Source organism: Microcosmobacter mediterraneus (genome assembly GCF_031846265.1).
GTDB classification, from domain to species: domain Bacteria; phylum Bacteroidota; class Bacteroidia; order Flavobacteriales; family Flavobacteriaceae; genus Microcosmobacter; species Microcosmobacter mediterraneus.
On record NZ_JAVRIA010000008.1, the window covers coordinates 1 to 57,671 of the forward strand.

The 57,671-nt window shown below is 32.3% G+C and carries 47 protein-coding genes and 1 tRNA gene (1 of these 48 running past the window's edge); 28 read left to right on the forward strand and 20 right to left on the reverse strand.

All coding sequences use genetic code 11. The annotated features are described in order from the left end of the window. The 4 genes from RM697_RS12130 to RM697_RS12145 form a co-directional block, all read right to left on the reverse strand. Positions 1 to 591, reverse strand: a 591-nt coding sequence (locus RM697_RS12130) for a hypothetical protein (RefSeq protein WP_311428169.1), incomplete at its 3' end; no start/stop codon positions are given. Between the two features lie 336 nt (positions 592 to 927). Continuing rightward, positions 928 to 9,282, reverse strand: a complete 8,355-nt coding sequence (locus RM697_RS12135; protein WP_311428170.1) for a choice-of-anchor D domain-containing protein — start codon at positions 9,280 to 9,282, stop codon at positions 928 to 930. A 181-nt stretch (positions 9,283 to 9,463) separates the two neighbouring features. After that, positions 9,464 to 11,905 (reverse strand): M14 family zinc carboxypeptidase, encoded by a 2,442-nt coding sequence (locus RM697_RS12140; RefSeq protein WP_311428171.1) that lies wholly within the window; start codon positions 11,903 to 11,905, stop codon positions 9,464 to 9,466. Positions 11,906 to 12,152: 247 nt separating this feature from the next. Then, a tRNA-Met gene (locus RM697_RS12145) sits at positions 12,153 to 12,226 on the reverse strand. Between the two features lie 128 nt (positions 12,227 to 12,354). Here RM697_RS12145 and RM697_RS12150 point away from each other — a divergent pair. Together RM697_RS12150 and RM697_RS12155 are read left to right on the forward strand one after the other, a co-directional pair. Then, the gene (locus RM697_RS12150; RefSeq protein ID WP_311428243.1) at positions 12,355 to 12,747 is read left to right on the forward strand and encodes an START-like domain-containing protein; all 393 of its coding nucleotides are present in this window, start codon (positions 12,355 to 12,357) and stop codon (positions 12,745 to 12,747) included. A 54-nt stretch (positions 12,748 to 12,801) separates the two neighbouring features. Beyond that, on the forward strand, positions 12,802 to 13,638 hold the full coding sequence (locus RM697_RS12155) for an aminotransferase class IV (protein WP_311428172.1): 837 nt from the start codon (positions 12,802 to 12,804) through the stop codon (positions 13,636 to 13,638). On the opposite strand, the gene RM697_RS12160 is transcribed toward RM697_RS12155, so the two are convergent. The 5 genes from RM697_RS12160 to RM697_RS12180 all read right to left on the reverse strand — a co-directional run bounded on the left by RM697_RS12160 (position 13,635) and on the right by RM697_RS12180 (position 18,167). After that, complete coding sequence (locus RM697_RS12160; RefSeq protein WP_311428173.1) at positions 13,635 to 14,195, reverse strand: YqgE/AlgH family protein; 561 nt, start codon at positions 14,193 to 14,195, stop codon at positions 13,635 to 13,637. The two genes, RM697_RS12155 and RM697_RS12160, sit on opposite strands and share 4 nt — an antisense overlap. Before the next feature lie 125 nt (positions 14,196 to 14,320). Next, positions 14,321 to 14,593 carry an HU family DNA-binding protein gene (locus tag RM697_RS12165; RefSeq protein WP_311428174.1) on the reverse strand — a complete coding sequence of 91 codons (273 nt, stop codon included), beginning with the start codon at positions 14,591 to 14,593 and terminating at the stop codon, positions 14,321 to 14,323. Positions 14,594 to 14,785: 192 nt separating this feature from the next. Beyond that, positions 14,786 to 15,739: a methionyl-tRNA formyltransferase gene (fmt, locus tag RM697_RS12170; RefSeq protein ID WP_311428175.1), complete on the reverse strand. Its 954-nt coding sequence runs from the start codon at positions 15,737 to 15,739 to the stop codon at positions 14,786 to 14,788. Then, positions 15,736 to 17,625, reverse strand: coding sequence for a RecQ family ATP-dependent DNA helicase (locus tag RM697_RS12175; protein ID WP_311428176.1), 1,890 nt, complete (start codon positions 17,623 to 17,625; stop codon positions 15,736 to 15,738). Before RM697_RS12175 ends, fmt begins: the two co-directional genes overlap by 4 nt. Next, positions 17,625 to 18,167 carry an AAA family ATPase gene (locus RM697_RS12180; RefSeq protein ID WP_311428177.1) on the reverse strand — a complete coding sequence of 181 codons (543 nt, stop codon included), beginning with the start codon at positions 18,165 to 18,167 and terminating at the stop codon, positions 17,625 to 17,627. Before RM697_RS12180 ends, RM697_RS12175 begins: the two co-directional genes overlap by 1 nt. Before the next feature lie 91 nt (positions 18,168 to 18,258). Between RM697_RS12180 and RM697_RS12185 the strand changes: the two genes are divergently transcribed. The 9 genes from RM697_RS12185 (at position 18,259) to RM697_RS12225 (ending at position 26,283) form a co-directional block, all read left to right on the forward strand. After that, the gene (locus RM697_RS12185) at positions 18,259 to 18,552 is read left to right on the forward strand and encodes a DUF493 family protein (protein WP_311428178.1); all 294 of its coding nucleotides are present in this window, start codon (positions 18,259 to 18,261) and stop codon (positions 18,550 to 18,552) included. 90 nt (positions 18,553 to 18,642) lie between these two features. Next, a complete protein-coding gene (locus RM697_RS12190; protein WP_311428179.1) occupies positions 18,643 to 19,284 on the forward strand; it encodes a DUF4290 domain-containing protein in 642 nt (213 codons plus the stop codon). Between the two features lie 5 nt (positions 19,285 to 19,289). After that, the gene (murA, locus tag RM697_RS12195) at positions 19,290 to 20,597 is read left to right on the forward strand and encodes a UDP-N-acetylglucosamine 1-carboxyvinyltransferase (protein ID WP_311428180.1); all 1,308 of its coding nucleotides are present in this window, start codon (positions 19,290 to 19,292) and stop codon (positions 20,595 to 20,597) included. A gap of 49 nt (positions 20,598 to 20,646) precedes the next feature. After that, a complete protein-coding gene (gene menD / locus RM697_RS12200; protein ID WP_311428181.1) occupies positions 20,647 to 22,401 on the forward strand; it encodes a 2-succinyl-5-enolpyruvyl-6-hydroxy-3-cyclohexene-1-carboxylic-acid synthase in 1,755 nt (584 codons plus the stop codon). A gap of 81 nt (positions 22,402 to 22,482) precedes the next feature. Beyond that, positions 22,483 to 22,824 carry a DUF2853 family protein gene (locus RM697_RS12205; RefSeq protein WP_311428182.1) on the forward strand — a complete coding sequence of 114 codons (342 nt, stop codon included), beginning with the start codon at positions 22,483 to 22,485 and terminating at the stop codon, positions 22,822 to 22,824. 67 nt (positions 22,825 to 22,891) lie between these two features. Beyond that, positions 22,892 to 23,725: a CvfB family protein gene (locus tag RM697_RS12210; RefSeq protein ID WP_311428183.1), complete on the forward strand. Its 834-nt coding sequence runs from the start codon at positions 22,892 to 22,894 to the stop codon at positions 23,723 to 23,725. A 41-nt stretch (positions 23,726 to 23,766) separates the two neighbouring features. Then, on the forward strand, positions 23,767 to 24,606 hold the full coding sequence (locus RM697_RS12215) for a 1,4-dihydroxy-2-naphthoyl-CoA synthase (RefSeq protein WP_311428184.1): 840 nt from the start codon (positions 23,767 to 23,769) through the stop codon (positions 24,604 to 24,606). 14 nt (positions 24,607 to 24,620) lie between these two features. After that, complete coding sequence (gene menA, locus RM697_RS12220; RefSeq protein WP_311428185.1) at positions 24,621 to 25,529, forward strand: 1,4-dihydroxy-2-naphthoate octaprenyltransferase; 909 nt, start codon at positions 24,621 to 24,623, stop codon at positions 25,527 to 25,529. A 76-nt stretch (positions 25,530 to 25,605) separates the two neighbouring features. Next, entirely contained in the window at positions 25,606 to 26,283 is a 678-nt protein-coding gene (locus RM697_RS12225) for a metal-dependent hydrolase (protein WP_311428186.1), read from the forward strand. Here RM697_RS12225 and RM697_RS12230 read toward each other — a convergent pair. Continuing rightward, complete coding sequence (locus RM697_RS12230; RefSeq protein WP_311428187.1) at positions 26,280 to 27,185, reverse strand: sterol desaturase family protein; 906 nt, start codon at positions 27,183 to 27,185, stop codon at positions 26,280 to 26,282. The two genes, RM697_RS12225 and RM697_RS12230, sit on opposite strands and share 4 nt — an antisense overlap. A gap of 104 nt (positions 27,186 to 27,289) precedes the next feature. Between RM697_RS12230 and RM697_RS12235 the strand changes: the two genes are divergently transcribed. The 7 genes from RM697_RS12235 (at position 27,290) to RM697_RS12265 (ending at position 33,998) form a co-directional block, all read left to right on the forward strand. Further along, positions 27,290 to 27,979, forward strand: coding sequence for a DUF2490 domain-containing protein (locus tag RM697_RS12235; RefSeq protein ID WP_311428188.1), 690 nt, complete (start codon positions 27,290 to 27,292; stop codon positions 27,977 to 27,979). A gap of 5 nt (positions 27,980 to 27,984) precedes the next feature. After that, entirely contained in the window at positions 27,985 to 29,019 is a 1,035-nt protein-coding gene (locus RM697_RS12240; protein ID WP_311428189.1) for an o-succinylbenzoate synthase, read from the forward strand. Positions 29,020 to 29,022: 3 nt separating this feature from the next. Further along, a complete protein-coding gene (locus RM697_RS12245; RefSeq protein ID WP_311428190.1) occupies positions 29,023 to 29,973 on the forward strand; it encodes a CPBP family intramembrane glutamic endopeptidase in 951 nt (316 codons plus the stop codon). After that, the gene (locus RM697_RS12250; RefSeq protein ID WP_311428191.1) at positions 29,973 to 31,028 is read left to right on the forward strand and encodes an AMP-binding protein; all 1,056 of its coding nucleotides are present in this window, start codon (positions 29,973 to 29,975) and stop codon (positions 31,026 to 31,028) included. The genes RM697_RS12245 and RM697_RS12250 overlap by 1 nt, the downstream gene beginning before the upstream one ends. An 88-nt stretch (positions 31,029 to 31,116) precedes the next feature. Next, positions 31,117 to 31,716 carry a vWA domain-containing protein gene (locus tag RM697_RS12255; RefSeq protein WP_311428192.1) on the forward strand — a complete coding sequence of 200 codons (600 nt, stop codon included), beginning with the start codon at positions 31,117 to 31,119 and terminating at the stop codon, positions 31,714 to 31,716. A gap of 15 nt (positions 31,717 to 31,731) precedes the next feature. Beyond that, positions 31,732 to 32,223 carry a TonB-dependent receptor plug domain-containing protein gene (locus RM697_RS12260; protein ID WP_311428193.1) on the forward strand — a complete coding sequence of 164 codons (492 nt, stop codon included), beginning with the start codon at positions 31,732 to 31,734 and terminating at the stop codon, positions 32,221 to 32,223. Between the two features lie 17 nt (positions 32,224 to 32,240). Next, positions 32,241 to 33,998, forward strand: coding sequence for a carboxypeptidase-like regulatory domain-containing protein (locus tag RM697_RS12265; protein WP_311428194.1), 1,758 nt, complete (start codon positions 32,241 to 32,243; stop codon positions 33,996 to 33,998). Positions 33,999 to 34,062: 64 nt separating this feature from the next. On the opposite strand, the gene RM697_RS12270 is transcribed toward RM697_RS12265, so the two are convergent. The 5 genes from RM697_RS12270 to pepT all read right to left on the reverse strand — a co-directional run bounded on the left by RM697_RS12270 (position 34,063) and on the right by pepT (position 39,345). Continuing rightward, positions 34,063 to 35,706 (reverse strand): acyl-CoA carboxylase subunit beta, encoded by a 1,644-nt coding sequence (locus RM697_RS12270; protein WP_311428195.1) that lies wholly within the window; start codon positions 35,704 to 35,706, stop codon positions 34,063 to 34,065. A gap of 103 nt (positions 35,707 to 35,809) precedes the next feature. Continuing rightward, on the reverse strand, positions 35,810 to 36,673 hold the full coding sequence (locus RM697_RS12275; RefSeq protein ID WP_311428196.1) for a TraB/GumN family protein: 864 nt from the start codon (positions 36,671 to 36,673) through the stop codon (positions 35,810 to 35,812). 133 nt (positions 36,674 to 36,806) lie between these two features. After that, positions 36,807 to 37,298 carry an acyl-CoA thioesterase gene (locus RM697_RS12280; RefSeq protein ID WP_311428197.1) on the reverse strand — a complete coding sequence of 164 codons (492 nt, stop codon included), beginning with the start codon at positions 37,296 to 37,298 and terminating at the stop codon, positions 36,807 to 36,809. Between the two features lie 51 nt (positions 37,299 to 37,349). After that, entirely contained in the window at positions 37,350 to 37,946 is a 597-nt protein-coding gene (locus RM697_RS12285) for a TetR/AcrR family transcriptional regulator (protein ID WP_311428198.1), read from the reverse strand. Between the two features lie 160 nt (positions 37,947 to 38,106). After that, positions 38,107 to 39,345: a peptidase T gene (gene pepT / locus RM697_RS12290; protein ID WP_311428199.1), complete on the reverse strand. Its 1,239-nt coding sequence runs from the start codon at positions 39,343 to 39,345 to the stop codon at positions 38,107 to 38,109. Positions 39,346 to 39,448: 103 nt separating this feature from the next. On the opposite strand from pepT, the gene RM697_RS12295 reads away from it, so the two are divergent. Beyond that, on the forward strand, positions 39,449 to 40,480 hold the full coding sequence (locus RM697_RS12295; RefSeq protein WP_311428200.1) for a quinone-dependent dihydroorotate dehydrogenase: 1,032 nt from the start codon (positions 39,449 to 39,451) through the stop codon (positions 40,478 to 40,480). Positions 40,481 to 40,529: 49 nt separating this feature from the next. Here RM697_RS12295 and RM697_RS12300 read toward each other — a convergent pair whose 3' ends face one another. Together RM697_RS12300 and RM697_RS12305 are read right to left on the reverse strand one after the other, a co-directional pair. Then, positions 40,530 to 42,449, reverse strand: coding sequence for a T9SS-dependent choice-of-anchor J family protein (locus RM697_RS12300; protein ID WP_311428201.1), 1,920 nt, complete (start codon positions 42,447 to 42,449; stop codon positions 40,530 to 40,532). Between the two features lie 111 nt (positions 42,450 to 42,560). Next, the gene (locus RM697_RS12305; protein WP_311428202.1) at positions 42,561 to 43,460 is read right to left on the reverse strand and encodes a spondin domain-containing protein; all 900 of its coding nucleotides are present in this window, start codon (positions 43,458 to 43,460) and stop codon (positions 42,561 to 42,563) included. A gap of 93 nt (positions 43,461 to 43,553) precedes the next feature. Between RM697_RS12305 and RM697_RS12310 the strand changes: the two genes are divergently transcribed. Continuing rightward, entirely contained in the window at positions 43,554 to 44,417 is an 864-nt protein-coding gene (locus RM697_RS12310) for a hydroxymethylglutaryl-CoA lyase (RefSeq protein WP_311428203.1), read from the forward strand. 46 nt (positions 44,418 to 44,463) lie between these two features. Here the strand turns inward: RM697_RS12310 and RM697_RS12315 are convergent, their stop codons facing one another. After that, positions 44,464 to 46,695, reverse strand: a complete 2,232-nt coding sequence (locus RM697_RS12315; protein ID WP_311428204.1) for a TonB-dependent receptor family protein — start codon at positions 46,693 to 46,695, stop codon at positions 44,464 to 44,466. A 194-nt stretch (positions 46,696 to 46,889) separates the two neighbouring features. Here RM697_RS12315 and RM697_RS12320 point away from each other — a divergent pair, with 194 nt between their 5' ends. Beyond that, the gene (locus RM697_RS12320; RefSeq protein WP_311428205.1) at positions 46,890 to 47,327 is read left to right on the forward strand and encodes a hypothetical protein; all 438 of its coding nucleotides are present in this window, start codon (positions 46,890 to 46,892) and stop codon (positions 47,325 to 47,327) included. A gap of 48 nt (positions 47,328 to 47,375) precedes the next feature. Continuing rightward, positions 47,376 to 48,848, forward strand: coding sequence for an IMP dehydrogenase (gene guaB / locus RM697_RS12325; protein WP_311428206.1), 1,473 nt, complete (start codon positions 47,376 to 47,378; stop codon positions 48,846 to 48,848). A gap of 1 nt (position 48,849) precedes the next feature. Here guaB and RM697_RS12330 read toward each other — a convergent pair whose 3' ends face one another. Together RM697_RS12330 and RM697_RS12335 are read right to left on the reverse strand one after the other, a co-directional pair. Further along, positions 48,850 to 49,791: a phytanoyl-CoA dioxygenase family protein gene (locus RM697_RS12330; protein ID WP_311428207.1), complete on the reverse strand. Its 942-nt coding sequence runs from the start codon at positions 49,789 to 49,791 to the stop codon at positions 48,850 to 48,852. 87 nt (positions 49,792 to 49,878) lie between these two features. After that, positions 49,879 to 50,331 (reverse strand): SRPBCC family protein, encoded by a 453-nt coding sequence (locus RM697_RS12335; RefSeq protein ID WP_311428208.1) that lies wholly within the window; start codon positions 50,329 to 50,331, stop codon positions 49,879 to 49,881. A gap of 194 nt (positions 50,332 to 50,525) precedes the next feature. Between RM697_RS12335 and RM697_RS12340 the strand changes: the two genes are divergently transcribed. From RM697_RS12340 to RM697_RS12365, 6 genes are all read left to right on the forward strand, one after another. Next, positions 50,526 to 52,478, forward strand: a complete 1,953-nt coding sequence (locus RM697_RS12340; RefSeq protein WP_311428209.1) for a peptidylprolyl isomerase — start codon at positions 50,526 to 50,528, stop codon at positions 52,476 to 52,478. Beyond that, positions 52,475 to 53,332 carry a peptidyl-prolyl cis-trans isomerase gene (locus tag RM697_RS12345; RefSeq protein WP_311428210.1) on the forward strand — a complete coding sequence of 286 codons (858 nt, stop codon included), beginning with the start codon at positions 52,475 to 52,477 and terminating at the stop codon, positions 53,330 to 53,332. The genes RM697_RS12340 and RM697_RS12345 overlap by 4 nt, the downstream gene beginning before the upstream one ends. Continuing rightward, positions 53,307 to 54,731, forward strand: a complete 1,425-nt coding sequence (locus RM697_RS12350; RefSeq protein ID WP_311428211.1) for a peptidylprolyl isomerase — start codon at positions 53,307 to 53,309, stop codon at positions 54,729 to 54,731. Before RM697_RS12345 ends, RM697_RS12350 begins: the two co-directional genes overlap by 26 nt. A gap of 5 nt (positions 54,732 to 54,736) precedes the next feature. Beyond that, complete coding sequence (locus RM697_RS12355; RefSeq protein WP_311428212.1) at positions 54,737 to 55,690, forward strand: AAA family ATPase; 954 nt, start codon at positions 54,737 to 54,739, stop codon at positions 55,688 to 55,690. A 1-nt stretch (position 55,691) separates the two neighbouring features. Then, positions 55,692 to 55,892, forward strand: a complete 201-nt coding sequence (locus RM697_RS12360) for a GldL-related protein (RefSeq protein ID WP_311428213.1) — start codon at positions 55,692 to 55,694, stop codon at positions 55,890 to 55,892. Positions 55,893 to 56,097: 205 nt separating this feature from the next. Further along, a protein-coding gene (locus RM697_RS12365) for an aconitate hydratase (RefSeq protein ID WP_311428214.1) crosses the window boundary here: on the forward strand, positions 56,098 to 57,671 show its 5' portion. It continues 694 nt past the right edge of the window; the window shows 1,574 of its 2,268 coding nt (coding positions 1-1,574); its start codon is at positions 56,098 to 56,100; its stop codon lies beyond the right edge, outside the window.

The following is a 57,671-nucleotide window of genomic DNA, read 5'->3' on the forward strand; positions in this document are numbered from 1 at the left end:
ACATGTAATGGTAGGATCTATATCATCTTGTATTGTAAAATTGGCTTTATAATTAGCAATTGCGTTATTTGCAAAGTGAGTGCCAGAACCACCACCACCAGAAGTAAACGTATAATCAGCAGTCGTATAGACTTCTAAAATATAATCACCATTACATAGACCATTAAGGACATTAATATTAGCAGCAATTGCTTCCCAAGTTTGTAATTGATCGGTTCCTCCACAACCAGTTGTTCCATCATTACTTAAAAAGAAAATTTGAGAGCCTATAAAAGCGGGAGGACTTGGATTTGAAGAAAGGTAAATTCTGTAATTTAAAAAGCCATTGGTAATTTGGTCAGTATTACATTTATAAGTTTTATTCTGTGCTCCATTTAGAACCAAAGTTTCAGATGGGTTAGACATATTAAATGTACCAAGGTTAGCACTATCAAAATCTATATTTCCGGTATTTGCCTGTAAATCATAGTAAGCATTAGCTGCTCCATTTATACTAACAATGGCATAGCTTTCATTAATCCCAGACTGCGAAAAAGAGATGAATACTCCAATAAATCCAAGAAATAATGATAATAAGTAATTTTCTCTCATAATTTAAGACCTTAAGACACAAATAACTAATGAGTAGATACTCATACTAAATTTGAGGGAAAATAACTTGCTATTAACTTAAAAATGAGGGAATAAACTAAGTTACCATTAAAAAGATTTCACTTCTAACTTAATCGTTTAACGACGTTAAATAACTTTAAAATGTAACTTTACTAATTGAAAATGAATTAATTAACATTATTCAGATGTCAATATATACAAATTTGTTTAAAAATACGATAATATGTATAAAAAATGCGATAAAGTGATTTAATAAAAAAAAGCCTCGAGTTAATCGAGGCTTTTTCAGGTTAAGAAATAAAGATTTGGGGCGTGTTACTTTACAATAACTTTCTTAGATACCGAACCGCTTACAGTAAATAATTTAATGATGTAAGTTCCACTACTTAAGTTCTTAACTTCATATTCAGAATAACCGCTATCTGAAATATTTTCTATACTTATTATTGATTGTCCTAGTAAATTGAACATTTCAATTGATTTTATGTCTATATTTTTTGGATTGCGTAATACAATGCTCTCAATATCATTGGCATAATACACATTAACACCAGCTATTGTATTTTCTGTTATACTAAGAGAGTCTTGATTGCTAAATGTAATTTCGAATCTATCGTTATACTCACCAGCTAATAAGAATACTTCATATTCTCCATCTGCTGATAAGTTGTGATAAATGTTTAGATCCTTGTCGTGAACATATACTGTGATATCAGAAGGAACGTTTTCTAACTCATTAATTGATATGTAATTTGCACCATCATCATCTACTTTTACTCCTAAAGGATAAACAGAATCTTCATTGGCTTCGTTACTACCTTGTATTATGAATTTTTCATCTTCTATCATCCAATACATATCATCGATTTGATTTTCATTTATTTTGCCATCAAATCCCCAATCCTTACCTACAGTAGCATCACTATCAATAGTTAGTAATAATTGTCTTTGAACAGTATTTACAGAATAGAATCCAATCCTAAATTTCATTCTATCATCAACAAATGTATCTTCTGAAGGATTATTCATCCTCATAAAAGTTGAATTGCCAGTTAAAGAAGCTGTTTCTTTAACGAAAATACGTTGGCCATTATTAAAGTTTATGGTTCCGCCAGAACCTTCTGATGTGACAAAGAAACCTTGACTTACTGGGATATATTGTCCTGGACGTTTTCTTGGTGTACCACCAGTACCAACATCTGGATCATTAACTCCAAATGAAGCTGAAGGAGAACCACCAGAAAGGTTATAAGTTGCGTAACCTCCTAAGTATTCTGCCAGTATGTGAGAGCCTCCGCCCCAATGTTCCCAGAAGTATAATGTACCTGTAGTTGATCCTGTTCCTCCAATAACACTTCCATTATCTAATATGAATTGTCTACCATCTATAGCTGATGGATATGGATTCCCAACAAGGTAATCGTTGTCAGCACCAATACTTAAATTAATATTACCATTATTCGGTTTACCTAGGAATACATAGTTTTGGTCATCGGCAATGTCACCTGAGCCTGGACCTTTCATTGTAAATCCTTCACCTGCTAGAATTGTTCCTGAGCGTCTAACATGTTGCCATGCAGAATATTCTCCGGTTGCTTGACTAGCAAATTTCCAAATCCAGTAATCTGCAATACCAACTGGGTTAGTATCTGTACCATCATAACCTGAGGCTAAGAAATTTATTGGTGTTGTGTTGTCATACATTACGTTTTGTACAGAATAACTATATCTGTTTGTTCCTGCATCTGTTTCTCCTACAGGAGAAGACCAATAATTGTAAGTAAACGTATCAGAGGTCCCTTGTTGATCTCTTTCTAGCTCACCTGTTGCAGTAACTAGTAAATCACTGTCTTCTGTTTGAATTAATTGTGATTCACCTTCAAGGTCAATTTTTCCGGTTAATCTTAAATAATGACTTACTGTTAAACCATAACCATCGTAGTCTCCAGCAGTTTGATCAGTATCTCCACTAACTGTTAGTTCATTATTATCTACTAATAGTCCTAACACACTTCTAATACCATTATTTGAAATTGGTAGATCTGAGTCATCGTCTATGGTTACATTGTGCGTTGTTCTTACAATATTCCAATCTACAGATACAGTATTATCTACTATTGATGTAGTGCCTGGAATTGTTTGAACTGATCCATTCGCCCAAGTGGAATTAGTATCCCATTGTCCGTTTTGAGTGGATTGATAAGGTAATGGAGCTGTTTGTCTGTCTACAGTTCTAAGATTTCTCAGAGCACCTTGATTTCCTTTACCAGATTCATCTTTTGTATTTGTATAGGTATAGGTAGACATTGGATAATAACCAGCTAGATCATTCCACGGTAGAGTGCTAACATCGTTTTTTGTTGGTGTTACACTAATATCGTTAAAATATTTTCCAGAGACAAAGGTTGCATTCGCTTCAATCTCTTGATTCATTATGTAATGTAATTGACCTTCTGTTAATGCAGCATCCCAAACTCTTACTTCATCAATGTTTCCATGGAAAAAGTTCTGAGGCGTATTTTTTGCAGCAGCACCAATATAGAATGATTCGTCAGTTGCAGCTGGTGGTGCTAAATTAGCTGAAGTATCTTCTACACCATCAATGTATAAAGTAGCTCTTGTGCCATTATGAATAATTGCTAAATGATGCCACTCATCTGCAGGTATTGCAATAGATGACGCAATACTTCTGTAACTTCCGCCAGAGTCTCTCCAGTTAACTTCAAATCTTCCTGTAGTATTAATTGTGAAATCATAACCTTCTGTATAATTACCTACACCTGGCTTTACATTTCTCTTTGATAATATAGATGTGTTTAAAGAAGTAATGTTTTCTCTTTTTACCCAAGAAGAAATCGTAAATTCAGATGGATTAACATCTAAAGCATCTTCCATATCCACATAATTTGTATCTGCTGGATCAAAGAATATTGAGCGTTCAAAAACACGTTCTGGTGCCCAACCAAATGTTATATATTTAGTGTTATCAAAATCGTAATTAGTACTTAGTGTAGCTTCACCTAGCTCATTTGTAGTGGCTGTCATTACTCTATAATCTGCTGTTGGATTAAATATTGGTGAGTCAGAAATGAACATTAAATAGCGTCCATCTGGTGGAGTTGCAGTTCTTACAGCACTTGTAAGAATTTGTATTTCAACTTCTGGTATATCACCTCCATTTTCAACGACTTTCCATATTCTACTTATAGCTTCAAACTCAACTTCAGTGGTTAAAGCAACACCTATATCTGAACTCATGTTTACAGTAAATGGTGCCTGACTAATATCTAAATCAACACCATTATTTCCCCATACCAAGAATTCTTTATCATTAAGTTGCGAATCTGGGTTTAATTTATTTGTATCGTATATAGAAGATATTCCCATAGTTAATACACCACGACCTCTAGATGCCCCATCTAAATCATTATTAACACTTCGAGATTGTTTTTGTAATAGGTTAGAAGCATCATCTCTTCCTATACCTGCAATATCATAATTAAATACATCCTCAGCAGGAACTCCAGTATTTTGATCCCAAATAACAGTTCCGTCACTATCTACATAATCTTGTGATGTACCATTGCTTCCTAGTGTAATACCATATTTAATAGCTAGGTAAGATTGTACTCTATTGCGTTCTTCAGTAAGATCTGTATCATTAAGTCTGTCTTTAAATGAAATAACTTCAGCAATCCTAGCATTAGTAGTTGCTTTCCAACCTTTACTTCTACCAATCCAATATCTTGTATCATCACTATTTAAAAATTCTGGAACATCATTTTGGTTGGTTCCAATGTCGTTGGCATTGTAGAATAATTCTTGTTGAGTATTCCCTGTATTTCTTCTTGTGTTGATAATACCTACATTATCATAACTAGAACCTGTTCCTATTTCAGAAACGGCATAACCATCACCAGGTTCAGTTTGGGTATAAGTTGAGTGAGCATAGCAAATTATTTCATTACTAATTCTTCCAGAAAAATCTCCAAATCCAATACCTGTAGTATCTGTTTGATTGTTAGATGTGTCAGAATCACCACATATAACATCCATAAAACCAAAACTGTTATTTATTGCTGTATCATCAGGTATTATAACTATGAATAATTCTTCTGTAAAATAGCCAAAATCACCTTCTAAGAATTCGGTACTTGTATCCGAATGTTCAAAATCATCATCTAAGGAAAACGAGGCAAATGTGTTATCAAACTCTACAACTGGATTAAAGTTTATATTTTTATTAACATTATCTCTATAGGTTGGTTCTTGTCCACTAGTATGAGGTTTGGCATTAGCACCAACACCCTGATCTTCCCATAGAGCGACAGATTGACCATCGGTATAACTAAGTCCATCATTGGCTTTTAACCAAAGTGAAATGTCTGTAGTCATTCCGCCAGGTGCTTCGGTAGGGATACTTCTATCGGTAATAATGAGATTATCTATAGCCATATCTCCTTTATTTCCATTACCTACATTTCCTTGAATTCTTAATTTAACTGTCTGACCTATATAGCTCGATAAATCTATACTAACTGGTATCCATGAAGAGGTTTCTTCTCCTTGGACTGCAGTAGTTTGTGACCAAAGATTATTTGGATAAGTTGATCCACTATCAGTACTTAAATCAACATTTATTGTACCTATGTCAATACCATGCATATGGAAATAGAAAGTTAATCTGGGATTTGATGTTCCTGTTAAATCAAGACATGGAGTAAATAGGTTAGCTGTAAAGTTATTGTTTAAGTTTGCTTCAGTGTATAAATAATAAGAACCACTGCTTGCAGATGAAGGGCCAGACTCATTAGTGTTTGTATAACCCGTTTGTCGAGTCCAATTAAAATCATCGGCACCATCTTGTGCTATCTGTCCTAAACCTATTTCAAAATCTTCAGAATAAGGATAAGTTGTTACATATCCTCCACAAATATCAGTTCCTGTTCCTTGAATTGCGAAACTATAGGGATTTTCATCAGAATCGTTGTTTGCAATAGTTAAAGTTGCTGACCTTAAACCCAATGCACTTGGATTAAAAGTAATATCAAATGTTGTACTAGAGCCTGCTAATATAGTTGAAGTAGGAGCTGCGGTTACACTAAAGTCTCCTGAATGAGCACCACTAACAGAAATATAAGGAGATCCTCCAGTTAATGTTAGAGGATTTAGTGATCCTGTATTTTGAATAGTAAATGTATGAATATCAGATCCACTTGTAATATCAATGTTTCCAAAATCTGTATCATCAAGAATATTAGGAGTATTATCTCCATCAGCTATTGTAATTCCATTACCTAGAATATTAATTTCTGGTGCATTTGTAAATCCTGTACCTTGAATATCAAAATTATAAGGGTTTTCATTTAGGTCATCATTAGCAATGGTTATAGTTGCTGTTCTTAGACCAACTGCACTTGGATTAAAGGTAATATTAAATGTAGTATTAGATCCTATTCCTACAGGTGTTGATGGGTTGGCAGTTACTGTAAAGTCTCCTGCATGTGCCCCAGATATTGCCACAAATGTTGGTCCAGTACCAGTTAGGTTAAGAATATTGGTTCCTGTGTTTCTTATTGTAAAGGTATTAGTAACTGATCCAACGGTTATATCAGTACTTCCAAAATCAGTATCGTCAGCTAGATTAGGTGTTGTGTCTCCATCCACTATTTGTAAACCATTACCATAAACATCCATTTCTGGTGATGCTGCTGCAGGATCAACAATAATAGTGTAATCTTCGACTTCACCGTCAAAACCAGTTTCACAATAAGATGGATCAGTGCCAAATTTTGCAGAAACTCTCATTCTAGTAGTACCTAATGAGGCTGTTCCAGGTATTGTTATAGATAAAGGAGATAGATCTGTAGCACCATTTGATACATTTGTAACATCACCAAGGTCGTATGCTTCACCTGCATCACCAAAATCTCCATTTTGATTCCAATCAATCCAAGCCCAAGCATGAACAGTATAATTTCCATCAGTATCTACGTTTACAGATAAATTATAAGATGTACTTTGATTAACATTAGTGTTGATAGCTGTAAAATCTTCATAAGCATTATCTTTTGGAGAGCCATCAGAATTGTCGATAGTATTAAATTGTACGCGAGTTACACCAGTATCATATGTAAGATTACCGTTAGAAGTACAATAACTTGGAAGAGTTCCTGTACCTTGTATATTAAAGTTATATGGATTTTCATTGCTATCACCATTAACGATACTAACTGAAGCTGTTCTTAATCCTATTGCACTAGGATTAAATGTAATATCAAATGAAGTACTACCTCCAGCTGTTACTGAAGATGCTGGACTACTCGTAACGGTAAAATCCGAAGCATGAGTACCGGAAATTGTAATTGCACCCACAGATAAAGAAGCAGTTCCTGTATTTTCTATAGTAAATGTATTTACATTTGTTGCTCCACCAGATTCAACTACATCGCCAAAATCGGTATCATCAGTTAATGAAGGCGTAGTATCTCCATCTGTTATGGTATTTCCAAGACCAGTAATATTTATTTCTGGAGTTGGTGTAAAGCCTGTTCCCTCTATATCAAAATTATATGGGTTTTCATCACTATCTCCATTAACGATGCTTACAGATGCGGTCCTTAGACCATCTGCACTAGGATTAAAAGTGATATTAAATGTTGTATTACCACCTGCTGACACTGAAGATGCAGGGCCACTGGTAACAGTGAAATCTGCAGCATTAGCTCCAGAAATTGTAATTGTACCAACTGATAAAGAAGCAGTTCCTGTATTTTGAATTGTAAATGTATTCACATTAGTACCAGAGGCTGTATCTACATCGCCAAAATCTGTATCGTCTGTTAATGAAGGAGTTGTATCTCCATCTGTTATCGTATTTCCAAGACCAGTAATATTGATTTCTGGAGTTGGTGTAAAGCCTGTACCTTGTATATTAAAGTTATATGGATTTTCATCAGTATCGTTATTGATAATACTAATATTAGCTGTTCTTAGTCCATCAGCACTAGGATCAAATGAGATTGAAAAAGTAGTATTTCCACCTGATGCTACAGATGATGCAGGACTACTTACTAAGCTGAAATCAGCTGCATGAGTTCCCGATATTGTAACAGTTCCAACTGATAGTGAGGTAGTACCTGTATTTTGAATTGTAAAAGTATTGACATTAACACCAGCAGGTGTATTTACAGTACCAAAGTCTGTGTCATCAGTGAGTGAAGGAGTGGTATCTCCATCATTTATATTATTTCCTAAACCTGTAATATTTATCTCAGGACCAGAAGGCGCTGGATTTATAATAATTGTGTAATCTTCTACTTCACCATAACCAAAAGACTCACATTCCGTTGGAATACCATTGTACTTCATTGAAACACGCATCCTTGTGCTCCCTAAATTGGCTGTTCCTGGGATTGTGAAACTTCCTGATACTGGAGTTGTATTCGTTGGTCCTGTTGTGAAAACTTGTTCTCCAGCATCACCAAAATCTAAATCTTGATTCCAATCTACCCAAACAGAATAGCCTTCATTAAAAACTGCTCCAGACCATGTAGGTGTTATAGTAATTGTATAACTAGTTGTTTGTGTTACGGTTGTATTTATACCAGTATAGTCTGAATATCCTGTACTTGTTATACCAGCACCAGTGGAGTTATCTATTGTGTTTAATTGAACTCTGCCAATGTATTCATCTGCAGTGCTATTACCATTAGAATTACAATAAGAAGGTGAGGTACCTGTGCCTTCTATATCAAAATTGTAAGGGTTCTCATCACTATCTCCATTAACAATACTTACTGAGGCAGTCCTAATACCATCTGCACTAGGATTAAAAGTGATATTAAATGTTGTATTACCACCTGCTGACACTGAAGTTGCTGGGCCACTTGTAACAGTGAAATCAGAAGCATTAGCTCCAGAAATTGTAATTGTACCAACTGATAAAGAAGCAGTTCCTGTATTTTGAATTGTAAATGTATTCACATTAGTACCAGAGGCTGTATCTACATCACCAAAATCTGTATCATCAGTTAAAGATGGCGTAGTGTCTCCATCATTTATTGTTGTTCCTAATCCAGTAATGTTAATTTCCGGTCCTGCCGCTGCATAACCTTCAATTAAAACATCATCAAAAAAAACTTTATCGTTATTCTGATTTCCAAAGTTGCGTATTCTGAATTGAGATGTTGTTGCAAATGTATATGGAGATCCTGATGTTAATGTTAGTGTTGGAGTGTAAGTTACTCCATTATTAAAGTCTGTACCACTAGTATAGGTTGTTACAATGTTCCAGGTAGAACCATCCCAAAATTGTACTTCAAATCTTTCGCCTACTTCCATTCCACTAGCTATGAAAAGAAAGGAGAAATCAACGGTAGTATAGGTTGATAAATTAATATTACTGGTAGTCATAAGTGAAGTACCAGTTCCATTTCTTAATCTTATAGAATTACTTCCTGTAGGACTGTCTTGTCCTGGATTTCTACGATTACAATTTGTACCACCACTATTCCATTGCGTTGCTGGAGGACCTGCATAAACAAAAGGAAAATTACCTGAATTAAAATTATCAGTATTAATCGTAGTTTGCGAATGTACTAATTGAGCAAATAAAAGTATACCAAAAAGGGTGATATACTCTCTAATTGAAAGTGTAAAGGTTTTCATAAGCGGTTAAATTTTATAGTTTGGGACTATATAATTACGATTCAAATATATCATTGAATTCTATGAAATGCAAAAATAATCGATGAAATACACTTTTATATTTTACTTATCTGATTATCAGATAAATAAAAAAGCTGTAATTATTAATAATTACAGCTTTTTATCATTTATGTAATAAAAACTATTGCTTAATTAACTGTTTAACTATACTATTATTGGTATTGTTATCTGTTATTTTTACAAAATAAGTGCCATTAGAAAGATTATCTAGATTAGATATATTATACGCACCATTATTAGAATTTAAAACAGAGAACTGTCTGATAGTTCTGCCAAGTGCATCATACATCTCTACAGAAATACTTTCTGTTGAATACTGACTAGGTAGTTTAATATTTATAGTATTGTTAAATGGGTTAGGATAAATAGTAGTACTTTCTAAATCGTTTTCAGCCACTGAGAGTGTATCTTCAACTACAACTACAACATCTTCTCTCGCACTTTTAACTTCCTCTATTTTCCAATCATAGAAAAAATAATAATATTGTGTGCTTACATTACTTGTTGTAATATTTATAGGTCCATTTGTATATGGATAGTTTGTACCAGTGTTATTTCTCCAAAGTGTAAATCCGCTTGACATTTCTTTACTTGCCAATCTCATGTTAGTGCCAATAGGAATAACAAAATTTAAATCAATATCCTGAACACCTGGAGTTTCAATAAAAACTAGCCTAGAGTCTAGCATGTTACCTGAGCTATCTTGAAGTTGAACTTCCATTTCACCTGTATTCCCAGCATTAACTTCTACTGACTTTAATCTAACTTGTTCTGTGCTACTAAAAACCAAATAGCGTTCTGTGGATCCTCCAGTAAACTGATTTCCATTAGCACTATTATCTAATGAGCCAGCATTAGGTTTAGAAATAACATCCTCAACATAATACGTTGTTGTTTCTGTTAATGCAGGTGTCGTATAGTTTGCACCTGTATAAACAGGTGTTTTTTCTGTTTCACTTGTATACCAATTAAGGGTTCCGTTACCTGAGGCTGTTAATGATGCTGCTTCTCCTGTATTAATTGTAGTGTCTAATGCAGTTGGCTTTGCAGTAGATGCTACCATAGTTACATTTTGTACTGTTGTTGTATTATCTGTAACTGTTACACTAATAGTTTGAGCAACATAGCCAGGAGCTTCAAAGGTAACGTTGTATGTTCCTCCTTTAATTAATCTGTAATAATCACCTAAATCTTTATCAGAGAATACATTAGAATTTTTGGCATCATGCCCAGCAATAGAAACTTGAGCAACGATAGGATTCCCAGATTCATCAGTAACAAGGCCTTGAAAGCCAGAGTTTGCTTGTTTTATGTAATCTAACAAAGCTTGTTTGTTAAATGTCCATAGGTTTGGTAGCTCTGAAGGATTTACAAACTTATCAAAAGAAAGCTCAATAGTTACCTCTTTAGAATGTCTGTAAAAATTCATATAATCTTGTCTACCACCATAAACTTGATACCATATTACACCTTGTGTTACGCCAGGGCTTGATGGGTTTTCAGGATCATCATATTCTACAGTCATGTAGTTAGGATGATTAGATCCTCCTGCATTTCTTCCAGATACACCATTATAGTAGTTATTTGGACTATCATTTTGAGCATTTACTGCATATTCGTTACAGATATGCTCATAAAAATCATGATCTGCATGTTTTGTATAAGTATTATCATAAGGATAATTAACAACTTCAGTACCACCATGGAAGTTTGCTGATAATACAATATTATGATTTGCTTCCCAATCCATAAAGGCTTTGGTTTCTGCTTCATAGTCGTTACCATCATAGTGAATACCTGCAACATCATCTGCATAATTTCTGTTTAAATCTATATTATTTGCATTACCACGTCTTGGATTAGTAATAGTATTACTACCTGCAGCTCTGTATGCACCATCAGGATTTGCTAATGGGTTGATATAAATTTCAGTTGAGTTTACCAAATCTGTTACTTCTGTATCTGTTCCGTAGTTGGTTAATAAGTAATCAATTAACCTAATCATTAAAGGATAACCTGTTAACTCATCTCCATGCATGGAAGATGTATATAAAAACTCAGGCTCTGCTTCTTTAGAAGCTACATTATCCGAAATTTTTAGCATCAATAACTCTCGTCCTGTTGAGGTTGTACCAATAACTTCTAGAGTGCATAAACTAGGATAGTTAGAAGCGAAATAATTCATCTTACTAACATATTGTGAATAGGTAGGAAATTGATCCCAAGTTGTGTCCCAAGCATTAACATCATATGATGGAGATGCATGCGGATTAAACTCATTATCACTTTGGTTTACACGATAAGGTAATCCGTAAGTTAAAAATTGAGCAAATGTTTCTTCGTTTCCATAAGCTTCAATCTCTAGAGTTTCTCTATTAACTTTATGTCCAATAGTTAAGAATTGTGAAATCTCTTCTACTTGAGCTTCAGAGTTAGCGGTAAATACAAAACATACTTCGCCTTTAGAAGCTATATAATTTTGTGCTTTTTGTAAGTTTGTTTGCGCAAAGTTAGCATTATAGCATAACAAAGTTAATGCAAACACAAGGGTAATTTTTTTCATCAGATTTGGGGTTTAATGAATATTTGCGATGCTAATATAAAATTATATTTGAAAAAACTCCATGAAAAGCAAAAAAAATCGATAAAAAGCAATTTTTAAATAAACTATTACTTACAAAAGTTCATTTTTTATTCTTTTGAAAGAATATTATACGTTTTAAATCCTCTTCTATTAAAATAAAATATTTGGGGTCATTTTATTAAGAATAAAAAAAAGCCTAGCAATTTTTTGCTAGACTTTATAGGTGTAGCGAGAACGAGAATTGAACTCGTGACCTCCGGGTTATGAATCCGACGCTCTAACCAACTGAGCTACCTCGCCAAAAGAGGCTGCAAATATAAAAACAAATTCAATGGTTGCAAACTATAATAAGTGAAAAATAATTTTTAAATATTTAGTTTTAAACTAGGTAATTAATGTATATATTGAGCGAATTAATTATTGGATTTATGGAAGATAAAGTAAAGTTTGAATTAGAATTCCCAATACAAGCATCACCACAATTAATTTTTCAATATATATCTACACCATCTGGTTTGTCTGAATGGTATGCTGATAATGTAAATTCTAGAGGAGAATTATATACCTTTATTTGGGATGATAGTGAGGAGCAGGCTAAATTACTCAGTAAAAAGAGTAGTGAACGTGTTAAGTTTAGATGGATGGAAGATGAGGAGGATTATCCTTCATGCTATTTTGAAATACGTATACAAGTAGATGAAATAACTAAAGATGTTTCTTTAATAGTTACTGATTTTGCCGATGATGATGAAGTTGAAGAAACTAAAATGCTTTGGGAGAATCAGATTTCGAGTTTAAAACAAGTTCTTGGTTCTGCTTAGAATTTCACTAAAGATTAAAGTATATTTGTCCTGAATTTTTTCGGGACTTTTTTTATGATAAATTTTAACGGAATCCTTGTTGAAGATACTACAGTAATATCAGTTAAAAATAGAGGTTATAAGTTTGGTGATGGTTTATTTGAAACTATTAAAATTGCCTCAGGTAAAATCTTATTTTGGGAAGATCATTATTTTAGATTAATGGCTTCTATGCGTATTATGCGAATAGAAATTCCTATGCATTTTACAATGGAGTTTCTTGAAGATGAAGTAAAAAAACTTCTTATTGCATTAAATTTAAACTCTAAAAATGCAAGAGTAAGAATAACTATAGACAGAGGTAATGAAGGTGGTTATTTGCCTAAAAACTATGAGGTGAATTTTAGTATTGTTTGCGAAGACTTAGATGTGCATTTTTATAAAACACCTAATCATCTCAGATATGAAGTTGATTTATTTAAAGATCATTTTATAGCACCAGGATTATTATCATCAATAAAATCGTCTTCTAAAATACCTAATATTTTAGCGAGTATTTATGCTGCCGAAAATGATTTGCAAAATTGTTTACTTTTAAACACCGATAAGAATGTTATTGAAGCAACAAATGGTAATTTATTTTTAGTAAAAAATAATCTTATAAAAACACCTGCAATAGAAGATGGTTGTTTAAACGGAATTCTTAGAAAGCAATTAATAGGTATTATTAAATATTCAGATAAGTATGAGGTGGAAGAAACTTCAATATCGCCATTTGAGCTTCAAAAGGCTGATGAGTTATTTATTACTAACGTAATTATGGGAATTCAACCTATTACTAAATACAGAAAAAAAGAATATAATAATGTGGTTGCACTAGATATTTTGGAAAAACTAAATTCCAAAATTTAATTATAGCTTGGGTTTTCTGGAGCATTAGACCATAAACTATACTCACCTCCAAGTTCTAACATTTTTTCCTTCCAAAAGGAGGAACAACATTTTTCAATCAATGATGCCTTGTAAATATTTTCTTTAAGCAACCAGACATTTGAATCCATTTCAGCTTCTAGTTGATCCTCTTCCCAGCCAGAATAGCCAAGAAAGAAGCGAATATCTTTTTTGTTTAACTGATCTTTTTCGAGAAGATTTAAGACAATTTCAAAATTTCCTCCCCAAAAAACACCTAGAGAAATTTCGATGCTATCAGGTATTAAGTTAGGAACTTTATGAATAAAGTATAAGTTATCTTGCTCAACAGGACCACCATTAAAAACCTCAAAGTTAGAATCTGTATCTGTAATTAAATCCTTGAGTTTATAATCTAATGGTTTGTTTAAAATAAAGCCTATGGAACCTTCCTTAGAGTGGTCAGCTAGTAATATTACAGATCTATTAAATGAAATATCTCCTATTATAGAAGGTTCTGCTATAAGTAGGTCGCCTTTATTTGGTTGATTTGTAATCATTTGCTTTTTTTGTGATTTAATACTAAAGCTACTACATTTTTTTAGATTAGACAATACTTATTAATTACAAGCACAAAAAAAACCTGTCGTTAAGACAGGTTTTTAGTTATATTCTAATCTTTAAATTAGTTTACAGCACTACTTAAATCAGATCCAGCTTTAAACTTTACTACGTTTTTAGCTTTGATTTTTATAGTTGCTCCAGTTTGAGGGTTTCTTCCATCTCTTGCAGATCTTCTAGAAACTGACCAAGATCCAAATCCTACTAAAGATACTCTTTTACCTTTTTGTAATGCTCCTTCAATGTCGATTAATAATGAATCTAACGCCTTTTTAGCAGCAGCTTTAGTAATTCCAGCATTTTCTGCCATTCCATTGATTAAATCTGTTTTGTTCATAAATTTTAATTTTTAAATTATTAAATAGTGGGTTAAACGTTATTGTTAAATCCACATACAAAATTATGCGGATAATCCACCTACGCAAGCAATAGCCTGCGAAATCCGTAATTTTGTTGATAACTTAAGATATTTGTTAATAAAGGCAGTGTATTTTGTCTATGTTTTTATAAAATCAACAATAGTAAGGGTTTAGAGCATAATAGCATCCTCTGAAAATTTAAATCCGTTTAAAAGCGATTTAACTTCCATTTTTCGTTTCCCAGGAAGTTGTATTTCTTTTATTATTATGTAACCATCTTTTGTGTAAACTTGTAAAGATTTATCTTTAATGACTACTTTTCCTTGGGTTTCATTATGCTTAATTACACAGAAATCAATATCAAAAATTTTCACCCTTAAATCTTTAGTATTAAGTCTTAAAAAACACCATGCTGATGGAAAAGGATTTAAACCTCTAATTTTGTTGTATATATTAAGTGTATTTTCTGTCCAATCTATTTTACAGTTTTTTGGATTGAGTTTGTATGCTGTTTTGAGGTTCTTTTTTTTAGGCTGAATTTTAGTTGTTACAGTTTCATTTTCTATCTGTTGTATTGTGGTAATCACTAATTTACTGCCTAAAACCATAAGTTTATTGTGTAAGCTACCAACAGTTTCAGAATTTTCAATAGAAATCTCATCGGCATCTATTATAGCTCCTGTATCTATTTTTTCATCTATGAAGAATGTAGTTACTCCTGTTTTTGTTTCACCATTAATAATAGCCCAATGAATTGGTGCAGCTCCTCTATATTCTGGTAAAAGAGAAGCATGTAGATTAAACGTACCATATTTAGGCATGGACCAAACTATTTTTGGTAACATTCTAAAAGCTACAATTACTTGAAGATTTGCATTAAGGGATCTGAGTTCTTCTATAAAATTGTCATCCTTGAGGTTGGTTGGCTGCATGATGTTAAGCTGTTGCTCTAAAGCAAATTTTTTAACAGCAGATTCATTTAGTTTTCGTCCTCGACCAGCTGGTTTATCTGGTGCAGTAATTACACCAACAACATTATAATTATGCTCTAATATTGTTTTAAGGGTTGTTACAGCAAAATCTGGTGTGCCCATAAAAACAATTCTCAATGTATCTTTTATCATTTTATTCTATAAGTATTATGTGGTGTGATGGTAATTTTATCCTCTTCTAATAATTCTTTTATACCATTAATTATGTCTTGGTTAGAATAATTTAGTTGAAGTATTAATTCTCTAGATGATAATTCGTTATTCTTTAAGCTAATAAGTATCACATTTGTTATGTTAGAGTTACTTTCTGCACTAACATCTAACTTACAGACAGAACATTTTCCGCATGGTGTTACTAATGTTTCACCAAAATAGTCTAAGAGTTGTAAGCTTTTACAACGCGTTTCATTTTTTATATATTCTATTACAGATTGCACCTGTTCCTTTTTAATATTGTTTTGCTCTGTAATAGTTTTACTTATCACATTAATAGTTTTATCATCTTCTCGTGGAACTAAAAACGTAATTTCTGCATCAGTGTTAGATGTTATTAAAGTTATAATATTGTCTTCTTCTAGTTGTTTTAAAATTTCTAAAATTTTGGTCTGAGAAAGTTCAGATTTATTAGATATAATATTGAGATTTATTTTAGTAAGATGGTCAAAAACACCACCATAAGTTCGTAAAATAACTTTTACAAGTATGGCATTTTTTTTATTCTTATTTAAGTAATCAAACAATCTTTCATTAGATATTGTAAACTGAATTTTAGTTTGATAATTAAATTGTTGCGATAAGCTAATGATACTATGTCTGTCTAATAGTTTTAAGGTGTTGAATGTGATAGTTTTATTTAAATTATAAGTGTTGCAAAATGAATTAAAATTAATAGAAAAGGTTTCCTGTTCGCCTTCACCATAAGAAATTTGAAAATAGGCACTTAGCTTTTTGTATACTAATTTCACAAAATCATTATCTGGTAAAGTATCTAAAAACTGACGTTTTAATTGAGCTTCATCAGTATTTTGTTTTAGTATTACTGCTAGAGCTGATTTACCATCTCGTCCTGCTCGTCCTGTTTCTTGATAATAACTTTCAATACTTTCTGGTAAATTAAAATGAATAACAGATCTTACATTTGGTTTATCAATTCCCATACCAAAAGCAGTAGTTGCTACCATAATTGGTGTTCGGTCTGCAGTCCAATCTATTAGACGCTCTTGTTTTAAATTAGAATCAATACCACCATGGTAAAAGGTACTTTTAAAGTTTTTAGTAATTAAATAATTACTAATATTTTCAGCAGTTTTTCTGTTTCTTACATAAATAATAGAAGTTCCAGGATATTTATTAAGTGTAAGTTTAAGATAGTAAAGTTTGTCTTCTGTATCAATAACTTTATAAATAATATTATCTCTTGCAAATGAGCCTTTAAATAGTTTTGGCGCCACAAAATCTAACTCTTCAATGATTTCTTTAATTATAGTGTCTTTTGCAGTAGCAGTTAGAGCAATAACATTAACATGTGGCTTTAATTCTCTTAATTGAGAAATATTTTTATAAGCAGGTCTAAAATCATTTCCCCATTGACTAATACAATGTGCTTCATCTACAGCAATTAAATTTACATTCATTTGCTGAATACGTTCTTTTACAATAGTTTGTTGAAGTCGTTCTGGAGATAAATATAAAAACTTATAATTTCCGTAAATACAATTATCTAATAGAGTGTCTAAGTTAGTATAGGAGATTCCGCTGGTTAAAGCGATGGCTTTAATACCTTTTTGATTCAGCTGATTTACTTGGTCTTTCATCAGTGCAACCAAAGGTGAAATTACAATACAGATGCCTTCTTTTATAAGTGCAGGAATTTGAAAACAAACCGATTTTCCGCCACCTGTAGGTAGTAATGCAAAAGTATCTTCATTATTTAATACAGCATCGATAATATTTTGCTGTAAGGGTCTAAAGGAAGTATAATTCCAGTAGCGTTCTAATACGTCTAAAGGTTGCTGCATTACTGCAAATGTAAGAGGTCTAAAATAAAATCGGTTCTATGCTCTATACTTCCAAAAGGTACATCAATAAGATGATACCCAAACCTTTTATAGGTTGAGAGTAGATAATTATGAATGGTAATAGCTTGCTCAAACGTTTCATAGCGTTCACTATCACTCTTAAAAATGTCTTGCCAAGGTGCTAAAACAAATACATTATCGTAAATGTTATTATGACAAGTATCAATAAAATATTGAGGATATGAATCGCCTATATAATCCATATAAGCCAAAATATCTGGTAAGCCTCTATCTAAAAATACTATGCCTTCAGTACTGGTTTTTGCATCATTAAATTGTTGTAGCCTACCTTCTAAAAGTTTCTCACTGAATAATAAAGGTTTTGTTAAAAATAATTGTTCAATGCCTTCTTTTCTGGCATTTAAGGTTACTTGTCTAGAAATTTCTTCAAAACAGGTGAAACCTCGTTCAATGAGATTATTAATAATTGAAGATTTTCCGGTTCCTGGTCCTCCAGTAATGACAATTTGTTTAGTGTTCAATGTGGCAAGGTTTTCGCAGTAAAATTCGTGAATTTGAAATGAAATAAAAAATGCAAAGTAAACCTTATATTTGCAATCTTAAATCTATAACATGAGTACAGGAGATAAATCCGAAGAATTTTACAATAAACTAAGAGCACAATTATACGAAACGGCAACTTGGCCAACCGAGTATTTGTATAAGTTTATTGTAAAATCTGATACTAAAAATATTAAAGGCGTAGAGTCTTTATTTAATAATTTAGGAGCTGTAATAAACACAACAGAATCTAAGAACGGAAACTATACAAGTATCTCTATTAATGTAATGATGAAAGATCCTGATGCAGTGATTTCTAAGTACAAAGAGGTAGCAGAAAATGTAAAAGGTGTTATTTCTCTGTAAATGGGATAACATTTTTCATTTTTTTTGTACTTTGCGCATGTGCTTTGACACTACGAGCACGTTTTTATTGACTACACATATTTTTATATTTTGATTGACGATTTAGAGTACAACACAGAGAGAGAACATCTCATTATTCCTGAATATGGAAGACATATTCAGAAAATGATTAATCACGCAAAAACACGTGATACCAAAGAGGAACGAAATAAATTAGCCAAAGCCATCATATCAGTCATGGGAAATCTACAACCTCACTTAAGAGATGTGCCAGATTTTCAGCATAAGCTTTGGGATCAATTGTTCATAATGTCTAACTTTGAGTTAGATGCCGATTCACCTTACGATAAGCCATCAAAAGAATTATTAGAAGAGCACCCTGAACCTTTGCATTATCCTCAAAACCATCCTAAATATCGTTTTTATGGTAACAATATAAAAACTATGATAGATGTTGCTATAACATGGGAAGAAGGCGAAATGAAAGACGCTTTAGTAATGACTATTGCCAACCATATGAAGAAATGTTTCTTAAACTGGAACAAAGATACGGTTGAAGATATGGTTATTTTTGATCATTTATATGAGCTTTCAAAAGGAACTATTAATTTAAAAAACTCAGAAGAGTCATTAATTGATTCATCAAGTTTAATGCGTTCAAAAAAGAAGCATTCTCATAAAAACCAAAAAGGAGGTAAAAAGAATAATAATCGTAATAGAAAACGCTACTAGTATAAATGGGAACATTTAAAATTGAAGGAGGTCATCAATTAAAAGGCGAAATCCAACCACAAGGCGCAAAAAATGAAGCACTTCAAATTTTATGTGCTGTTTTACTTACTCCAGATAAAATTACTATACACAACATTCCAGATATAGTAGATGTAAATAAACTCATTAAACTCCTGGCTAAGCTAGGTGTTAAGATTGAAAAAATTGATACAAATGCCTATACATTTCAATCTGATGAAATAGATTTAGAGTACTTAGAAACCGAACAGTTTAAAATAGATGGTAGTGGATTGCGAGGATCAATAATGATTGTTGGTCCATTATTAGGACGATTTGGAAAAGGTTACATCCCAAAGCCAGGTGGAGATAAGATTGGTCGCAGACGTTTAGATACTCATTTTGAAGGTTTTATTAATTTAGGAGCCAGCTTTAGATATAATAGAGAGGATTATTTTTATGGTGTAGAAGCAGAGAAGTTAAAAGGAACTTATATGCTCTTAGATGAAGCTTCTGTAACTGGTACTGCAAATATTGTTATGGCTGCTGTTTTAGCTGAAGGTACTACAACCATCTACAATGCAGCATGCGAACCTTACTTACAACAGCTTTGTAAAATGCTTAATAGAATGGGAGCAAACATCAAAGGAATTGGCTCTAATATGCTAATCATAGAAGGTGTTGATAGTTTAGGTGGAACTGATCATAGAATGCTACCAGATATGATTGAGATTGGTAGTTGGATTGGCTTAGCAGCAATGACTAAAAGCGAGCTAACTATTAAGAATGTAAGCTGGGACGATTTAGGACAAATTCCTAATGTATTTGCTAAACTTGGTATTACTCTAGAACGACAAGGCGATGATATATATATACCAGCGCATACTAATGGTTATGAAATTCAAAACTATATTGATGGTTCTATTCTAACGATTGCCGATGCACCTTGGCCAGGATTTACTCCAGATTTATTAAGTATTGTTTTGGTCGTTGCTACGCAAGCTAGAGGTGAGGTTGTTATACATCAAAAAATGTTTGAAAGTCGACTATTTTTTGTAGATAAATTAATTGATATGGGAGCAAAAATAATTCTTTGTGACCCTCATAGAGCAACAGTTATCGGTCACGATTTTAAAAGCCAATTAAAGGCAACTACTATGGTGTCTCCAGATATTAGAGCTGGTATTTCTTTACTTATTGCTGCACTTTCAGCAAAAGGAACATCAGTTATCCATAATATAGAACAGATAGATCGTGGTTACGAGAATATAGATTCTAGACTTAAAGCAATTGGTGCTAAGATAGAGCGAGTTTAACTAATGTTTTCTATAAAATACAAAGGTGTATTCGTATCTTTGTACATAGATGAAATATCCCAAAATTCCATTAGCTCAAACTATTGTTGCATTATGCAAAGCTAAAGGTATTAAGCATATTGTAATTTCTCCGGGAAGCAGAAATGCACCATTAACTATTGGCTTTACTCACGATTCTTTTTTTAAATGTTACAGTATTGTAGATGAACGCTGTGCTGCATTTTTCGCCTTAGGAATTGCTCAGAATATTCAATATCCTGTGGCTTTAGTTTGCACGTCTGGTAGTGCATTACTAAATTATTTCCCAGCAATTGCTGAAGCGTTTTATAGTAATATCCCTTTGGTAGTTTTATCAGCAGATAGACCAAAACATTTAGTCGATATAGGAGATGGACAGACCATTAATCAAAAACAAGTATATGGATCACATGTTCTTCAGGCTACAAATCTAAAACTAGATTTAAATGAATCTCAGTATGAACTTACTGATGAGATTCCGATAATGAAAAGTATTGAGAATAAATTAGAGAAGTTTTTAGGACTGCAACAGAGTATTCTGGAAGAAAATTCTATAAAAATTAATAGGACTTTAAATAAGGCTATTATTGATTTTGGTCCTGTTCATATTAATATTCCTTTTAGTGAGCCGCTTTACGATACCCTAGAGCAACCTTCAGTTAATCCAAAGGACATTAAACCAGAGATTAATGTTAAAAAAACAAATACTGAAGATTTGAATCAGTTAGTGAATATTTGGAATTCTGCTAAACGAAAACTAGTATTAGTCGGTGTAAATTTACCTAATACAATTCATCAGCAATGGTTAGATGTCTTAGCTAATGATGATAGTGTTATTGTATTTACAGAAACAACATCTAATTTATATCACAATGAGTTTTTTCCGAGTATAGATCAAATTATTGCCCCATTAAGTGAAGATCAGTTTAAAAGTCTGCAACCAGATGTTCTTCTCACATTTGGAGGTATGGTTATATCTAAAAAAGTAAAAGCATTTTTAAGAGCATTCCAACCAAAACATCATTGGCATAGCGATCCTAAAAAAGCTAACGACACATTTTTTTGCTTAAGTAAACATTTAATAGGTAATACTAATACCTTTTTAGAACAGTTTTTACCAAAAACAAAATCCATTCCTAGTTCATATAAACCCTTTTGGAAATCTGTAAGAAATCATAGATTAGTAAAACATTCAGAATATTTAAATACTATTGACTATTCAGATTTTAAAGTATTCGGTATAATTTTAAAGTCAATACCAAATAATTATATTTTACAAGTAGGTAATAGTTCTGCTATAAGATATTTACAATTATTTAGTTTAAACAATACACTTAATGTGTTTTGTAATAGAGGTACAAGTGGTATAGACGGAAGTACTAGTACAGCAATAGGTTATGCATCAGTATCAAAACAACCTGTTATTTTTATTACAGGTGATTTAAGTTTCTTTTATGATAGTAATGCCTTGTGGAATAATGATATACCTAATTCGTTTAGAATTATTATTATTAATAACCAAGGAGGTGGTATTTTTAGGATACTTCCTGGTCATAAGAATTCAGAAAATTTTGATACTTATTTTGAAACGAAACACCAATTAACTGCCGAAAATCTATGTAAGATGTATGGTATTGATTATCTATCTGCCAAAAATTTGAATCAATTGTCAGATACAATAACTGACTTCTACACAGATAATGATAAACCAAAGTTGTTAGAAATTTTTACACCTTCAACATTAAATGATGAGGTTTTATTAAACTATTTTAAATTCATAGCATAACTTTTTTTTAACGTGACTTTATAAGTAAACCTGTGTCTTATTAAGTATATTTAAATCATTATTAACCTAAAATAATTTACAATGAGTAAAAGAGATGAATTAATAGCTAAGTACGCAGCAGACCTAAAAGACAAATGTGGTGTAAACCCTGATATGGATTTATTAACTAAAGTTACAATTGGTTGTGGTCCATCTATCTACAATAGAGACGCTTCTACTGTATCTGCATCAGATGACAAAGAATGTGAGACTGTTAAACAGAATTTCATTAAAAATAAATTAGGTGTATCTGATGCTGGTAAAGCAGATGCTGCTCTAAATAATGCTATGGATACTTATGGACGTTCTACTAAGAATAAATATAGAGCTGTAGTGTATTATTTAATAACAAAAGATTTAAATAAGGAGTCTATTTACAACTAGTAGAGTTCTATATAAATTATGAAGCGCTAATGGTATATAGCGCTTTTTTTATGTCTATTTTTGCCAAATGATTGAAATAGGAAAATACCATACGCTTACCATATTAAGAGATACGGAACCAGGTTTGTTTTTGGGAGATGATAAAGACAATGAAGTTTTATTGCCAAATCGTTATGTGCCTGAAGCTTTTGAAATAGGTGATAATATCAAGGTATTTGTGTATTTAGACAATGAAGAACGACCAGTTGCAACAACAGATTCTCCATATATTGCAGCAGGAGATTTTGCACTATTACGCTGTAACGAAGTTACAAAATTTGGAGCCTTCTTAGATTGGGGTTTAGTAAAGCAATTATTTTGCCCGTTTAAAGAACAAGCGTTTAAAATGAGAACAGGTCAATGGTATTTGGTTCACTGTTATGTAGATGATGAAACAAATAGGCTTGTGGCTTCTAGTAAAACCAATAGATTTCTAAGTAATAAAGACCTTACAGTAGAGCAATTTGATGAGGTAGATGTTATTATTTCTCATCCATCAGATATTGGTATGAATGTTATTGTAAATAAGGTGCATGCTGGATTAATATTTAATAACAATATTTTTCAGGATATCTCAATTGGAGATCAACTAAAGGGTGTTGTTAAAAAGATAAGACATAATAATAAGTTAGATATTACTTTAGGGCAAATAGGATATAGAAGCATAGAACCTAATGCGCAAAAGGTTTTAGACGAACTTAACGATAACAGTGGTTTTTTAGCATTTACAGATAAATCTGATCCAGATGAGATTAAAGACGTCTTTCAGATGAGTAAAAAGAGCTTTAAAAAAGCGATAGGATCACTTTATAAAAGCAGAGCAATTGATATTAAATCTGATGGAATTTACTTAAAAGAATAATGTTTAAAATCCTTATTTTTACAGTCTTATAATCATCAATTATGAAAGAAATTAGCTGGAAAACAGCAAAAACCTACAAAGACATTACTTACAAAAAATGTGATGGTGTTGCCAGAATAGCATTTAATCGTCCTGATGTAAGAAATGCTTTTAGACCACATACAACTTCAGAGTTATACGATGCTTTTTATGATGCCAATGAAGACACATCTATAGGTGTTATTTTGTTATCTGCAGAAGGACCTTCAACTAAAGATGGTGTTTGGAGTTTTTGTTCAGGAGGCGATCAAAAAGCCAGAGGTAAGGAAGGTTATGTTGGTGACGATGGTTATCATAGATTAAATATTTTAGAAGTACAACGCCTCATTAGGTTTATGCCTAAGGCTGTTATTGCAGTCGTTCCAGGTTGGGCAGTAGGAGGTGGTCATAGTTTACATGTGGTTTGCGATTTAACTTTAGCTAGTAAAGAACATGCTATATTTAAGCAGACAGATGCTGATGTTACTAGTTTTGATGGTGGATATGGTTCAGCATACTTAGCTAAAATGGTTGGTCAGAAGAAAGCTAGAGAAATATTTTTCCTAGGTAGAAATTATTCAGCTCAAGATGCTCATGACATGGGAATGGTTAATGCTGTAATTCCTCATGATGAGTTAGAAGATACAGCCTATCAATGGGCTCAAGAGATTTTAGAAAAATCACCAATCTCTATTAAAATGTTAAAATTTGCTATGAATTTAACTGACGATGGTATGGTTGGTCAGCAAGTATTTGCTGGTGAAGCTACTCGCTTGGCTTATATGACAGATGAAGCCATTGAAGGTAGAAATGCATTTCTTGAAAAGCGTAAACCTAATTTTAATAAAAAGTGGATTCCTTAATATTTGTTCAATAGATGATACAAAAAATAAAACCATGGCTATCTGCCATGCGTTTAAGAACCTTACCGCTTTCAGTTTCAGGAATCATTGTTGGTGCATGTATTGCCCAATACAACGGAGCTTTTAATGTTTGGATTTTTATCTTGGCAATACTAACAACGATGAGTTTGCAGATTCTATCTAATCTTGCTAATGATTATGGAGATGGAATTAAAGGAACAGATAATAATGAAAGAATTGGACCAGAACGCGCTATACAAAGTGGAGAGATTTCTCCAGAACTTATGTTCGAAGGTATTAAAATCAATATCCTTATCGTTATCTTTTTCACGTTTCTATTAATATGGAATGCATTTGGAAGTGGTAATTTATTTTATGCTCTACTATTTTTAGTTTTAGGAGGCATTTGTGTCTATGCAGCTATGAGCTATACAGTTGGTCATTCTCCCTATGGTTACAGAGCTCTTGGTGATATATATGTGTTCGTCTTCTTTGGTTTTGTGAGTGTAATTGGTAGTTACTTTTTATTTACTTTACGCTTAGATCATGTGGTTATATTACCAGCAATTTCTATAGGATTATTGAGTGTTGGTGTCTTAAATCTAAATAATATGAGAGATATAAACTCAGATATAAAATCTAATAAAATCACGATTGCTGTAAAACTGGGTAAGGATAAGGCTAAAAAATATCATACTATTTTGATCATTACTGCCTTAATAGTCTCTATTTTGTTTTCGATCTTATATTATTCTTCACCATATAATTTCATCTTCTACATAGCATTTATTCCACTATTAAGACATCTTGTAATTATAAATAAAATTAAAGATCCCAAAGAATTTGACGGTCAGCTTAAAGTATTAGCCATGTCAACATTTCTTTTTTCGATTTTATTAGGATTAGGTCAAGTTTTTTATTGATTTTTTAAATCTTCTATCTAATCTGAAAGCGTTTTAATTTTTTTTATAATTTCACAGAAACTTAAAAGCACCAATTATGAAAATTACCTTTTTAGGTCATGCTACTTTATCTATTGAAATTAATGATTTTACCCTTTTAGTTGATCCTTTTATTTCAGGAAATGAAAAAGCAGCGCATATAAATATAGAAGAGCTAAAAGCTGATTATATCTTACTTACGCATGCACATCAAGATCATATTCTAGATGCAGAGTCTATTGCAAAACGTACAGGAGCAAAAATTATATCTAATTACGAAATCGTAATGCATTATGGATCTAAAGGTATAGAAGGTCATCCAATGAATCATGGAGGATCTTGGCAATTTGAATTTGGAAGCGTTAAGTATGTTAATGCTATACACACCTCTTCTTTTCCAGATGGTAGCTATGGTGGACAACCTGGTGGATTTGTTATTGATACTAGTGATAAAACGATATATATTGCTGGAGATACAGCATTAACTTATGACATGAAACTTATCTCAGAAGAATTTAATTTAGATTTAGCTATTTTACCCATTGGAGATAATTTTACAATGGGAGTCGATGATGCTTTAAAAGCTTCAGATTTTGTTAAGTGTAATACTATTTTAGGATACCACTTTAATACTTTTGGTTATATTGAAATTGACCATGATATTGCCAAGCGTAAATTCTCTGACAAAGATAAGGATCTAGTGCTTTTGGGTATTGGTGAGAGTTTAGAGGTTTAGTTGTTACTTTTTTCCCTCAACCATTCCTCTCTCAACTCCTCACTAATTTTTCCAGAACCATCATGTTTCCAACCTGGAGGTTTAACAAGATAGAAAAGTCGATTTTTTAGAGATTTTCGTCCAGAAAAAGCATCCTTAAACATCTGCCACCATTCTATAAAAGCAATCTTAACAGGGTTATAAGTGTCAATGTTTTTAACCAAGCCATAAACCACTTTTTCGTCTTTAAGTTCTGGTTGAAATGTACCAAATAGTTTGTCCCAAATAATCAAAATACCTGCATGGTTTCTATCTAAATATAAAGGGTTACTACCATGATGAACTCTATGATGAGATGGTGTATTCATAATAGCTTCAAACCAATTGGGTAGCTTATCAATGGTTTCTGTATGTATCCAAAATTGGTATAATAAGCTAATAGACATTTGTAGAAGTATCATTCCTGGATGAAAACCTAGAAGAGGTAACCACAACCAAAATACAAAACTGTAAAACCCTCCAGACCATGTTTGTCTTAGAGCAGTGCTAAGGTTATAATGTTGTGAAGAATGATGCACCACATGAGATGCCCAAAATAAACGACACTCGTGTGAGATTCTATGAAACCAGTAATATGATAAATCATCTGCAAAGAATAATAATACGAAACTCCACCACGCCAAAGGAATAGTAAATACTCTAAAATTTTCGTAAACCAACATTAAAGCCCAAAGGACAACCACTTTACTAAAAAAACCAAGGAAAACATTACCTAAACCCATAGCTATAGAAGCGAAAGCATCTTTAGCTTCATAACCTTTTACTCGCTTTAATTGATCTCTAGTAGTTACATATAATTCTAATATCATAGAGATGATAAAAAAAGGTATGGCAAAAAGAATAATATTAGGAAATTCAGGCATTTATTTTTTCTTAAAAATATAATTTTTTCATCACTTATTTGTTCTATTAATCCTTGAAAAAGAATTAGAGATAACCCTTATCTTTGCAAATAAATTAAATTCAAATGAAAATTAGACTAAGTTTAATTTGCTTTTTTATTAGTATCAATTTAACTAATGCACAAGTAGAAGAATCACAAACAGGTGCATGGTTTATGTACTTTTATAATCATCAGTTTTCCGAAAGGCAATGGGGAATTCAGGGTGATTTTCAATATAGAGATTGGCAAGGTTTAGGCGATATGGAGCAGTTAATGTTGCGTTCTGGTTTAACATTTACACCTAAAGATTCTGGTGTGATGTTTACACTTGGCTATGCTAATATTACTTCTGGCCAGTTTGGTGATAGTGATGATACATCTAATGAAAGTAGGATATATCAAGAAGCTTTAATACCGCAAAAACTTGGTAACAGATTTTATTTAACTCATAGGTTTAGGTACGAACAGCGCTTTGTAGAGAATCAGGATTTTAGAACGCGTTATCGTTACAATCTCTTTTTAAATGTACCTTTAAATAAAAAAACTCTCAGTGAAAAAGCGATTTATGCAGCTTTATACAATGAGTTGTTTATTAATGGACAAACAGATATTGGAGATAATAGAACAGTAGAGTTATTTGATAGAAATAGAACCTATTTAGGATTCGGCTATGTGTTAAATCCTAAAATTAAATTTCAGTTAGGTTGGATGAACCAAAAAACAAATAATTGGGGAAAAGGGCAATGGCAAGTTAGTATGCATCATAAATTTTAACCTCAATGAAAGCCACTTATCATCAATACATTCTGAATTTTAAACGTCCTAGCGGAACCTCTAGAGGTATTATGAAAACCAAAGAAACTTGGTTTATCATTATTGAATCTGAGGGTAAAAAAGGAATAGGAGAGTGTGGTATTTTAAGAGGATTAAGTTTTGATGATCGACCAGATTATGAAGAAAAACTGAAATGGGCTTGTAATAATATAAATTTAGGTCGCGAAGCCTTAATTAGTGAGCTTATAAAATTTCCAAGTATTCAATTTGGTATAGAAATGGCATTTAAATCGTTAGAAAGTAAGACCTCTTTCGAGTTTTTTCCTTCAGGTTTCACCAGAAATGAAGATACAATTCCTATTAACGGTTTAATATGGATGGGAACTAAAACCTTTATGAAAGAGCAGATTCTTGAGAAGTTAAAATCTGGTTTTAACTGCATTAAGCTTAAAATTGGAGCTATTGATTTTGAAACAGAATTAGAATTATTAGCATCTATACGAAACGAATTTTCAGGTTCAGACTTAGAATTACGAGTCGATGCAAATGGTGCATTTACTATAGTTGAAGCTTTAGAAAAATTAGAACGCCTATCAGAATTAGAGTTACATTCCATAGAACAACCTATCAAACAAGGTCAGTTTGATGAGATGGCTAAATTATGTGAGAACACGCCATTGCCAATTGCTTTAGATGAAGAGCTTATTGGTGTTTTTGAACCTTCAAAAAAGAAAGAATTACTCAATTATATTAAACCGCAGTATATAATCTTAAAGCCTAGTTTGTTAGGTGGTTGGGCATCTAGCGAAGAGTGGATAAATTTAGCAGAACAGCAACAAATAGATTGGTGGATAACAAGTGCCTTAGAAAGTAATATAGGTTTAAACGCCATTGCACAATGGACGTATAATTTCAACAGCACATTGCCACAAGGTCTAGGAACAGGTGGATTGTTTACCAATAATTTCTCTTCGCCATTAAATGTAAAAAATGGTACATTGCAATATCAAAATAATAAAGATTGGAATTTTAATTTATAGTATATGTATATAGCACAAGTTTATAAGGTTTTACACGATTGGTGGAGATATATCATCGGAACTATTTTAGTTATCACTGGTGTTTTTATTTTTTCTATACCTCATGTGGTTGCTATAGTTATGAAAGGCGATGCAGATTTTTCTAGATTAAGTGATATTGATTATCTAATGTCATTGTTTGAGCCTAATCTTAACTTTGTATTTCTCTTATTACCATTTTTAGGAGGTTTAATAGCGCTCTTTTTTGCAATAAGGTTATTACATGGTCAAACGATAACATCATTAACTACTGCACGTCCTAAGATCGATTGGAAACGCATTTGGTTTGCTTTTTTCTTTTGGGGAATTGTATCAGTAGGATTAGCGTTTATTGATATACTCGGAAATCCTGAGGATTACAAATGGAACTTTGATATAAAATCTTTTGCTATACTTGCTGTGATTGCTATAGTCTTAGTACCGATTCAAACCAGTTGTGAAGAATACCTATTTAGAGGATATTTAATGCAAGGAATTGGTGTTTTAGTTAAGAATAAATGGGTTCCATTATTAATAACGTCTGCTGTTTTTGGATTACTTCACATATCCAATCCTGAGGTCGATAAATTGGGCCCAATAATCATGATTTATTATATAGGTACAGGTTTATTTTTAGGAATTATAACCTTAATGGATGACGGGTTAGAATTAGCTATAGGATTTCATGCAGCGAATAATTTATTTACGGCCTTGTTAGTTACTGCAGACTGGACAGCCTTCCAAACCCATTCTATCTATAAAGATTTATCGGATCCTTCTGTAATGGGCTTTACAGAAATTATCATTCCAGTATTTGTGATTTTTCCGATCTTAATTTTAATTTTTGCTAAAAAATATAAGTGGAATAATTGGTATGAACGCTTATTGGGTAAAGTTGAAAAACCTTTAGAAGACAATTATAAAGTGTTAGATTAGTGATTCCTCATTTTAATAAAGTACATAATCGTTTTAAGTTAGATGGACGTTATTTTAACCAAAGTTCTTTAAAGGAAGTTGCGTATAGTTATGTTAAAGAGGGTGAGTCTTACGAGAAGAGTATAGGTGATTTTTTATTAGATTGGCTTAATTCAAGCCCTTTTATACAAGTAAAAACATCTGGCTCTACAGGAGCACCAAAAACCATACAATTACAAAAACAAGCTATGGTACATTCAGCTATAGCAACAGGAGATTTTTTTAAATTACAACCAGGAGATTCAGCGTTGTTATGTTTACCTGCAGATTTTATTGCAGGTAAAATGATGTTAGTTAGAGCCATGATTTTAGGTTTAGAAATTGATGTAACAGTTCCAACATCTAAGCCTTATCTACTTCCTAATAAAACATACAAGTTTGTAGCCATGACACCAATGCAGCTTGAGAACTCCGTAGACTCTATAAATGCTATTGAAACTTTAATTATTGGTGGTGCTAAAGTATCTACTCGGCTAAAAGAAAAAGTAAAGCATAGTAAAACGATGTTGTTTGAAACTTACGGAATGACAGAAACTATTACGCATGTTGCTGTAAAACCATTTAATACTCATTATTTTAAAACACTACCAAGCATTCAAATATCAAAAGATAAAAGAGGATGTTTAGAACTCATAGTACCTTACATTTCTAAAAAACCAATCATTACAAATGATATGGTTGCGATTCATTCTGAAACAGAATTTGAATGGCTAGGACGATATGATAACGTTATTAACTCTGGTGGTGTAAAAATTCATCCAGAACAATTAGAAGCGCAATTATCTAAACATCTAGATTATAATTTTTTCTTCACATCTATAACTGATGATCAATTAGGAGACCGCTTAGTCTTGGTTTTAGAGACCGATTCTAATACCTTAGACACTAATACATTTGATGATTTTGACAAGTTTAATACACCTAAAGATATATACTGTGTTTCAAAGTTTAGTTACACCAAATCAGGAAAAATTGATAGAGCCAAAACTTTAAATAGTATTGCAAAGCTTGCTTAACTCATTCAAACGTACACTTCCCTCAATCTTAGTTTTTTAAAGTATAGTATGGTTATAGTTTTATCTCAGAATTTAAAATCTGGGAATTATGAAACTACTAACAACACTTGCATTAAGCTTAACATTAGTTGGTGCAGCACAAGAGAATTACATTAAAACGAATTCAGTTTCAATCGATGACTTTATAAGTTATATCGTTGATGCTTATCCTACATCAGAAGAAGAACAAGACCCAAGGCATATTAATTTTTTACTTCAAGTTGGTAAGCGTGGATTCAATGCAGAAGATCAAGTAATAATGAAACAAGCTTTCAAGATATTATCTGATCGTTTAGAACCAGATGATTTGATCACGCTTACAGTCTATTCAAAATTAAATGGTTTGGTTTTAGCGCAAGAAAATCCTAAAGATATAAAGACCATTTTACACGCAATCCATACTATAGAGTCTACTCTTAAAGAGACTCATGCAGACGGAATTTCATTGGCATATGATTATATGAAAGAACACTATTCAGAAAATATTGAGCCTTCTGTAGTTATGGTAAGAAATAGTAATGTGTTTGCTTCTAACTATACAATCAATAGTGCAGTAGATGTAAAAACACCTAAGAAAAATGAGAGTAATGCTGTTGTTCTCACAGCTATAGCATTATTACCAGAACTTATTTCAGTCATTAAAAATTAACATTAAATATAAATTATGAAAACACGTATCACTTTTTTGGCATTGCTAATAGTAGTAACAAGCCAAGCACAATTTTTAGAAACAAATTTGAGTATTCAAGACTATGAATCACTTCTTAATCCTGAAACTGAATGTGTAAATCTAGGCTATTACAAGATTGAAAAGAGTAAGCTTACAACAGCAGTTGTTGAAGTATCTACAGAGCAATTAAATGAACGACCAATAGTTACTATAGATCAACTATTACAAAGACGCGTAGCAGGATTAAATGTAAGTACTACATCCTATCAACCAGGAGAACAAGTACGTATGGGAATTAGAGGACGTACGCATAATAATGGACCTCTAGTAATACTTGATGGAGCACCAATACAATTAAGCAGTCTATGGATTCTTAATCCGCATGATGTAGATACTATTACAGTCTTAAAAGATGCAGGCTCAACTGCAATTTATGGCATGAGAGGTGGAAATGGCGTCATTGTTATTACAACCAAAAGAGGATAAAACACTAAAACTATTTTATGATGAAGACAATTTTAAATTTTTGTTTGGTAGTAATGCTATCACTTTCTGGGTTTTCGCAAGAAAAAACCATTACAGGAGCAGTAACCTCTGCAGATGATGGATTACCATTACCAGGAGCCAATGTTATTATAAAAGGAACTACTAGAGGTGAGCAAACTGACTTTGATGGTAAGTATTCTATTAAGGCGAGTGCAGGTGAAATACTTGTATTCTCTTATGTAGGTTTTAAAAATGTAGAGGTTCTGATTAGTGCTAGTAATATTATAGACGTTTCATTAGAAATAAGCGAAGCTTTAGATGAAGTAGTAGTAACTGGTTATAAAACCAGAACCAAAAGAAAATCTAGTGTATCATCTGTTAGAGTTGTTTCAGAATCAATTGAAACTAGAAAAAGTAAAGGTCTTGTAACTACATTATCTGGATCAGTGAAAGGATTGAAAATAAAGTCATCTGAAGGAGCTCCTGGCGCTGATACAATAGTAAAACTACGAGGTATTTCATCAATTTTTGGGACTAAAAGACCTTTAATAATTTTAGATGGTAATCCAATTAGTGAGTCAGAATTAAAAGAAATGAAGCCTGAAAAAATTAAATCTATAGAAATTTTGAAAGATGCTGACTCTACTGCTATTTATGGTAATAGAGGATCTAATGGAGTTGTAGTTATTAAAACTAAAGATTATTTAACAGATGATTCTTCAGAGTTAGTTGGAAAATCAGAAGATATAGGTCAAGAATATCCACATAGTCTATTAACAGCTGCTGAAATTAATGATTTAGAAAAGTGGGAAGATTGGATTATTCAATTAAGAAAAAAACAAAACAAAGAAATTCAAAAAAATTGGGAATTTGGCTTAGAGAACAAGATTGATGTTTCTGTTAAAGATAATAATGATATTCCTGTTAATAATGCTAAAGTTTCGTTGTATAATTCTGAACTAAAAAAAATAATGGAAGTTAGAACTGATGTTTTCGGTAAGGCTATTTTATTTAGTGATTTACATGAGTTATGTAATGACAAGTTTCTATATGTTCAAGTATTATTAAATGAAAAGATAGTTGGCAAAAAAATCACTAACAATTGTAATACATTAAATTTCATTTTAGATCAGGAAATAATTGCCAATGACATTGATGTTATGTTTACAATTGATGCTACTGGATCTATGGGAGATGAAATGGATTATCTTAAAGCTGAATTGAGTAATATATTTAATAGACTTGATAATAGTATTGAAAAAAAACGGCTTGCACTTACATTTTACAGAGACCATGGTGATGAATTTGTAGTAAGAGATTTTGACTTTAATTCTAACATAAGAGATGTTCAAAATATTCTGAGATCTCATAAAGCAGATGGTGGTGGAGATTATGAAGAAGCGGTAGAAAAAGCCTTAGCAGTGTCAATGTCTAAGTCCTGGAATATTGATGCAAAAAGTAAATTATTGTTTTTATTACTTGATGCACCTCCACATTTTAACGAAGATAATGTAAAAACTATTAAAGTACAGATTTCTATTGCACAATCAAAAGGGATAAAAATTATACCAATTGTAGCAAGTGATGCAAATAAAGATTTAGAGTTTTTAATGCGATTTTTTAGTGTTTCAACAAATGGAACGTATGTGTTTTTAACTGACGATAGTGGTATTGGTAATGAACATTTAAAGCCTTCTACTGATGACTATAAAGTTGAAAAACTTAATGATTTAATAGTAAGACTTATTGAAAAGTATTCAGGTGTAATTAGCTAAAAAACTTTAATAATTTAAAAAACGACCATTTATGGAATAAACTCCAAGATTATGGTCGCTTTTTTTATACCTGTAAGACGCCTAGATTAAAAGGTTTTTCAATAGGAGCGTGGTTAGCCGATTCAATGCCTAAAGAAATCCAAGTTCTTGTGTCTAAAGGATCAATTACACCATCTGTCCATAAACGTGCAGCAGCATAATAAGGCGATACCTGGTTATCGTAGCGATCTTTAATTTTATTGAACAGTTCTTTCTCCTTTTCTGGTGTTATTTTTTCACCTTGTTTCTCTAAAGACGCTTTTTCTATTTGTAATAATACTTTGGCTGCAGAGTTTCCGCTCATCACTGCAAGCTCTGCACTTGGCCAAGAAACTATTAATCTTGGATCATAGGCTTTACCACACATGGCATAATTACCAGCACCATAACTATTGCCTATTACGACAGTAAATTTTGGTACCACAGAATTACTCACAGCATTCACCATTTTGGCACCATCTTTAATAATACCACCATGCTCACTTTTGCTACCAACCATAAAGCCTGTTACGTCTTGGAGAAAAACTAAAGGAATTTTTTTCTGGTTGCAATTGGCAATAAATCGTGTAGCCTTGTCTGCACTATCATTATAAATTACTCCTCCAAACTGCATTTCGCTTGGTTTTGTTTTTGCACCAGTAGTTTTTACGATATGACGTTGATTGGCAACAATACCAACTGCCCAACCATCAATACGAGCATAAGCTGTAATAATGGTTTGTCCATAACCTGCTTTATACTCATCAAATTCAGATTTATCTACAAGACGCTTAATAACCTCATACATATCGTACTGATCTGCTCTAGATTTTGGAATTATGCCATAAATATCGTCTTGATTTTCAATTGGTTTTTCAGATTTCACACGATTATATCCTGCTTTATCATAATCTCCAATTTTATCAACAATATTTTGAATGGTATTAAGAGCATCTTTATCATTCTTAGCTTTGTAGTCTGTAACACCAGAAATCTCACAATGCGTTGTAGCACCACCAAGTGTTTCATTATCTATAGTCTCACCAATAGCAGCTTTGACTAAATAACTACCTGCTAAAAAAATACTTCCTGTTTTATCCACAATTAAGGCTTCGTCACTCATAATGGGTAAATATGCACCTCCAGCTACACAGCTTCCCATAACTGCTGCTATCTGTGTAATTCCCATACTACTCATCACAGCATTGTTTCTAAAAATTCTTCCGAAGTGTTCTTTATCTGGGAAAATTTCATCTTGCATTGGCAAGTATACTCCAGCACTATCAACCAAATAGATAATTGGAAGTCTATTCTCTATAGCGATTTCTTGAGCTCTAAGATTCTTTTTTCCTGTAATAGGAAACCAAGCACCAGCTTTTACTGTAGCATCATTAGCAACAACAATACATTGCTTACCTTTTATGTAGCCAATTTTAACAACAACTCCTCCAGAAGGACAACCACCATGTTCCTTATACATACCATCACCAGCAAATGCTCCAATTTCAATACTTTTAGCTTTAGAGTCTAATAGGTAATCAATACGCTCTCTTGCGGTTAGTTTTCCTTTAGCATGGTGCTTTTCTATTCGTTTTTCGCCACCACCTAGTTTCACTTTTGCGAAACGTTTTCTTAAATCTGAAACAAGTAATTTATTGTGATCTTCGTTTTTATTGAAGTTAATATCCATCTGTGCTTTTTCTTTATGCTAAAATACAAAACAAGAAATTCTCACGAAAGTGAGAATTTCAACGATTGGCTAGTGAAAGCTTTAGCTTTTACTAGATTATATGTTAGTTTAATATAGGAGTTAGTTTATAACCTTCTTGTCTAAGTAATATGATAACACCTTCTTTACCTCCTAAATGTCCTGCGCCTACACCAAAGAACGTTGGTTCTTCTTTAGAGATACGTTCTATTTTAGAAATCCAATTTTTATTACGTTTTACAACAAGTTCATCGTTAAAATTAGCTGTACTTTCAAAGGTATCATCATCCATCATAAGCATCAAAGCGTTTAAATCTTCTTTAGAATAGAGGTCTAACATTTTTTGAAAGTATTCTTTATCATAAGTAAGCTTATCTTTAGCAGAGCGCACAAGATCTTTAGCTTGTAATTTATAAGGAATAGCATCAAAAACTGCTAATTGTTCATCTACTGTTTCTAAGCCATAAATTTCTTCATCTTGTGCTTTAGAGACTTTCATTAATTCTTCTTCAAAAGATTGCATTGGGCAATCGAGCATTTTCATGTAAAACATAGAACCTACTAAAAAAGGCTTCATGGTATTCATCATATCTAATGACATACCTAATTCTTCCTTTATAAACGAATTAACTAGGTTATACTCTTCCTCTGAGAGTAATGATTTAATGGTAATACCATCTTTCATCATTATACCTTTCATCATATCCATTTGCATATTAGGATCGTCCATATCTAATTCTAAATACAACTGAGAGGTCTCATCTAGGGCTTTTATTATTTTTGGACTTAAGGTTGCATCACATGTTATATGAATAGTGCCATATAAATAAGATGGTTGCTTTAAATCGTTGCCAGATATTTTCCAAAGTAAGGTGTTTTCTAATTTTTGATCTTGAGCTTGTAAAGAAATAGTTATACAGAGTAATAAAAAGTAAATTATTGTTTTCATGAAAATAATAGTTTCCTATTTGTAGAGTAGTATTAAATTTTGTTACAAATTATTTAGAAAAGTAAGGCCTTATTAAATAAAAAGAACTTTCAGAATTGACTAACATCATTTAAGATACTCCTAAAATGAATTTTTAAACTTTTGGTTTTGGTGTTTTTATAGATTTTATACGATTTTCAAAAGATAGAGTATCTAAAGGGTTTTTGACAGATTCAAATAGTTTAATAAAATCGTTAGTGTGAGTTTCTCTTTGTTGATTTATAAGATTGAAATGCACAAAACTACTCCAGAGGATAGCCTTTAGATGACTCTTATCATTATTATACATTCGCATTTCTACAAATAGTTCACTTTGAGTATAATGAAGTAATTGCGATTGTAGAATTACTTCTTCCATGAGTAATGCTGGTCTTAAATAAGCTATTTGATTTGTACCTACTACCCAACTTTTCCCATCTTTTCTTGCCATTTTATAGATGTCTATATTATATGCTGTAATAAGCATATCTTCACGATGATTCATGAAATAATTAATATAACTGGCGTTATTTAAATGATTAAATGGATCACAATCTTGAAATCTAATTGTTGCGTTACTTTCTAATATTTTTGGTAAGTTGTTCATTTTGTTTTATTATTTAAAATATACCATTAGGTATATTATTGATTAAAAAAATTAATAGCTCATTTCCTCAATGATCATTTGGTCTATTTGATCTGCAGAATCTTTTAAATAAAAATCATCATTCATGGTATAAGTCATAAATATAGCACCTTGCAGCATGCTATCGATACGTTTTGCATAATGCATGGCATTAATTTCTGAAGACAATTCTCTTACCTCAATACCGTCTTCAATTAAAGCAGCAATTTTATCTTGAATTTTTTCAATGACTTGTCTTACTTTTTTTAATAATAAAGCATTTTGATTGTTTGCATCTACTCCGATATTTAATATTGGACAACCACCTAAACGTTTGCTATAATCATAATAGTTTCTGTAAAAATCTGATAAAAGAAAAAGTTTTTGTTTAGGAGAATCACTTTGAGACATATGCTTTGAGATTTCCATCAACAATTTTTTTACTGTAAAACGAAAAGCTTCAATTGCTAATCTTTCTTTATTTTCAAAGTTTCCATAAATAGCTCCTTTAGTTAATCCTGTTGCTTCAGTAATGTCCTTTAAACTGGTAGCAGCATAGCCATTTTGATTAAAAATTGGAGCAACAGTATCTAAGATATATTGAGATGTTATTTCGGCTTTTGTTAGCATGGCATAAATATAATAAAAATATACCAATAGGTATATAATAATATAAAAGGAAAGCAACACTTTTGTTTACTCTACGCGTCGAGATAAACACATGTTGCTTTCACTAACCAATCATTATAATGACTGATTGTAAGTAATTTTGTTACAGTAATTAGTGTTGTTAATGTTTTAAAGCTGTTAACTCAGCAATTTTACAAATAACTTCAGTTGCTTTAATCATACTTTCTACTGGGATATACTCGTAACGTCCATGGAAATTATGACCACCTGCAAAAATATTAGGACAAGGTAATCCCATATAACTCAATTGAGAACCATCTGTACCACCTCTAATAGGTTTAATTAAAGGCGTAATACCTAATTGTTTCATGGCTTCTTCAGCAATATCAACAATATGCATAACGGGTTCTACCTTTTCTTTCATATTGTAGTACTGATCTTTTAATTCTAATTCAAAAATGACTGATCCGTATTTAGTATTTAGATCGTTCACAATTTTTGCCATTAGTAATTTTCTGGCTTCAAACTTATTTTTATCATGATCTCTTACAATATATTCTAATTGAGTATGCTCTACTTTACCATTAATTTGATACAAATGAAAAAAGCCTTCATAACTTTGTGTGTGCTCAGGGACTTCTTCTTTTGGTAGAGCATTAATAAATTCAGAAGCATAATACATAGAGTTAATCATTTTACCTTTGGCATAACCAGGATGTACTATTTTACCTTTAACTTTTATTATAGCTCCTGCTGCATTAAAGTTTTCGTATTCTAGTTCTCCAATTTGACTTCCATCCATAGTGTAAGCCCAATCAGCTGCAAATTTTTTGACATCAAATTTATGAGCTCCTCTACCAATTTCTTCGTCTGGTGTAAAACCTACTTTAATAGTTCCATGTTTTATTTGAGGATTCTGAATAAGATATTCCATAGCAGACACGATTTCACAAATTCCTGCTTTATCATCTGCTCCTAAGAGCGTAGTACCATCTGTGGTAATTAAAGTTTGCCCTTTGTAGAGTAGTAAATCTTCAAAATAATCTGGAGATAATATAATGTTCTCTTCAGCATTTAGAACAATGTCATTTCCATCATAGTTTTCAATAATTTGTGGCTTTACATTAGTTCCTGTAAAATCTGGGCTTGTATCAAAATGCGAAATAAAACCTATAATAGGAACTTCATGATCTACATTACTTGGAAGAGTAGCCATAATGTAAGCATTGTCATCTATGGTAACATCATGCATTCCTATAGTTATGAGTTCTTCAACAAGTATATTAGCTAAATCCCATTGTTTGGGAGTGCTTGGTGTAGTTTCAGAATTTGGATCACTCTCCGTATCTATAGTAACATAACTTATAAAACGTTGAGAAATATGATTTTTAGATATCATTTTTGAAAGGTTTTGAGGCTCAAAAATAAGATTTCTTTGACTTTTGATGTCTCTACGTTGTTGGTTTTTGTAAATCCCTTTATTTTTGCGGAAACTTTTTAGAATGTATAAATCCTTTTTAAGACCACTTTTATTTTCTTTTGATCCAGAAAAGGTTCATCATTTCACATTTCGTTCTATAAAAATTTTAAATAAAATCCCTTTTGTTTCAGCTAGTTTAAGATCCCAATTTTGTAGGGATAATGAAGCGTTACACAAAGACTTATTTGGGCTTAAATTTAAAAACCCTGTAGGTTTAGCTGCTGGTTTTGATAAAGACGCCAAACTCTTTAATGAGTTAAGTAATTATGGTTTTGGATTTATTGAAATTGGTACAGTTACGCCTAAGCCTCAGGACGGAAACCCTAAGAAAAGATTGTTTAGGCTTAAAAAGGATAGTGCTCTAATAAATAGAATGGGTTTTAATAATGGAGGTGTTGAGTTAGCTGTTGAACGTTTAAAACACAAATCTAAAAACTTAAAAAAGCAAGGTATAATCATTGGAGGTAATATTGGTAAAAATAAAGTGACTCCAAATGAAAATGCTGTTGAGGATTATATGATTTGTTTTAAAGCTTTACATAATTATGTGGATTATTTTGTAGTTAATGTAAGCTCACCAAACACACCCAATTTAAGAGCGTTGCAAGATAAAGAGCCTTTAACTGCATTACTAAATACGTTGAAGACTGAGAATACTAATTTTGATACACCAAAACCAATCCTTTTAAAAATTGCTCCAGATTTAACAGATGAGCAACTCATAGATATTATTGACATTGTAAGCGATACAAACATAGATGGTGTTATTGCTACTAACACAACCATTTCTAGGGAAGGTTTAGAGGACGAAAATAGAACTGAAGTTGGCGGATTAAGTGGAAAACCATTAACGCATCGTTCTACAGAAGTGATTAGATTTTTATCTAAAAAAAGTAATAAAGCATTTCCTATTATTGGAGTAGGAGGTATACATTCTGCTGAAGATGCTCTTGAGAAAATTGAGGCAGGAGCTGATTTAGTTCAACTGTATACAGGTTTTATATATGAAGGACCAAAGCTTATTAAAAGAATAAATAAAGCCTTATTACCATAGAAAAAGCCATCTTAACGATGGCTTTTTCTATGGTAATATATAATATATTCTATTGCTTAATAAATTTCTTTGTTACACGACCTTGATCGTTGTTAAGTAATAGGAAATATGTTCCTGAGCTTAATTTAGAAACATCAATTTGGTTATTTTTTAATAAACCAGAATCTATAGTTTGTCCGAGTAAATTAACTACGCTGTAATTTAACTCATCTATGTTAGTTCTCTGAATATTTAAAATTTCACCTTTAGTTGGATTAGGATATAATGAAATTGAATTAGCTTCAAACGCATTAACTGAAAGCGTACCTAATATTTCAAAATTATCAATAGCAATATCACTAGTGAAACCTGAACCTCTTATAGCTCTAAAACGAACTTTAATAGTTTGCCCTGCATAACCAGATAGATCTATAATTCTATTTAAATAAGGACTATTTTGCTGACTTTGTTGTTGACCTATTAGTGGAGTCGTTACATCATTTGTGTAGCCACTTCCAGCATCAATATCTACATGTAATTCTCCCATATCTTCACCGAACATATGATATGAAAACTCTAAAGTAGCATCATTTGAGTTAATCTCAATACAAGGCGATACATAGTTTGCAACACTATTACCAGATGCTCCAGTGGCTTCAGCATATATATATATACCATTTCCATCTTCAGAATTATCACCTGATGGCCCTGTGTCTCCTGAAGGAGTAGAACCATTATTAAATGACCAGTTAAATCCTGATGGACCATCTGGATTATTGGACCATCCTAAACTGGAGGAGTTAGTAATAGAGTTGAAATCTTGATCCATAGGTATATTTTCTGTTGCACCTACTTTAACATATTCAAAATTTACTGTGGAAATTGTTGTGCTACCATTACCAACAGTTAACGAAACATCATAGAAGCCTGGTGAAGTATATGTATGAGAGGGGTTTTGTGTATTGTAATCTACAATATTATCGCCATCAACATCCCATTCCCATGATGTAACTCCAACACTATTATCTGTAAAATTAACAGTTAAGTTATCATTACAAGTTTGTGTATCTGAAGACGCATAGTCAACGTTAAATGAGGGACAAATAAAACCATTTCTAGAAGTTAAAAATGTAGCATTTATTCTGGCATATTGTTGAGGAGATAAATAATCTCTACATGCCCAAGTAGAATAAGACATAATATTGCTTGTATCTGGTTCAAAATCATCACCATTAGCATCATTGGCATTTCCTGTGTAATTACAAGCACCATTAACCATACCTGATAATTTTGGATCTGCAGGAGTATCACAAATAAAATCACCAGCAGTTGAGCAGTTAGATCCATCAACTAATTCATCAGTCAATACTGAATTACTTGGACCATGTGTATGTAATAAACCAAAAAAGTGACCAATCTCATGCGGTAATGTGCTGCCATTTACAGTACATGCATTTGCCATAACTATAGTATCTGGTCCTCCAGGAAGATAGGCGTAACCACAAACAGGATTACCTCCACTTGCGGCAGAATTAGCAAAGTAAATATTTATTAATCCGTTAACACCATGTGTACTAGTCATTGCACTTTCATCACTTGAGTCAAAATTGTAATAATTACTGTTGTTTATATAATTTATACCATCACACAAATAAAACGACATATTTGCGTTTGCATAAAAATTATTAACATTTTCTATAGCATCGTTAAGATCAGATACTGATAATCCACCTGTCCCAGAGTTTGTTCTAATAACGTGTGCTTTTATAGGAATGGAAATTGTCGCATTAGACATTCTAGAGGCGGGAGATTGTGATAAGAACTGGCGTTCGATACGCTGAATCTCTTCTTTATTTTGTTCGTAGAATAGTCTGTTTTCTTCTGAATATTCAGTGCCACAAAAACTTTCTTGTTGAGCAAAAGAGACTGAAGAAATTAATAAAAATACAGTTAGGTTAAGTACAAGGTGTAATCTAGTAAACTTTATCATTGCAAGAGTTTTTGTTTTTTTGCTAATGTAATTAAATAATTTTAATTAATCACTTCGTCGTTTAAAAACGTCATTTAAACTGATAAACCAGAAAACTTTTTCTTACAAAAATCAATTTTTTATTATTCTCTTGATAATAATTGTTTTATTTTCAATAAAGAACTTAGTCATATAAATACCATTATTTAAATGACTAATATCAATCTTGTCTTTACTGTCATTAGTTTTATAAACTAGTTTTCCTAAAACATCATAAATTTCAACAGCATTAATACGCAATGAATTTGCTCTAGAAATAGAGATGAAATCTTCTGAAGGGTTTGGATAAATGGAAATTAAATTCTCATTTTGAAAAGTATTAACATTAAGAACATTTTGTAACTCTATAGTTAATGTGCCAATTTTGTTAGAATTGAAAGGATAACCAGCAACATTTGCTATATTACTAATAACACTTTGAGGATTTGTAGCAGTATTACTTGTTGAGTATCCAAATCCATTTTCTGTTCCTGCGTCATAAGGAAATAAGTCAATGGTCATCATATTTATCCAATTATTTCCGTCTCTTAGATTTACATTACTCACAGCAATCATCCAATCTGGACTTGGTGCTATCATAGACGCTAAGGTGAGTAATGGATAATCCTCATCAATCTCTAAGTTGTTTATTGTTGCAGTTGCAATAGCTGCAAAGGGATTTACAGATCTTTGTATCCATTGATCCGCATTACCATCATTAATTGCATCTAGAACTTCAGAGTTAAATTCAAAATTATTTCCAATTTCAGCAACATCTTCAATACCTTTGGTTGCCATTTCTCCCATTTCAAGAAAAGTGATGTTACTATTATGAGTTGCACCAACTAAATCAGACCAATGTGCATTTCCAGGTAAAGTTCCATGATCTGATGAATTCCAAGTGCTTTCAAACGTGATATTATAAATAGCTCTAGATTGAGTAAAAATAAAATTTGATGTGATTAATAGAACTAAAAGTAGTTTTGTTTTCATGATAGTAAGTTTTGGACTATGTCGAGTTAGTATCAAAATGCTTACAAAACTTTTAAGCTTTTTACATCATTAACTTTTTTATCTTTGAGCATAATGAGTAACCCTGTAAAACTTATTGAGTGCCCTCGAGATGCTATGCAAGGCATTAGGGAATTTATTCCTACTGAGAAGAAAGTACAGTATATTCAGTCGTTACTTCGAGTAGGCTTTGATACTATTGATTTTGGAAGCTTTGTATCGCCAAAAGCTATACCTCAAATGATAGATACAGCTGAGGTTTTAGCACAGTTAGATTTAAGTAAAACAAAAAGTAAGCTTTTGACTATTATTGCAAATACTAGAGGAGCAAAAGATGCAGCTCAACATAAGGCCATTGACTATCTAGGATTTCCCTTTTCAATCTCTGAAAATTTTCAGATGCGTAATACGCATAAAACTATTGCACAATCTATTGTAACCCTTACAGAAATTTTAGAGATTGCAAATAAGGTAAACAAAAAAGTTGTGGTTTATATTTCTATGGGATTTGGAAACCCTTATGGAGATCCATGGAACGTAGATATTGTTGGTGCATGGACCGAACGTTTAGCTAAAATGGGAGTGAAGATCTTATCGCTTAGTGATACTATTGGAAGCTCTGACCCAGAAACTATTGACTATTTGTTTTCTAATCTTATACCTAAATATCCGAATATAGAATTTGGAGCACATTTGCATACCACTCCATCCACTTGGTTTGAGAAAATTGATGCAGCGTATAAGTCTGGATGCAGACGTTTTGATGGAGCCATTCAAGGGTTTGGTGGTTGTCCTATGGCAAAAGACGAGCTTACAGGTAATATGCCAACCGAGAAAATGTTGTCTTACTTTACACAGCGAAAAGCTCACGATCTTAATGCGATGAGTTTTGAAAGCTCATATAATGAAGCTTCAAAGATTTTTAATACTTATCATTAAAAAACATCATATTCTATAGTGATTCTTATTCTAATACTTATCTAGTTTAAAACCTAAACTCCAAACCAGCATAAGCACCAAAAGGATGTCCTGGTCTGAGACCAGCAGGAACTCTAGAAACAGCATATGTTTTATTAAGCGCATTGATGATATTTCCGGTAATACTTAGAGATTTTGAAAAATGATATTTTGCAGAACAATCAATAATAAAATTAGATGCTACTAGCTCGTTATTTGGTATAGATCCTGAACCTGCTTGTGTTCTAAATTCACCATTAAAACGACCACTAAGATTAATTTCATAGTTATTATGTTCTAAAGAGATCATGGTGTTAAATTGATGTCTTGGTATGTAAGGTAACTGATCACCTGCTGTAACTTCTCCCCAAAGATCATCTTCGCTTCCAAAACTGTTTAAAAATTCTGTATTGGTAAACGTGTAACCAAAGGTTATTGGAAGACTGAACTTTGTATTGTTTGAAAGGAAATCATAATTTAAAAGTAACTCAATTCCACTTACAGCAACCTCACCAGCATTAAATTGTTCTAAAGAACCTGTGCCACCTGTGGCTGCTAAATCACTTCCTAACAGATTACTATAATCATTATAAAATCCAATAAGTTCACCTCTAAGACCACTAATAACAAATCTAGAACCAAGCTCGTAGTTAATACTTTCTTCTGCCTTTTGGTCTGGTTGGTTACTTGGTGGTGAGAATCCTTTATGAATTCCTCCAAAAATAGAAATGTCTTTTATAAAAGCATAATTAAAACCAATACCTGGTATAAGAATATCAATTTTATTTTCTCTTTCAGATAGATCAATACCAACTCTAAAAGGATCGTTGCTTCCAAAATTCTTACGTTTTAAAATGATGTTTTCATAACGTAAACCAGGAGTTAAGGTTAAGTTTTTATATTTCAATTTATACATAGCATAGCTTGCAAATGCAGTAGCACTGCTAATTCTATTTCCTTGAGCGCCTCGAGGTCCAAAAGAAGTTAAGTTCATTTTACCATCAATACTATTATAACCATCTTCCCATTGAAAACGATCCTCCTCATCGTAATGATAACGTGCTCCAATTTCTATATCATGAAATGTATGATCACCATACCAATGATAATCAAACTTTGTTTGTAAGCCTTTAGAGGTATACTCTCTATTATTAGCTTTAACTAAAAGAGCATCAGCGTCAGAGTTTATTTGTCCTTGGAGAATTTCTAGATGATCAGGAAATGTATCAGGGTTTGAAATCACATTAGCAATTTTTTGTTTATTACCATTAAAAATAACATCATCCAATTTATACCAATTACGAGAAAACGTATTGTAATAACCGTTAGTAGTAATCCTAAAATTCTTTGTAAAATCTAAAGTGTGAGTTAACATTAATTGCAAATGTTCAGCAACCATTTCATCTTCTTGAGATCCGCTATATCTTGAAAAAGGATTAGATTCAAAATCCTGTTCTGTTAAACCTAAATAGGTTTCGTTAGAAACTTCATCAGAATACTGAAACTTAACTTCTAAAGCTTGTTTTAGCGAAGCATCCTGGCTGCTAAATACTTTGAATTTTGCAACAACCTCATTAATATCAAAACCAGTGTTATCATCATTAGGTAAGTCTTTAAAGCCATCAGAATTATAATTAAGATATTCTACCATATAACCAATTTGGTCCTTGCTATCTCCAACTTTAACATGAAGGTTACTAGTATTAAAACTTCCTAAGCTTCCTCTAACTTGACCATTAAACTGGTCAGGTATTTGTGTAGAAATCATGTTTATTGCACCACCAGTTGTAAATGGTCCATATTGTACTTGGCTACTTCCTTTTAGAATTTCTACAGCTTGCATACGCGCTACTGAAGGAAAATAGTAAGCAGCAGGAGCACTGTAGGGCGCTGGTGCAATTAAAACACCATCTTCCATGAGTGAAATTTTTGAACTACGCTCTGGAGAGGTTCCTCTTAAACTTATATTTGGCCTTAAGCCAAATCCATCCTCTTCATAAAAGTTTACACCAGGGACTGATCGTAATACACGATTAATATCTGTATAATTAAATTTTTTAAGCTCTTTTGGGGAGATGTAGTAAGCTGATCCTGTTCTATGACGTGCTACATATTTATTACCAAATATTTTGTTGGCATTAATAATTACTTCATCTAAGCCTTGTATAGAATCGTTTAGCTTTTTGGTTGTATTATCCTGAGCATTTGTAAGATTAAAGGAGCTTAGGAAAAGTAATACTAGTATAAAGTTTGCTTTCATTTATTTAGATTAAATATAAATAATAGAATTTTTGCGATAGCAAATTTACAATGAATTATCACTTCTGCAAAGTTTATTTAGAATAAATAAAAATAATTTCCCTTAAAGAATTGGAGATTAATCATTTAGTAAGTGATTTGCATTTAAGCTGTTATTTAAAATTTAAATCCGTAACTTAGGTTAAAATCCACACCATGAAACATTTACCTAAAATCTTGTTAATAATAATCTTGTTAACATCATGTGGTGCTAAAAACCCAAAAATTGTAAGTACTTCTACGAATCCAACAACTAAATCTTCAGATCATACACCTTTTTTTGATATTTCTGAATATTCAGATAACGAAGCTTACGGATTATCTGGTGATCATCCTGTTATGGTTGGTGATATGAGTGTTGCAAATCAACGCCGTTATTTAGCTTCTTTATCTGGACCAAATGGTGAGGAGATATCCTTTAGAAGGCGAGGTGCATGTTGTTCTTACAAAAGTAAAAATTCATCTTTTGGCTCATCCCTTGTAGATGTTTATGAAGTACTTTATGATGGATTAAAGAACCCCATTTTAGTTTACATTAGTTTTTATGATAAAGAAACGCTTTACATTCCAAAAGGTTTTACCAAGCGCATGTAATCTCATTTAAAAAAGCGTATCTTTGCATGCAATTATATTTTAATTGCCATGACTGCACACGAAAATAAAATCCTAGGAGAAGGGCTTACCTATGATGACGTACTTCTAGTTCCATCATATTCAGAAGTTTTACCACGCGAAGTCAACATTCAATCTAAGTTTACAAAAAATATCGCTATTAATGTACCTATTGTATCAGCTGCAATGGATACTGTTACAGAGAGTAGAATGGCTATTGCCATGGCTAGAGAAGGTGGTATTGGTGTGCTACATAAGAATATGACCATAGAGCAGCAGGCTGCTAAGGTACGAAAAGTTAAGCGTGCAGAAAGCGGTATGATTATAGATCCTGTGACTTTACCAATGGATGCTATTGTTTCTGATGCTAAACAAAATATGAAAGAGCATAGTATTGGTGGTATTCCTATTGTAGACGAAAATGGTAAACTTAAAGGTATTGTTACTAATAGAGACTTACGTTTTGAACATAGAAATGATCGTCCGATTGTAGAAGTTATGACAGGCGAAAATTTAGTTACTGCTCCTGTTGGTACATCTTTAAAAGATGCAGAAGCTATATTACAGGAAAATAAAATTGAGAAATTACTTATCGTTAATGACGATTATAAACTTGAAGGTCTTATCACCTTTAGAGACATCACAAAAGTTACACAGAAACCTTTAGCTAATAAAGATCATTACGGTCGTTTGCGAGTTGCAGCAGCTGTTGGTGTTACTGCTGATGCATTGGATAGAGTAGAAGCTTTAATGAAGGCTAGTGTAGATGCTGTAATTATTGATACGGCTCATGGACACACCAAAGGTGTGGTTACTGTGCTAAAAGAGGTTAAGGCTAAATTTCCAAAACTAGAAGTTATTGTTGGTAACATTGCCACTGCAGATGCTGCTAAATATTTGGTAGAAGCTGGAGCAGATGCTGTTAAAGTTGGTATTGGACCAGGATCTATTTGTACAACTAGAGTTGTTGCAGGAGTTGGGTTTCCTCAATTTTCTGCTGTTTTAGAAGTTGCTGCAGCTATTAAAGGAAGTGGTGTGCCAGTTATTGCAGATGGCGGAATACGTTATACTGGTGATATTCCTAAAGCTATTGCTGCAGGAGCTGATTGTGTTATGTTAGGTTCGTTATTAGCAGGTACAAAAGAGTCTCCCGGAGAAACTATTATCTACGAAGGACGAAAGTTTAAATCTTACCGAGGGATGGGTTCTGTTGAAGCAATGAAGCAAGGTAGTAAAGATCGTTATTTTCAGGATGTTGAAGATGATATCAAAAAACTCGTACCAGAAGGGATCGTTGGTCGTGTGCCATATAAAGGTGAATTGTTTGAAAGTATTCATCAATTTGTTGGTGGACTAAAAGCAGGAATGGGTTATTGTGGTGCTAAGGATGTAGAAACTTTAAAAGAGACAGGACGTTTTGTTAAAATAACTGCAAGTGGTATAAATGAAAGTCATCCACATGATGTAACCATTACTAAGGAAGCTCCAAATTATTCGAGATAAATTAAGGTTTTAAAGTAGGACGTTGGGTGATTTCATGAAAGCAAATAGCATCTTTTGCATAATAATGAAATACCATACTTTTTCTTGAGCTCTCAGTATTGGTAACAGGTTCTCCACCATGAAGCAAGTTAGCGTGCCAGATTAGAACATCACCTTTCTTAGCTAAAAAGATGTTTTTCTCTAAGTTATTTTTTTCGATAAGATTTCCTATATAATCTTCATACTCAGAATACGTTTTTTTACCAATGGTATATTTTGACCCATCATTCCCATAAGCTTTGTTAAGCACATAAGGTAACTTATGTGAACCAGGATAATAATGTAAAGGACCAGAATCTATGGTAATGTCTTCTAGTGCAATCCAAGCTGCGATTAAATTTCCATAAGGAAAGGTAGTCATATGTATAGAATCCGAATGTGCACGTTGCTGACTACCTTCAAAAAAGTTAATACTCTGAAATAATTCTACTTCTTTATCTAATAATAAATTTAAAACCTTAAAAAGCTTAGGATTTGTTCCAACAGCATTAATGAGTTTAGATTTTTTATTGGCAAACATAATACGATTACCATTACTAAAAGCCACTCTTTTCTTGGCTAATAAATCTTCAATCTCCGAGTTAACAGTGTCAACCTCTTTTTCAGAAAAAAAGTGTTCTAAAATTACATAACCGTTTTTAGACCATGGTAATAATTCAGATTGTAATTTTCCATCTAGGGTTTTAAAATCTGCATGTTTAGGCAGTTCAGTCTCCGAATCTTTAATATCATAAGTGTTTGGTTCTGACTCTAGGTCAGCAAAATCCTCACTACTAATAGGAGCATAATAGGTTTTATCAATGCCATATTTTTTATAATGCTTTAAATTATGCACCAATGCTTTTTTATGAAAAAAGTTGTAAAGCGTATAGGGTAATTTATAGCGTCTTAAAATGTTGCTCATGCTGTTTTTGTAGCTAAAAATAATTAAGCGTAAATCTAAATAATTATTTTGATTTTAGATATCCTTCTTTAACCTTATAACTGTAAACTAATTTGCAACAGACGTTCCGTTTTCTGCAAAATTTTTAAAATCATTCATGTATTTAGTAGACTGTTTTTTAAATGCTCTAGGCATTAAAAAGGTCATAACACGCATCATAAAGTTAGTTGGTAAAAATTCATTTTCACTTTTCCAAGTAGTATGTCCTTGAGATGTTTCAGTAAAAAAATTCTTCTGTATATTATGCATACCTTTGGTATTGTAGGTAGCATGAAACTCATCTGGGAAATTACTTTTGGTAATAGTTTCTTCTAAGGTCATATGACGTTTACCAAATTTATATTGCATTTTCATTCTTGCGCCAAATTCTCCTGGTGTACCAGAAACGTGTTCTACACCTACTAAACCCTGTTGCCAATGTTTTAAATTTTCAACACTATCTAATTTATTAATAACCTCGTCTCTTGGTAATGCAATTGTTACTTCTATTGTATATTTCATCTGTACATAGTATTCTTTTAGGTGTACTAAAGTTAGATAAATAAACTTAGATATTAAATGATTTTACGCAATAAAGTAGTATAGAACTTGTTCTTAGACTTATACAATACAATATACTCTTAACGTTTAACTAAAGGCTCTTGTAAAATAGGCTATTTGTGTTATTTTTGCTGAAATTCAGAAATTACGCTACCATGAAATTGAAATCACTTTTATTTTTATGTTTTTTAACCTATGCGTTTTGTGTTAATGCACAAATTGCTGAAGACGACATATTATTTACTGTAGATAATGAGGCTATTTCTGCTGAAGAATTTGTGAGAGTCTACAGCAAAAATTTAGATTTAGTAAAAGACGAAAAGCAAAAGGATGTTGACGAGTATCTTAAACTATTTGTTAATTATCAATTAAAACTTAAGGAGGCTAGACGCTTAGAGCTCGATAAAAATCCTAAATATGTAAGAGAGTTCGGTAATTATAAACGTCAGCTTACTAAAAACTACATGGCAGAAAGTAAGGTGACAGATGCATTAGTGAAAGAGGCTTATGATCGTATTTCTTATGATTTAAAAGTAACGCATATTCTCATTAAGTTAGATGAAGCACAACGCGATACTACTGCAGTATATAATCAAATTTCTAAGTTGCGTGATAGAGCTGTTAACGAAGGTTTTGATAAGGTTAGAACAGAAATTCATAATGGTAAAACTATTTTTGGTGAAGATTTGGGTTATTTCTCTGGATTTAAAATGGTTTACGATTTTGAAACCGTTGCTTATAACACTCCAGTAGGAGAGATTTCTAAACCTTTTAGAACTCAATTTGGATATCATATACTTAATGTTCAAGAGAAACGTCCTTCTCGTGGTCAAGTTACTGTAGCGCATATTATGATAGCTTTAAGACAAGCAGATTCTACTTTAGATCCTGCAGTAAGAATTAAAGAGATAGATCAAAAACTAAAGCAAGGTGAAGCTTTCGAAACTTTAGCAAAACAGTTTTCGGACGATAAAAGCTCTGCAAATAAAGGCGGAAAATTAACACCTTTTAAAAGCGGACAATTAAGTTCTATTGTATTTGAAAACAAAGCATTTTCATTAAAGGATGAAGGTCAGCTAACAGAACCATTTAAAACAGAATATGGTTGGCATATTGTAAAATTATTAAAGAAGGTTCCGTTAGAACCTTTTGAAAACATGAAGAGCGAACTTCAAAACCGAGTGAGTAGAGATAGTCGTTCTAAAATTATAAATTCAGCTTTAGCTAAAGATTTAATGCAAAAATTTAGTATTACTGAATCTGTAGAAACACTTAATTATTTTAAAACTATGGTAACGCAAGACTACTTTAAAAAGAATTGGGTGCCAGCAGAAACTTTTGAAGGAGATAAAGAACTTCTCTCTATTAATGACGAGTCGTATACTGCGCAAAATTTTGCAAAGCATTTAAAAGGTGTGCAACGACAATACTTTGGTAAAGCTGTTGAGATAGATTACCTCATAGACAAAGAATATAAGCAGTTTTTAGAGACTATGATTTTAACATATCATAAAAACAATCTTGAAAAAACGAATAAAGAATTTGCAGATATTTTAAAGGAGTACAGAGATGGATTGCTTTTATTTGATTTAATGGAAAAACAAATCTGGAACAAAGCTTCAAAAGATTCTCTTGGTCTTCAGAATTATTACAATACCAATAAAAATAAGTATCAATGGAATGATCGTGCAGAAATTATTATGGCTACTTCTGCTAAAAAACAAAATATAGATCTTGTAAGAGACGCTTTTATTGCAGGAAAAACTCAAGATGATATTAACCAAGAGTTCAATACAAAAAAAGAACTAAAAGTTATTTTTACCAAAGGCGTTAAAGAAATTAATGATCCTACTTTGCCTACTAATTTTGAGGTTAAAGAAGGTGTTTCTAAAGTCTATAACCATAACGATGCTTACCATGTTATTAATGTGTTATCCATATTTCCTGCTAAGCTAAAAACTTTAGAAGAAGCAAGAGGAAGGGTTATAAATGATTATCAAAATGAAATAGAAGATAACTGGTTAAAAGATTTAAGATCGCGTTTTAAAGTAGAGATTAATGATGCTGTTTTAACTAAAGTAAAACAAGAGATTAAACTGAAATATTGATCAAAAAAGCAATCATATTAATTATAGTATTCTACGGCTTTGTATCCTGTGATTTTTTTAAAAAAGATAATACAGAAGATGCTATAGCACGCGTAAATACATCTTACTTATATAAAGAAGATCTAAAAAATATAGTGCCAGAAGGAAGTTCTTCTCAGGATAGCACACTTCTTGTAAACAGATTTATTAATCGTTGGGCTTTACAGCAGTTATTAATGGATGGTGCTGAGCTTAATTTACCAGAAACTAAACAAAATGATCTCAATAACTTAGTATCTCAATATAAAAATGATCTTTTTACCAAAGCTTATATAGAAGGTTTAGTTAAAAAAAATATTGACACTCTGGTTAACTTAGACGATGCAAGATTACTTTACGAAAAAAATAAAGAAAGCTTTAAGTTAAATGAAGAATTGATCAAGTTTAGATATCTCGCCATAAACGAAAACGCTATTGATTTAGATATTATTAAAGAACGATTTAAACGTTTTGACACCTCAGATAAAACCTATTTAGACTCTATTGCTGTTCAGTTTAAGAGTTACTCTTTAAATGATTCAGCATGGATTAAATTAAGCCAAGTTTATAACAAAGTTCCTGCGCTTCTAAATGAGGATAAATCTAAACTGTTAAAAAAATCTAATTTTATACAAGTCAAAGATTCAATAGACCTATATTTGGTGCAGATAAATGATGTTCTACGTCCTAACGACTACGCACCTTTATCTTACGTTAAACTTACAATAGATCAGATAGTTATAAATAAGAGGAAATTAGATCTTATAACAAAACTAGAAAATGACATTACAAAAGATGCAATTAAAAACAATGAGTTTGAAGTCTATAATAAATAAACAATCACTTACTTTACTCGTATTAGCTATATCATTTCAGACCGTTTTTGCCCAAGAAATAATCAAAGACGAAACACCACAAGTTCAAGTCAAAGATTCCATAAAATCTGGAAGCAGAGTTAAAGTAGATGGTGTAGCAGCTGTTGTAGGCGATTATGTTGTGCTAAGTTCAGATATCGATAAGGAGTTTGCTCAAATTAGAGCAGCTGGTGGTTCTATTAAAGAGTTTACACGTTGTGAGCTATTTGGTAAATTATTAGAAGATAAGCTGTATGCACACCATGCTATACAAGACAGTATTACTGTTAACGAATTACAAATTCGAGACAGAATAAGTCAGCAAATTGAAGCCTTTATCGCACAAGCTGGCACAATGGATGAACTCTTAAAAATTTACAACAAAGATTCTGAGCAAGCGCTTAAAGATGAAATGTTTGAGATTAATAAGAATGGGCAATTAGCTGCAGAAATGCAACGTAAAATTGTTAGTGATATAGAAGTTACACCAGAAGAAGTCCGTCAGTTTTTTAATGATATACCAAAAGACGAACGACCAATCTTTGGTACCGAACTCAACGTGGCTCAGATTGTTATAATACCAGAAGTATCAGAAGCAGAAGAACAGAAGGCAATAAATCAACTAAAACAATTTAAAGAAGATATAGAAGGTGGTTCTAGTTTTGCCTCAAAAGTAGTATTATACTCAGATGATATTCCATCTAGAAAAAATGGAGGTAAATACACATTAAACAGAAATAGACCACGTTTTGTGAAAGAGTTTAGGGAAACAGCTTTCTCACTTCAAGAAGGTGAAATATCTGATCCAGTAAAAACTATTTTTGGGTATCATATGATTCAGAAATTAAAAGAACGAGGTCAAGAAATAGATGTAAGGCATATATTGATTCGTCCTGAAATCACAAGTGATGCTATAGCTAAAGCTAAACAAAAATTAGAAGATGTTAGAGCAAAAATTGTAGCAGGTGAGATTTCATTTGCAGATGCAGCTAGAGAGGTAAGTGACGAGGATGAAACAAAGTACGAAGGCGGTAAACTAACCAATCCAGTGACTCAAGATTTCAATTTTGAATTAACCAAAATGCAACCAGAGTTGTATGCTCAAATTCAAAACCTTAATGACGATGAGGTAAGTTTGGTATTACAAGATGAAGATAGAATCAATCCTATTAAATTTAAAATACTAACAGTGACCAATAGAATAGATGAGCATGAAGCAGATTATTCTAGAGACTATTTAAAGATTAAGAATTTAGCGCTTCAAGACAAGCAATTTAAAGCTATAGAGAAATGGCAAAAAGAAAAAATTAATGATACTTATGTTAAGATTAATGGCGAGCATAGAGATTGTGAGTATAATGGTAATTGGTTAAAAAATTAGAGATTATGTCAGATGTTGCTGCAATAGAACAATTTGTATCTAAATATAAAACACTAAAAGAGGAAATTGCTAAGGTTATCGTTGGGCAAGAGCATGTGGTCAATGAAATTTTAATTTCTATTTTTTCTGGAGGACATGCGCTACTAATTGGAGTGCCTGGTTTGGCAAAAACATTAATGGTAAATACAATATCTCAAACATTAGGTTTAGATTTTAAACGTATTCAGTTTACACCAGACTTAATGCCAAGTGATATCCTTGGGAGTGAAATATTAGATAATGACAGGCAGTTTAAATTTATTAAAGGCCCTGTTTTTGCTAATATCATCCTCGCAGATGAAATAAATAGAACACCACCAAAAACACAAGCTGCATTGCTAGAAGCGATGCAAGAACGTGCAGTAACAGTTGCAGGCCATCATTATAAATTAGACTTACCTTATTTTGTTTTAGCAACACAGAACCCAATTGAGCAAGAAGGAACTTATCCTTTACCAGAAGCACAATTAGACCGTTTTATGTTTGCTATTAATTTAGATTATCCAAGTTTTAGAGAAGAAGTTGAGGTGGTTAAGGCTACGACAACAGATGTGCAAGCTAAAGTAAATCCATTATTTACAGCACAAGAGATTATTGGTTTTCAGAATGTAATACGTCGTATTCCTGTTGCCGATAATGTTATTGAATACGCTGTAAATATGGTTAGTAAAACAAGACCTAAAGCAGATACAGCTTCAGATTTAGTAAAGGAATTTGTAGATTGGGGAGCAGGACCAAGAGCTTCTCAAAATTTAGTGCTAGCTGCAAAAACACATGCTGCTATTAATGGTAAATTTTCCCCAGATATAGAAAATATTCAAGCAGTTGCTCCTGGAATTCTTAGGCATAGAATTATTAAAAACTACAAAGCTGAAGCCGAAGGCATTAGTGATTTACAGGTGATTAAAAGCTTGTTTTAACATGAAACTTAAAGCATATGCTTTACCAATTGTGGTAATGTTAATTGGTTTTTTGATGACTACTATTGGTTCACTGTTTAAAATAATGCATTGGCCTAATGGAAGTGAGTTGTTAACATTAGGTATGGTTTTAGAAAGCATTGGAGTTATTATTCTTATAATCAAGCTTGTCATTAATCATAAAAAAGAAGTCAATTCTTAGATAAACTTAAAGTTATTTTAAGTTCTTAAATTGTTAAATTATTGATTTTTTAATCAAAATATTCAATTATCTGTATTTTTTAACTTTTAAACCGATCAATCTTTGAATTATATTCAGTATAAATTCAATTCTATTGCGTATTTTTTAATTTGACTAATATTTCTTAATTTTGCAAGACCAAAAAATCAATTAAAATTATAAACATATGGCATTTGATATAGACATGATCAAAAAGGTATATGCTAGTATGGCTGAACGCGTAGATAAAGCAAGAAGCATTACTGGTAAACCTTTGACTTTAGCTGAAAAGATTCTTTACAGTCACCTTTGGGATGGTTCTCCATCAAAGGCGTTTACTCGAGGAAAAGATTATGTAGATTTTGCTCCAGATCGAGTTGCTTGCCAAGATGCTACAGCACAAATGGCTTTATTGCAGTTTATGCAAGCAGGTAAGCCAAAAGTAGCAGTGCCAACAACCGTTCACTGTGATCATTTAATCCAAGCCAAAAGTGGTGCAGCTGCAGATTTAAAACATGCCAATGATACAAGTAGTGAAGTTTTCAATTTCTTAGAATCTGTATCAAACAAATATGGCATTGGTTTTTGGAAACCAGGAGCAGGAATTATTCATCAAGTTGTTTTAGAAAACTATGCTTTTCCAGGTGGTATGATGATAGGAACCGATTCACATACAGTAAATGCTGGAGGATTAGGAATGGTAGCCATAGGTGTTGGTGGAGCAGATGCTGTAGATGTTATGGCTGGAATGCCTTGGGAATTAAAATTCCCAAAGTTAATAGGTGTTAGGTTGACAGGTAAATTATCTGGATGGACATCACCTAAAGATGTGATTTTAAAAGTAGCAGAGATTCTTACTGTAAAAGGTGGAACTGGAGCCATCGTAGAGTATTTTGGACCTGGAGCTATATCTATGTCTTGTACTGGTAAAGGAACCATTTGTAATATGGGAGCTGAAATAGGAGCAACGACTTCTACTTTTGGTTATGATGATTCCATGGAACGTTATCTAAGAGCAACTGATCGCTCTGATGTCGCAGACGCAGCTAATGAAGTGAAAGATTATTTAACTGCTGATGCCGAAGTATATGCTAATCCTGAGCAATATTTTGATCAGGTTATTGATATTAATTTATCTGAATTAGGACCCTTATTAAATGGACCTTTTACACCAGATTTATCAACATCAGTTGGTAAGGAAATGACAGAAAAGGCGCAATCTAACGATTGGCCAATGAAAGTAGAATGGGGATTAATAGGATCTTGTACTAATTCATCTTACGAAGATTTATCTAGAGCGTCTTCCATTGCACAGCAAGCCTTGGATAAAGGTTTAAAAACAAAAGCAGAATTTGGAATTAATCCAGGTTCAGAACAAGTAAGATATACAGCTGAACGTGATGGTATTCTTCAAGTTTTTGAAGAGTTAGATGCTAAAATATTTACGAATGCTTGTGGTCCTTGTATTGGACAATGGGCAAGATATAGCGACCCCAAAAATGCACCTAAAAACAGTATAGTACATTCATTTAATAGAAATTTTGCTAAACGTGCAGATGGTAATCCAAATACTCATGCCTTTGTAGCTTCACCTGAGATTACAGCAGCTATAGCTATTGCAGGTCGATTAGATTTTAATCCAATGAGAGACACCTTAATCAATGAAAATGGTGAGGAAGTAATGTTAGACGAACCTACAGGATGGGAATTACCACCAAAAGGGTTTGAAGTTAAAGAGAATGGTTACTTGGAGCCAGTTGC

Coding starts and splice junctions, on each gene's coding strand:
- RM697_RS12230 (WP_311428187.1), bottom strand. CDS start 27,185: ATGCCTGAATTTCCTAATATTATTCTTTTTGCCATACCTTTTTTTATC.
- RM697_RS12355 (WP_311428212.1), top strand. CDS start 54,737: ATGTCAGATGTTGCTGCAATAGAACAATTTGTATCTAAATATAAAACA.
- RM697_RS12260 (WP_311428193.1), top strand. CDS start 31,732: ATGAAAACACGTATCACTTTTTTGGCATTGCTAATAGTAGTAACAAGC.
- RM697_RS12330 (WP_311428207.1), bottom strand. CDS start 49,791: ATGAGCAACATTTTAAGACGCTATAAATTACCCTATACGCTTTACAAC.
- pepT (WP_311428199.1), bottom strand. CDS start 39,345: ATGATATCTAAAAATCATATTTCTCAACGTTTTATAAGTTATGTTACT.
- RM697_RS12295 (WP_311428200.1), top strand. CDS start 39,449: ATGTATAAATCCTTTTTAAGACCACTTTTATTTTCTTTTGATCCAGAA.
- menD (WP_311428181.1), top strand. CDS start 20,647: ATGAAATATCCCAAAATTCCATTAGCTCAAACTATTGTTGCATTATGC.
- menA (WP_311428185.1), top strand. CDS start 24,621: ATGATACAAAAAATAAAACCATGGCTATCTGCCATGCGTTTAAGAACC.
- RM697_RS12335 (WP_311428208.1), bottom strand. CDS start 50,331: ATGAAATATACAATAGAAGTAACAATTGCATTACCAAGAGACGAGGTT.
- RM697_RS12360 (WP_311428213.1), top strand. CDS start 55,692: ATGAAACTTAAAGCATATGCTTTACCAATTGTGGTAATGTTAATTGGT.
- RM697_RS12140 (WP_311428171.1), bottom strand. CDS start 11,905: ATGAAAAAAATTACCCTTGTGTTTGCATTAACTTTGTTATGCTATAAT.
- RM697_RS12310 (WP_311428203.1), top strand. CDS start 43,554: ATGAGTAACCCTGTAAAACTTATTGAGTGCCCTCGAGATGCTATGCAA.
- guaB (WP_311428206.1), top strand. CDS start 47,376: ATGACTGCACACGAAAATAAAATCCTAGGAGAAGGGCTTACCTATGAT.
- RM697_RS12160 (WP_311428173.1), bottom strand. CDS start 14,195: ATGATTACAAATCAACCAAATAAAGGCGACCTACTTATAGCAGAACCT.
- RM697_RS12350 (WP_311428211.1), top strand. CDS start 53,307: ATGAGTTTGAAGTCTATAATAAATAAACAATCACTTACTTTACTCGTA.
- murA (WP_311428180.1), top strand. CDS start 19,290: ATGGGAACATTTAAAATTGAAGGAGGTCATCAATTAAAAGGCGAAATC.
- RM697_RS12320 (WP_311428205.1), top strand. CDS start 46,890: ATGAAACATTTACCTAAAATCTTGTTAATAATAATCTTGTTAACATCA.
- RM697_RS12270 (WP_311428195.1), bottom strand. CDS start 35,706: ATGGATATTAACTTCAATAAAAACGAAGATCACAATAAATTACTTGTT.
- RM697_RS12205 (WP_311428182.1), top strand. CDS start 22,483: ATGAGTAAAAGAGATGAATTAATAGCTAAGTACGCAGCAGACCTAAAA.
- RM697_RS12255 (WP_311428192.1), top strand. CDS start 31,117: ATGAAACTACTAACAACACTTGCATTAAGCTTAACATTAGTTGGTGCA.
- RM697_RS12305 (WP_311428202.1), bottom strand. CDS start 43,460: ATGAAAACAAAACTACTTTTAGTTCTATTAATCACATCAAATTTTATT.
- RM697_RS12210 (WP_311428183.1), top strand. CDS start 22,892: ATGATTGAAATAGGAAAATACCATACGCTTACCATATTAAGAGATACG.
- RM697_RS12215 (WP_311428184.1), top strand. CDS start 23,767: ATGAAAGAAATTAGCTGGAAAACAGCAAAAACCTACAAAGACATTACT.
- RM697_RS12235 (WP_311428188.1), top strand. CDS start 27,290: ATGAAAATTAGACTAAGTTTAATTTGCTTTTTTATTAGTATCAATTTA.
- RM697_RS12165 (WP_311428174.1), bottom strand. CDS start 14,593: ATGAACAAAACAGATTTAATCAATGGAATGGCAGAAAATGCTGGAATT.
- RM697_RS12300 (WP_311428201.1), bottom strand. CDS start 42,449: ATGATAAAGTTTACTAGATTACACCTTGTACTTAACCTAACTGTATTT.
- RM697_RS12285 (WP_311428198.1), bottom strand. CDS start 37,946: ATGCTAACAAAAGCCGAAATAACATCTCAATATATCTTAGATACTGTT.
- RM697_RS12315 (WP_311428204.1), bottom strand. CDS start 46,695: ATGAAAGCAAACTTTATACTAGTATTACTTTTCCTAAGCTCCTTTAAT.
- RM697_RS12135 (WP_311428170.1), bottom strand. CDS start 9,282: ATGAAAACCTTTACACTTTCAATTAGAGAGTATATCACCCTTTTTGGT.
- RM697_RS12185 (WP_311428178.1), top strand. CDS start 18,259: ATGAGTACAGGAGATAAATCCGAAGAATTTTACAATAAACTAAGAGCA.
- RM697_RS12155 (WP_311428172.1), top strand. CDS start 12,802: ATGATAAATTTTAACGGAATCCTTGTTGAAGATACTACAGTAATATCA.
- RM697_RS12275 (WP_311428196.1), bottom strand. CDS start 36,673: ATGAAAACAATAATTTACTTTTTATTACTCTGTATAACTATTTCTTTA.
- RM697_RS12175 (WP_311428176.1), bottom strand. CDS start 17,625: ATGCAGCAACCTTTAGACGTATTAGAACGCTACTGGAATTATACTTCC.
- RM697_RS12340 (WP_311428209.1), top strand. CDS start 50,526: ATGAAATTGAAATCACTTTTATTTTTATGTTTTTTAACCTATGCGTTT.
- RM697_RS12225 (WP_311428186.1), top strand. CDS start 25,606: ATGAAAATTACCTTTTTAGGTCATGCTACTTTATCTATTGAAATTAAT.
- RM697_RS12150 (WP_311428243.1), top strand. CDS start 12,355: ATGGAAGATAAAGTAAAGTTTGAATTAGAATTCCCAATACAAGCATCA.
- RM697_RS12240 (WP_311428189.1), top strand. CDS start 27,985: ATGAAAGCCACTTATCATCAATACATTCTGAATTTTAAACGTCCTAGC.
- RM697_RS12280 (WP_311428197.1), bottom strand. CDS start 37,298: ATGAACAACTTACCAAAAATATTAGAAAGTAACGCAACAATTAGATTT.
- RM697_RS12265 (WP_311428194.1), top strand. CDS start 32,241: ATGATGAAGACAATTTTAAATTTTTGTTTGGTAGTAATGCTATCACTT.
- fmt (WP_311428175.1), bottom strand. CDS start 15,739: ATGATAAAAGATACATTGAGAATTGTTTTTATGGGCACACCAGATTTT.
- RM697_RS12245 (WP_311428190.1), top strand. CDS start 29,023: ATGTATATAGCACAAGTTTATAAGGTTTTACACGATTGGTGGAGATAT.